This is a genomic window from Amycolatopsis sp. NPDC104863 (assembly GCF_055582965.1).
Window position 1 is genome coordinate 671,329 of the sequence record NZ_JBVJOW010000005.1, and the last position, 55,637, is coordinate 726,965.

Annotated in this window: 54 protein-coding genes (1 of these 54 running past the window's edge); 21 read left to right on the forward strand and 33 right to left on the reverse strand. The window is 71.5% G+C overall.

Annotated features, from left to right (window positions below; genetic code table 11):
* Positions 1-54: 54 nt before the first annotated feature.
* Both ACZ63J_RS30005 and gltB read right to left on the reverse strand, forming a co-directional pair.
* Complete coding sequence (locus ACZ63J_RS30005; RefSeq protein ID WP_465401189.1) at positions 55-1,506, reverse strand: glutamate synthase subunit beta; 1,452 nt, start codon at positions 1,504-1,506, stop codon at positions 55-57.
* Positions 1,499-6,070: a glutamate synthase large subunit gene (gene gltB, locus ACZ63J_RS30010; RefSeq protein WP_465401190.1), complete on the reverse strand. Its 4,572-nt coding sequence runs from the start codon at positions 6,068-6,070 to the stop codon at positions 1,499-1,501. Before gltB ends, ACZ63J_RS30005 begins: the two co-directional genes overlap by 8 nt.
* 542 nt (positions 6,071-6,612) lie before the next feature.
* Between gltB and ACZ63J_RS30015 the strand changes: the two genes are divergently transcribed.
* Together ACZ63J_RS30015 and ACZ63J_RS30020 are read left to right on the forward strand one after the other, a co-directional pair.
* On the forward strand, positions 6,613-7,245 hold the full coding sequence (locus ACZ63J_RS30015) for a YigZ family protein (protein WP_465401191.1): 633 nt from the start codon (positions 6,613-6,615) through the stop codon (positions 7,243-7,245).
* A gap of 605 nt (positions 7,246-7,850) precedes the next feature.
* Positions 7,851-10,553, forward strand: a complete 2,703-nt coding sequence (locus tag ACZ63J_RS30020; RefSeq protein ID WP_465401192.1) for a GH92 family glycosyl hydrolase — start codon at positions 7,851-7,853, stop codon at positions 10,551-10,553.
* A gap of 34 nt (positions 10,554-10,587) precedes the next feature.
* Here ACZ63J_RS30020 and ACZ63J_RS30025 read toward each other — a convergent pair whose 3' ends face one another.
* The 3 genes from ACZ63J_RS30025 to ACZ63J_RS30035 all read right to left on the reverse strand — a co-directional run bounded on the left by ACZ63J_RS30025 (position 10,588) and on the right by ACZ63J_RS30035 (position 12,050).
* Positions 10,588-11,160 (reverse strand): GNAT family N-acetyltransferase, encoded by a 573-nt coding sequence (locus tag ACZ63J_RS30025; RefSeq protein WP_465401193.1) that lies wholly within the window; start codon positions 11,158-11,160, stop codon positions 10,588-10,590.
* Between the two features lie 40 nt (positions 11,161-11,200).
* Positions 11,201-11,458, reverse strand: coding sequence for a hypothetical protein (locus ACZ63J_RS30030; protein ID WP_465340791.1), 258 nt, complete (start codon positions 11,456-11,458; stop codon positions 11,201-11,203).
* 136 nt (positions 11,459-11,594) lie between these two features.
* Positions 11,595-12,050, reverse strand: a complete 456-nt coding sequence (locus ACZ63J_RS30035; RefSeq protein WP_465340940.1) for an Lrp/AsnC family transcriptional regulator — start codon at positions 12,048-12,050, stop codon at positions 11,595-11,597.
* Positions 12,051-12,130: 80 nt separating this feature from the next.
* On the opposite strand from ACZ63J_RS30035, the gene ACZ63J_RS30040 reads away from it, so the two are divergent.
* On the forward strand, positions 12,131-13,204 hold the full coding sequence (locus tag ACZ63J_RS30040; RefSeq protein ID WP_465401194.1) for a Glu/Leu/Phe/Val dehydrogenase dimerization domain-containing protein: 1,074 nt from the start codon (positions 12,131-12,133) through the stop codon (positions 13,202-13,204).
* On the opposite strand, the gene ACZ63J_RS30045 is transcribed toward ACZ63J_RS30040, so the two are convergent.
* From ACZ63J_RS30045 to ACZ63J_RS30080, 8 genes are all read right to left on the reverse strand, one after another.
* On the reverse strand, positions 13,146-14,396 hold the full coding sequence (locus ACZ63J_RS30045; protein ID WP_465401195.1) for an ABC transporter substrate-binding protein: 1,251 nt from the start codon (positions 14,394-14,396) through the stop codon (positions 13,146-13,148). The two genes, ACZ63J_RS30040 and ACZ63J_RS30045, sit on opposite strands and share 59 nt — an antisense overlap.
* Positions 14,393-15,559 (reverse strand): branched-chain amino acid ABC transporter permease, encoded by a 1,167-nt coding sequence (locus ACZ63J_RS30050; RefSeq protein WP_465401196.1) that lies wholly within the window; start codon positions 15,557-15,559, stop codon positions 14,393-14,395. The genes ACZ63J_RS30045 and ACZ63J_RS30050 overlap by 4 nt, the downstream gene beginning before the upstream one ends.
* Complete coding sequence (locus ACZ63J_RS30055) at positions 15,552-16,430, reverse strand: branched-chain amino acid ABC transporter permease (RefSeq protein ID WP_465401197.1); 879 nt, start codon at positions 16,428-16,430, stop codon at positions 15,552-15,554. Before ACZ63J_RS30055 ends, ACZ63J_RS30050 begins: the two co-directional genes overlap by 8 nt.
* Positions 16,427-17,200, reverse strand: a complete 774-nt coding sequence (locus ACZ63J_RS30060; RefSeq protein ID WP_465401198.1) for an ABC transporter ATP-binding protein — start codon at positions 17,198-17,200, stop codon at positions 16,427-16,429. Before ACZ63J_RS30060 ends, ACZ63J_RS30055 begins: the two co-directional genes overlap by 4 nt.
* A complete protein-coding gene (locus tag ACZ63J_RS30065) occupies positions 17,197-18,006 on the reverse strand; it encodes an ABC transporter ATP-binding protein (RefSeq protein ID WP_465401199.1) in 810 nt (269 codons plus the stop codon). Before ACZ63J_RS30065 ends, ACZ63J_RS30060 begins: the two co-directional genes overlap by 4 nt.
* Positions 18,007-18,124: 118 nt before the next feature.
* Positions 18,125-18,940 carry a PHP domain-containing protein gene (locus tag ACZ63J_RS30070; protein ID WP_465401200.1) on the reverse strand — a complete coding sequence of 272 codons (816 nt, stop codon included), beginning with the start codon at positions 18,938-18,940 and terminating at the stop codon, positions 18,125-18,127.
* A 13-nt stretch (positions 18,941-18,953) separates the two neighbouring features.
* Entirely contained in the window at positions 18,954-19,577 is a 624-nt protein-coding gene (locus tag ACZ63J_RS30075; protein ID WP_465401201.1) for a response regulator, read from the reverse strand.
* Positions 19,574-20,716, reverse strand: a complete 1,143-nt coding sequence (locus ACZ63J_RS30080) for a GAF domain-containing sensor histidine kinase (RefSeq protein ID WP_465401202.1) — start codon at positions 20,714-20,716, stop codon at positions 19,574-19,576. The genes ACZ63J_RS30075 and ACZ63J_RS30080 overlap by 4 nt, the downstream gene beginning before the upstream one ends.
* A gap of 84 nt (positions 20,717-20,800) precedes the next feature.
* On the opposite strand from ACZ63J_RS30080, the gene ACZ63J_RS30085 reads away from it, so the two are divergent.
* Positions 20,801-23,536 (forward strand): FAD-binding and (Fe-S)-binding domain-containing protein, encoded by a 2,736-nt coding sequence (locus ACZ63J_RS30085; protein ID WP_465401203.1) that lies wholly within the window; start codon positions 20,801-20,803, stop codon positions 23,534-23,536.
* Here the strand turns inward: ACZ63J_RS30085 and ACZ63J_RS30090 are convergent.
* Genes ACZ63J_RS30090 through ACZ63J_RS30100 form a run of 3 tightly spaced genes read right to left on the reverse strand, consistent with a single transcriptional unit; the run spans position 23,533 to position 25,456 of the window.
* Complete coding sequence (locus ACZ63J_RS30090; protein ID WP_465401305.1) at positions 23,533-23,727, reverse strand: ferredoxin; 195 nt, start codon at positions 23,725-23,727, stop codon at positions 23,533-23,535. The genes ACZ63J_RS30085 and ACZ63J_RS30090 overlap by 4 nt on opposite strands.
* The gene (locus ACZ63J_RS30095; RefSeq protein WP_465401204.1) at positions 23,727-24,941 is read right to left on the reverse strand and encodes a cytochrome P450; all 1,215 of its coding nucleotides are present in this window, start codon (positions 24,939-24,941) and stop codon (positions 23,727-23,729) included. The genes ACZ63J_RS30090 and ACZ63J_RS30095 overlap by 1 nt, the downstream gene beginning before the upstream one ends.
* A complete protein-coding gene (locus tag ACZ63J_RS30100) occupies positions 24,938-25,456 on the reverse strand; it encodes a PadR family transcriptional regulator (protein ID WP_465303948.1) in 519 nt (172 codons plus the stop codon). Before ACZ63J_RS30100 ends, ACZ63J_RS30095 begins: the two co-directional genes overlap by 4 nt.
* A gap of 178 nt (positions 25,457-25,634) precedes the next feature.
* On the opposite strand from ACZ63J_RS30100, the gene ACZ63J_RS30105 reads away from it, so the two are divergent.
* Both ACZ63J_RS30105 and ACZ63J_RS30110 read left to right on the forward strand, forming a co-directional pair.
* Entirely contained in the window at positions 25,635-26,825 is a 1,191-nt protein-coding gene (locus ACZ63J_RS30105; protein ID WP_465401205.1) for a cytochrome P450, read from the forward strand.
* Positions 26,826-26,839: 14 nt separating this feature from the next.
* Entirely contained in the window at positions 26,840-27,055 is a 216-nt protein-coding gene (locus tag ACZ63J_RS30110; RefSeq protein WP_465303952.1) for a ferredoxin, read from the forward strand.
* A gap of 184 nt (positions 27,056-27,239) precedes the next feature.
* On the opposite strand, the gene ACZ63J_RS30115 is transcribed toward ACZ63J_RS30110, so the two are convergent.
* A complete protein-coding gene (locus tag ACZ63J_RS30115) occupies positions 27,240-28,187 on the reverse strand; it encodes a cold-shock protein (RefSeq protein WP_465401206.1) in 948 nt (315 codons plus the stop codon).
* A gap of 136 nt (positions 28,188-28,323) precedes the next feature.
* A complete protein-coding gene (gene mtnA, locus ACZ63J_RS30120; protein ID WP_465401207.1) occupies positions 28,324-29,289 on the reverse strand; it encodes an S-methyl-5-thioribose-1-phosphate isomerase in 966 nt (321 codons plus the stop codon).
* Between the two features lie 46 nt (positions 29,290-29,335).
* Between mtnA and ACZ63J_RS30125 the strand changes: the two genes are divergently transcribed.
* Positions 29,336-29,734 carry a RidA family protein gene (locus ACZ63J_RS30125; RefSeq protein ID WP_465401208.1) on the forward strand — a complete coding sequence of 133 codons (399 nt, stop codon included), beginning with the start codon at positions 29,336-29,338 and terminating at the stop codon, positions 29,732-29,734.
* Here the strand turns inward: ACZ63J_RS30125 and ACZ63J_RS30130 are convergent, their stop codons facing one another.
* Positions 29,735-30,529 carry a PIG-L family deacetylase gene (locus ACZ63J_RS30130; RefSeq protein ID WP_465303960.1) on the reverse strand — a complete coding sequence of 265 codons (795 nt, stop codon included), beginning with the start codon at positions 30,527-30,529 and terminating at the stop codon, positions 29,735-29,737.
* A 74-nt stretch (positions 30,530-30,603) separates the two neighbouring features.
* Here ACZ63J_RS30130 and ACZ63J_RS30135 point away from each other — a divergent pair, with 74 nt between their 5' ends.
* Positions 30,604-31,068: a DinB family protein gene (locus ACZ63J_RS30135; protein WP_465401209.1), complete on the forward strand. Its 465-nt coding sequence runs from the start codon at positions 30,604-30,606 to the stop codon at positions 31,066-31,068.
* On the opposite strand, the gene ACZ63J_RS30140 is transcribed toward ACZ63J_RS30135, so the two are convergent.
* Positions 31,069-31,866: an Fpg/Nei family DNA glycosylase gene (locus tag ACZ63J_RS30140; protein WP_465401210.1), complete on the reverse strand. Its 798-nt coding sequence runs from the start codon at positions 31,864-31,866 to the stop codon at positions 31,069-31,071. It lies immediately after the preceding gene.
* Positions 31,867-31,900: 34 nt separating this feature from the next.
* A complete protein-coding gene (locus ACZ63J_RS30145; RefSeq protein ID WP_465401211.1) occupies positions 31,901-32,533 on the reverse strand; it encodes a glyoxalase in 633 nt (210 codons plus the stop codon).
* A 244-nt stretch (positions 32,534-32,777) separates the two neighbouring features.
* Between ACZ63J_RS30145 and ACZ63J_RS30150 the strand changes: the two genes are divergently transcribed.
* From ACZ63J_RS30150 to ACZ63J_RS30170, 5 genes are all read left to right on the forward strand, one after another.
* Positions 32,778-33,515, forward strand: a complete 738-nt coding sequence (locus ACZ63J_RS30150) for a dienelactone hydrolase family protein (protein ID WP_465401212.1) — start codon at positions 32,778-32,780, stop codon at positions 33,513-33,515.
* A complete protein-coding gene (locus tag ACZ63J_RS30155) occupies positions 33,512-34,258 on the forward strand; it encodes a GNAT family N-acetyltransferase (protein ID WP_465401213.1) in 747 nt (248 codons plus the stop codon). Before ACZ63J_RS30150 ends, ACZ63J_RS30155 begins: the two co-directional genes overlap by 4 nt.
* Positions 34,258-34,482 carry a translation initiation factor IF-1 gene (infA, locus tag ACZ63J_RS30160; protein WP_465303972.1) on the forward strand — a complete coding sequence of 75 codons (225 nt, stop codon included), beginning with the start codon at positions 34,258-34,260 and terminating at the stop codon, positions 34,480-34,482. The genes ACZ63J_RS30155 and infA overlap by 1 nt, the downstream gene beginning before the upstream one ends.
* A gap of 64 nt (positions 34,483-34,546) precedes the next feature.
* Positions 34,547-35,209, forward strand: a complete 663-nt coding sequence (locus ACZ63J_RS30165; protein ID WP_465401214.1) for a hypothetical protein — start codon at positions 34,547-34,549, stop codon at positions 35,207-35,209.
* On the forward strand, positions 35,209-35,850 hold the full coding sequence (locus ACZ63J_RS30170; protein ID WP_465401215.1) for a Fic family protein: 642 nt from the start codon (positions 35,209-35,211) through the stop codon (positions 35,848-35,850). The genes ACZ63J_RS30165 and ACZ63J_RS30170 overlap by 1 nt, the downstream gene beginning before the upstream one ends.
* Here ACZ63J_RS30170 and ACZ63J_RS30175 read toward each other — a convergent pair.
* A complete protein-coding gene (locus ACZ63J_RS30175; protein ID WP_465401216.1) occupies positions 35,834-36,295 on the reverse strand; it encodes a phage tail protein in 462 nt (153 codons plus the stop codon). The genes ACZ63J_RS30170 and ACZ63J_RS30175 overlap by 17 nt on opposite strands.
* Positions 36,296-36,452: 157 nt before the next feature.
* The gene (locus ACZ63J_RS30180; protein ID WP_465401217.1) at positions 36,453-38,366 is read right to left on the reverse strand and encodes a LamG-like jellyroll fold domain-containing protein; all 1,914 of its coding nucleotides are present in this window, start codon (positions 38,364-38,366) and stop codon (positions 36,453-36,455) included.
* Between the two features lie 126 nt (positions 38,367-38,492).
* Here ACZ63J_RS30180 and ACZ63J_RS30185 point away from each other — a divergent pair, with 126 nt between their 5' ends.
* Both ACZ63J_RS30185 and ACZ63J_RS30190 read left to right on the forward strand, forming a co-directional pair.
* On the forward strand, positions 38,493-38,855 hold the full coding sequence (locus ACZ63J_RS30185) for a hypothetical protein (RefSeq protein ID WP_465401218.1): 363 nt from the start codon (positions 38,493-38,495) through the stop codon (positions 38,853-38,855).
* Positions 38,856-38,887: 32 nt separating this feature from the next.
* Positions 38,888-39,625, forward strand: coding sequence for a hypothetical protein (locus ACZ63J_RS30190; RefSeq protein WP_465401219.1), 738 nt, complete (start codon positions 38,888-38,890; stop codon positions 39,623-39,625).
* On the opposite strand, the gene ACZ63J_RS30195 is transcribed toward ACZ63J_RS30190, so the two are convergent.
* Both ACZ63J_RS30195 and ACZ63J_RS30200 read right to left on the reverse strand, forming a co-directional pair.
* Positions 39,612-40,301 carry a dienelactone hydrolase family protein gene (locus ACZ63J_RS30195; RefSeq protein ID WP_465401220.1) on the reverse strand — a complete coding sequence of 230 codons (690 nt, stop codon included), beginning with the start codon at positions 40,299-40,301 and terminating at the stop codon, positions 39,612-39,614. The genes ACZ63J_RS30190 and ACZ63J_RS30195 overlap by 14 nt on opposite strands.
* Complete coding sequence (locus ACZ63J_RS30200) at positions 40,298-41,164, reverse strand: arginase family protein (RefSeq protein WP_465401221.1); 867 nt, start codon at positions 41,162-41,164, stop codon at positions 40,298-40,300. The genes ACZ63J_RS30195 and ACZ63J_RS30200 overlap by 4 nt, the downstream gene beginning before the upstream one ends.
* Positions 41,165-41,229: 65 nt before the next feature.
* Between ACZ63J_RS30200 and ACZ63J_RS30205 the strand changes: the two genes are divergently transcribed.
* Complete coding sequence (locus ACZ63J_RS30205) at positions 41,230-42,582, forward strand: TrpB-like pyridoxal phosphate-dependent enzyme (RefSeq protein ID WP_465401222.1); 1,353 nt, start codon at positions 41,230-41,232, stop codon at positions 42,580-42,582.
* A gap of 73 nt (positions 42,583-42,655) precedes the next feature.
* Here the strand turns inward: ACZ63J_RS30205 and ACZ63J_RS30210 are convergent, their stop codons facing one another.
* Together ACZ63J_RS30210 and ACZ63J_RS30215 are read right to left on the reverse strand one after the other, a co-directional pair.
* Complete coding sequence (locus ACZ63J_RS30210; RefSeq protein WP_465401223.1) at positions 42,656-43,357, reverse strand: hypothetical protein; 702 nt, start codon at positions 43,355-43,357, stop codon at positions 42,656-42,658.
* Positions 43,358-43,439: 82 nt separating this feature from the next.
* Positions 43,440-44,678 (reverse strand): GGDEF domain-containing protein, encoded by a 1,239-nt coding sequence (locus tag ACZ63J_RS30215; protein WP_465401224.1) that lies wholly within the window; start codon positions 44,676-44,678, stop codon positions 43,440-43,442.
* Between the two features lie 244 nt (positions 44,679-44,922).
* On the opposite strand from ACZ63J_RS30215, the gene ACZ63J_RS30220 reads away from it, so the two are divergent.
* Entirely contained in the window at positions 44,923-45,213 is a 291-nt protein-coding gene (locus tag ACZ63J_RS30220; RefSeq protein ID WP_465340760.1) for a hypothetical protein, read from the forward strand.
* 262 nt (positions 45,214-45,475) lie between these two features.
* Here ACZ63J_RS30220 and ACZ63J_RS30225 read toward each other — a convergent pair whose 3' ends face one another.
* From ACZ63J_RS30225 to araD, 3 genes are all read right to left on the reverse strand, one after another.
* Entirely contained in the window at positions 45,476-46,681 is a 1,206-nt protein-coding gene (locus ACZ63J_RS30225) for an MFS transporter (protein ID WP_465401225.1), read from the reverse strand.
* 65 nt (positions 46,682-46,746) lie between these two features.
* Positions 46,747-48,528 (reverse strand): VanW family protein, encoded by a 1,782-nt coding sequence (locus ACZ63J_RS30230; protein WP_465401226.1) that lies wholly within the window; start codon positions 48,526-48,528, stop codon positions 46,747-46,749.
* Between the two features lie 118 nt (positions 48,529-48,646).
* Positions 48,647-50,359 (reverse strand): L-arabinonate dehydratase, encoded by a 1,713-nt coding sequence (gene araD, locus ACZ63J_RS30235; protein ID WP_465401227.1) that lies wholly within the window; start codon positions 50,357-50,359, stop codon positions 48,647-48,649.
* A gap of 76 nt (positions 50,360-50,435) precedes the next feature.
* On the opposite strand from araD, the gene ACZ63J_RS30240 reads away from it, so the two are divergent.
* The 3 genes from ACZ63J_RS30240 to ACZ63J_RS30250 are packed head-to-tail and all read left to right on the forward strand — an operon-like array spanning position 50,436 to position 52,585.
* Positions 50,436-51,089, forward strand: a complete 654-nt coding sequence (locus ACZ63J_RS30240) for a GntR family transcriptional regulator (RefSeq protein WP_465304000.1) — start codon at positions 50,436-50,438, stop codon at positions 51,087-51,089.
* Positions 51,086-51,589, forward strand: coding sequence for a metallophosphoesterase family protein (locus tag ACZ63J_RS30245; protein ID WP_465401228.1), 504 nt, complete (start codon positions 51,086-51,088; stop codon positions 51,587-51,589). Before ACZ63J_RS30240 ends, ACZ63J_RS30245 begins: the two co-directional genes overlap by 4 nt.
* 9 nt (positions 51,590-51,598) lie before the next feature.
* Complete coding sequence (locus tag ACZ63J_RS30250; protein ID WP_465401229.1) at positions 51,599-52,585, forward strand: PHP domain-containing protein; 987 nt, start codon at positions 51,599-51,601, stop codon at positions 52,583-52,585.
* On the opposite strand, the gene ACZ63J_RS30255 is transcribed toward ACZ63J_RS30250, so the two are convergent.
* The 3 genes from ACZ63J_RS30255 to ACZ63J_RS30265 form a co-directional block, all read right to left on the reverse strand.
* Positions 52,575-53,228, reverse strand: coding sequence for a L,D-transpeptidase family protein (locus ACZ63J_RS30255; protein WP_465401230.1), 654 nt, complete (start codon positions 53,226-53,228; stop codon positions 52,575-52,577). The genes ACZ63J_RS30250 and ACZ63J_RS30255 overlap by 11 nt on opposite strands.
* Before the next feature lie 39 nt (positions 53,229-53,267).
* Positions 53,268-54,113, reverse strand: coding sequence for a chitosanase (locus ACZ63J_RS30260; protein WP_465401231.1), 846 nt, complete (start codon positions 54,111-54,113; stop codon positions 53,268-53,270).
* A 223-nt stretch (positions 54,114-54,336) separates the two neighbouring features.
* Complete coding sequence (locus tag ACZ63J_RS30265) at positions 54,337-54,927, reverse strand: TetR/AcrR family transcriptional regulator (RefSeq protein WP_465304010.1); 591 nt, start codon at positions 54,925-54,927, stop codon at positions 54,337-54,339.
* Positions 54,928-54,994: 67 nt separating this feature from the next.
* Between ACZ63J_RS30265 and ACZ63J_RS30270 the strand changes: the two genes are divergently transcribed.
* Positions 54,995-55,637 carry the 5' end (the start) of a flavin-containing monooxygenase gene (locus ACZ63J_RS30270; RefSeq protein WP_465401232.1) on the forward strand. The gene runs 836 nt beyond the window's last position, so only the first 643 of its 1,479 coding nucleotides appear in the window; the start codon lies at positions 54,995-54,997; its stop codon lies off the right edge, out of view.

Below are 55,637 nucleotides of genomic sequence, written 5' to 3' on the forward strand. Positions count from 1 at the left end.
GGGGAGACCCCCGGGGGGGGGCCCCCCCCCCCCCCCCCCCCCCGGCGCCGGGTCTTACGCGATCGGCCGGTCCGTCGGCGCGATCGGCCGGGGCAGGAAGTCGCGCCCGGTCAGGTAGGCGTCGACGCCGGCCGCGGCGCTGCGGCCCTCCGCGATCGCCCAGACGATCAGGGACTGGCCGCGGCCCATGTCACCGGCCACGAACACGTTGTCCAGGCTCGTCTTGAACGCCTTGTCGCGGGCGACGTTGCCGCGCGGGTCCAGCTCGACGCCCAGGTCTTCGACCAGGCCCTTCTTCTGCGGCCCGAGGAAGCCCATCGCCAGCAGGACGAGCTGCGCGGGCAGCTCGCGTTCCGAACCGGGCACCGGGACGAACTTGCCGCCCTCGTTGCGCACCTCGACCAGCTTCAGCGCACGCACGCGGCCGGCGTCGTCACCCAGGAACTCCTGCGTGTTCACCGCGTACATCCGCTCGCCGCCCTCTTCGTGCGCCGAGGACACCCGGTAGATCATCGGGTAGGTCGGCCACGGGTGGGCGTCCGAACGGGCCTGGGGCGGCTTCGGCATGATCTCCAGCTGCGTCACCGAACGCGCACCCTGGCGGTGGGACGTCCCGACGCAGTCCGCGCCGGTGTCGCCGCCGCCGATCACGACGACGTCGAGCCCGGCGGCGTCGAACGGCGACGCGTCGAGGTCACCCGACGCGACCCGGTTCGCCGGCGGGAGGAACTCCATCGCCTGGTGGATGCCGTCCAGCTCGCGGCCAGGGATCGGCAGGTCGCGCCAGTCGGTCGCGCCGCCCGCCAGCACCACGGCGTCGTACGACGACCGCAGCTCGTCGGCCGAGAGGTCCACCCCGACGTTCACCGAGGTCCGGAACTCCGTGCCCTCCGCGCGCATCTGGTCGAGGCGCCGGTCGAGCCGCTGCTTCTCCATCTTGAACTCGGGGATGCCGAAGCGCAGCAGCCCGCCGATCTTGTCGGCCCGCTCGAGGACCACGACGCTGTGGCCCGCGCGCGTGAGCTGCTGCGCCGCGGCGAGTCCCGACGGGCCGGAGCCCACGACCGCGACCTTCTTGCCCGTCTTCGCGGTGGGCGGCTGCGGCGTGATCCAGCCCTCTTCGAAGGCGCGGTCGACGATGGAGATCTCGACCCGCTTGATCGTCACCGGGTCGTCGTTGATCCCGAGCACGCACGCGGTTTCGCACGGCGCCGGGCACAGCGTGCCGGTGAACTCCGGGAAGTTGTTGGTCGCGTGCAGCCGGTCGATGGCCTGCTGCCAGTCTTCCCGCCACACCAGCGTGTTCCACTCCGGGATGAGGTTCCCGAGCGGGCAGCCCTGGTGGCAGAACGGGATGCCGCAGTCCATGCAGCGGCCGGCCTGCTTCTCCAGCTTCGTGGTCGCGAAGTCCTCGTAGACCTCGCGCCAGTCCATCAGCCGGAGGTCGACCGGACGGCGCTTCGGCTCTTCGCGGGTGGTGGTCAGAAAGCCCTTGGGGTCAGCCATGTGCGGCCTCCATGATCGCCTCGTTCACGTCGCGCCCGTCGCGTTCGGCCTGCACCTGGGCCTCGAGCACACGCTTGTAGTCCTTGGGCATGACCTTCCCGAAGCGGTCGACACCCGCGTCCCAGTCGGCCAGCAGCTCCCGCGCGACGGCGGATTCCGTTTCGTCGTAGTGCTTTTCGAGCGTCTCGCGGAGGAAGTCCGCGTCCTCGGAGTCGAGCGGGTCGATGTCGACCATCTCCGGGTTGACGCGGTGCGCGGGCAGGTCGAGCACGTAGGCGATGCCGCCGGACATGCCGGCCGCGAAGTTGCGCCCGACCGGCCCGAGCACGACCATCCGGCCGCCGGTCATGTACTCGCCGCCGTGGTCGCCGACGCCTTCGACGACGGCCAGCGCGCCGGAGTTGCGCACGCAGAACCGCTCGCCGACCTTGCCGCGGATGAAGATCTCGCCGCTGGTCGCGCCGTAGGCGATCACGTTGCCGGCGATGATGTGGTCCTCGGCGGCGATCCGCGCCTCCTTCGGCGGACGCACGATCAGCCGGCCGCCGGAGAGGCCCTTGCCGACGTAGTCGTTGCCGTCGCCGTAGAGCCGCAGCGTGATGCCCTTCGGGAGGAACGCGCCGAACGACTGGCCCGCGGTCCCGGTGAAGGTGACGTCGATGGTGTCGTCGGGCAGGCCTTCGCCGCCCCACTTCTTCGTCAGCTCGGACCCGAGCATCGTGCCGACGGTCCGGTTCACGTTGCGGACGGGCAGTTCCAGCCGCACCTTGTCACCCGAGTTCAACGCGCCCTCGGCCAGCTGGATCAGCGTGTTGTCGAGCGCCTTCTCGAGCCCGTGGTCCTGCTGCGTCTGCTGCAGCCGCAGGCCGGCCGGGGCCATCTCGGGCACGTGGAAGATCGGCGTCAGGTCGAGCCCGGCCGCCTTCCAGTGGTCGACGGCCTTGCGCTTGTCGAGGAACTCGGCGTGGCCCACGGCCTCGGCGATCGACCGGAAACCCAGCTCCGCCAGGTACTCGCGCACTTCCTGGGCGATGAACTCGAAGAAGTTGACGACGTATTCGGCCTTGCCGCTGAACTTCTCGCGCAGCTTCGGGTTCTGCGTCGCGACGCCGACGGGGCACGTGTCGAGGTGGCAGACGCGCATCATGATGCAGCCGGACACCACCAGCGGCGCGGTCGCGAAGCCGAACTCCTCGGCGCCGAGCAGCGCCGCGACGATGACGTCGCGGCCGGTCTTGAGCTGGCCGTCGGTCTGCACCACGATCCGGTCGCGCAGCCGGTTGGCCAGCAGCGTCTGCTGCGTCTCGGCCAGGCCCAGCTCCCACGGGCCGCCGGCGTGCTTGATGGACGACAGCGGCGACGCGCCCGTCCCGCCGTCGTGGCCCGAGATGAGCACGACGTCCGCGTGCGCCTTGGACACACCCGCCGCGACCGTGCCGACGCCGACCTCGGACACGAGCTTCACGTGGATGCGCGCGCGGGGGTTGGCGTTCTTCAGGTCGTGGATCAGCTGGGCGAGGTCTTCGATCGAGTAGATGTCGTGGTGCGGCGGCGGGGAGATGAGGCCGACGCCCGGTGTCGAGTACCGCGTCTTCGCGATCCACGGGTAGACCTTCGCGCCGGGCAGCTGCCCGCCTTCGCCGGGCTTCGCGCCCTGCGCCATCTTGATCTGGATGTCGTCGGCGTTGACGAGGTACTCGCTCGTGACGCCGAAGCGGCCCGACGCGACCTGCTTCACGGCACTGCGCCGCTCGGGGTCGTACAAGCGCTCCGCGTCTTCGCCGCCCTCGCCGGTGTTGGACTTCCCGCCGAGGCGGTTCATCGCGATGGCGAGGGTCTGGTGCATCTCCATCGAGATCGAGCCGTAGGAGATCGCGCCGGTGGCGAACCGCTTGACGATCTCGGAGACCGGTTCGACCTCGTCGATCGGCACCGGCGCGCGCTTGCCGTACTTGAAGTCGAACAGCCCGCGCAGCGTCAGCAGCTTCTCGGCCTGGTCGTCGACGGCCTTCGTGTACTCCTTGAAGACCTCGTACTTCCCGGAGCGCGTGGAGTGCTGGAGCTTGAACACCGTCTGCGGGTTGAACAGGTGCGGCTCGCCTTCGCGGCGCCACTGGTAGTCCGCGCCGGTCTCGAGCTCGCGGTGCGTGGCGCGGACGCCGTCGGCCGGGAAGGCGTACTTGTGCCGCTTCGCGACTTCGTCGGCCAGGGTCTCGAAGCCGACTCCGCCGAGGCGGGACGTCGTGCCGGTGAAGCAGTTCTCGACGACGTCCTCGCCGAGCCCGACGGCCTCGAAGATCTGCGCGCCGGTGTAGGACGCGACGGTCGAGACGCCCATCTTGGACATCGTCTTCCGGACACCCTTGCCGAGCGCCTTGATCAGGTTGTGCGTCGCTTCCTTCGGCGTGACGCCCGGAATCAGGCCTTGGTGGGCCATCTCCTCGACGGTCGCCATCGCCAGGTACGGGTTCACCGCGGCGACGCCGTAACCGATGAGCAGCGCGATGTGGTGCACCTCGCGCGCGTCGCCGGCCTCGACGATCAGGCCGACCTGCGTGCGCGTCTTCTCGCGGACGAGGTGGTGGTGCACCGCGCCGGTCAGCAGCAGCGAGGGGATCGGCGCGTGGTCTTCGTCGACCCCGCGGTCGGACAGCACGATGAGCCGCGCACCGTCCTCGATGGCCTCCGACACCTCGGCGCGGATCTCGTCGAGCCGCTGGACCAGCGCCTCACCGCCGCCGTGGACGTTGTACCGGCCGAGCACGGTGACGGCCTGGAACTCCGGCAGGTCACCGTCGTCGTTGACGTGCACCAGCTTGGCGAGCTGGTCGTTGTCGAGCACCGGGAACGGCAGGGTGATCCGGCGGCAGGACGCCGCGTTGCCGACGAGCAGGTTCGGCTCGGCGCCGATCTGCGTGCCGAGCGCCGTGACGAGCTCCTCGCGGATCGCGTCCAGCGGCGGGTTCGTGACCTGCGCGAACAGCTGGATGAAGTAGTCGAAGAGCAGCCGCGGGCGGCTCGAGAGCGTCGCGAGCGGCGAGTCGTTGCCCATCGAGCCGATCGGCTCCGCGCCGGTGCGGGCCATCGGCTCGAGGATGGCTTCGAGCTCTTCCTCGGTGTAGCCGAACGCCTGCTGGCGGCGCACGAGCGCGGCGTGCAGCGGCACCTCGCGGTCGCGCTCGGGCAGGTCCTCCAGGTGCACCAGGCCGGCCTCGACCCACTCGTCGTACGGGTGCTCGGTGGCCAGCTCGGTCTTGATCTCCTCGTCCTCGACGATCCGGCCCTCGGCGGTGTCCACGAGGAACATCCGGCCGGGCTCGAGACGTCCCTTGCGGACGATCGTCGCCGGGTCGATGTCGAGCACGCCGACCTCGGAGGCGAGCACGACGAGGCCGTCGTCGGTCACCCAGTAGCGGCCGGGGCGCAGGCCGTTGCGGTCGAGCACCGCGCCGATCTGGCTGCCGTCGGTGAAGGCGACCAGCGCCGGGCCGTCCCACGGCTCCATGAGCGTCGAGTGGAACTCGTAGAACGCGCGCCGCGCCGGGTCCATCTCCTGGTGGTTCTCCCAGGCCTCCGGGATCATCATCAGGACGGCGTGGGGCAGCGGGCGGCCGCCGAGGTGGAGCAGCTCCAGGACCTCGTCGAAGGACGCCGAGTCGCTGGCGCCGCGGGTGATCACCGGGTAGATGCGCTTGAGGTCACCCGGGACCAGGTCGGTCTCCAGCAGCGCCTCGCGGGCGTCCATCCAGTTGCGGTTGCCGCGCAGGGTGTTGATCTCGCCGTTGTGCGCGACGTACCGGTACGGGTGCGCCAGCGGCCACGACGGGAAGGTGTTGGTGGAGAAGCGGGAGTGCACCAGGCCGATGGCGCTGGTGACGCGCTCGTCGGTCAGGTCGGCGAAGAACCGCTCGACCTGGGGCTCGGTGAGCATTCCCTTGTAGACGATCGTGCGCGAGGACAGCGACGGGAAGTACACGTCGTCGTCGACGAGCTCGTGCTCCGCGCGCTTGCGGACGCAGAAGGCGCTGCGCTCGATGTGCAGCGGGTCCGAATGCTCCGGCTTCGGGCGGCGCGCGGCGAGGAACAGCTGCGTGAAGTGCGGCATGGTCTCGGCCGCGGTCGGCCCGCAGTGCTCGGTGTGCACCGGCAGCTCGCGCCAGCCGAGCACCCGCATGTCCTCTTCGGCGGCGATGCGCTCGATGGTCGTCATCGCGCGGCCGCGGCGCTTTTCGTCCTGCGGCAGGAAAGCCGTGCCGACGGCGTAGGTGCCCGGCTCGGGCAGTTCGAAGTCCACGACCTCGCGGTAGAACTCGTCGGGGATCTGGATCAGCAGCCCGGCGCCGTCGCCGGTGTCCGGTTCGGCGCCCCGCGCCCCGCGATGTTCCAGGTTGCGCAACGCGACCAGGGCTTTCGCGACGATCGCGTGGTCTCGTCGGCCGGTCAGATCGGCGACGAAGGCGACCCCGCAGGCGTCGTGTTCGTACTCGCTGCGGTAAAGGCCCTGGGCCTCGGCGTTGCTGAGCTGCTCCCCGGACGGGGGCAGGGAACTGGCACGGTGGGTCACGGCTGGCCGCCTCCCAAGGCGTTGGCGCGACCGGTACTCACTCCATCAGGTGGTTCGAGCTGAACCGGTTAACGAAGTGGTCCGGTACCGCGATGGTCAGTCGAGAACAGTTGCTGTTGTCGGCGTTGTCAGAGTGCAAGATGCCGCGAAGCGTCGGCCGGGCTTCGATGCTCGGAAACCGGACGCGGGTCATCTGGGAGGCCGCACAACGCTGGGCAGCCGAACGTGTCGGTCCTGCTGTGCGCGCACAGGCCGGCCACTGTGGTGGGGGTCAGCCGGAACGCGCGGTGTTACTCCCGGGTTCGCCGGGTCTTATGACGATAGTGTGAATTCGCTGTTATCGACATACGTCGTTGTCCCCGGGTGGGAAATGCCACGCTTACGTTGACGGCACCCAGGGTAGTCCCATATGCCGGGCTGTCGCTCCCACGTGTCGACCGTTTATGGTCCTGACCTGCGGAAACGTCCGTCCGAAGTGGTCTGGGGCACGTGTCGTGAGGTCCGCAAGGGGTGAGAAGCTGGGTGCATGGCGGACCCGTCCGATGACTGATCGTTATCTCTCCGTGGCTCGATCCGGGGTCCACGAGGTCGAGATCAAGCGCTCCCGGTTCCTCTGCGCGCTCGCCCCGGCGACGTCGGAAGCGGCCGCGCGCGAGTTCATCGCGGCCCGACGGCGCGCGGAACCGGGCGCCCGGCACCACTGTCACGCGTTCGTGCTCGGCCCGGACGGGCGAACCCGGCGGTCCAGTGACGACGGTGAGCCGGCCGGCACGGCGGGCGTCCCGATGCTGGAAGTCCTCCACCGTCGCTGCCTGACGGACACGGTTGCGGTGGTGTCGCGGTACTTCGGGGGAGTGCTGTTGGGGGCGGGCGGGCTCATCCGCGCGTACGGCCAGTCCGTTTCGGACGCACTGGAAGTGGTTGGTGTACTAGAACACAGGCGTCTCAGTCTGGTCGAAGTGGCGGTGAGCTACGACCGCGCGGGCCGGCTGGAGAACGACTTGCGCGCGTCGCCGTATCTCGTGCACGGGACGCGCTTCGACGAGCTGGCCCGCTTCGAGATCGGCCTGGCGCCGGGCGAGGCCCCGGCTTTCGAGAGCTGGCTGGCGGACCTGACCAACGGCGAAGCCACCACAACGGAACTCGGCGAAACCTGGGTGGCCTCCCGCCCCTGACCCGTGTCGACCCCTCAATCACGCGTGTCGACTCCCCAGTCACGCGTGTCGACCCCTCCCGCACACGCACCATGTGCCTGAACGGACGACACGCGTGCTTGAACGGACGACACGCGTGACTGGAGGGACGACACGAAGTCCGGGTCGGCAGAACCCCGGGTCTGCAGCCCGTGATCCGGGCCGTAACCCGCGTGACCGGACCCGTAACCCGCGTGACCGGACCCGGAACTCGCGTGGCTGGGGCCGGAACTCGCGTGATTGGAAGCGGAACTCGCGAGTTACGGCTCCAATCACGCGAGATCCGGCGCGGATCACGCGGGATCCGGCTGGGGTCACGTGGGTTGCGGGTCTGGGGACGTGAGATACGGGGTGGGGTGGGTGGTCCACGGGGGTTGAGTGGTCCGGTCGTGGATCGCTTGGCGCACAACGGACTTTTGGTGCTATCGCGACCGGCCCCCGCCGTGGCACCATGTCGTGCCACCGAGTTCCGGTACCACCTCGATCGCCACGACGTTGTCGGCGCACTGTGCGTGCTGACAACGTTGTCACTCGTCCGACAACGTTGTCGCGCGGCGGAAGAAGCGTGCGACAGGGAGGAAGGTTCCATGTCCAGGCTGAAGAGACGCGCGGTGCTGCTCGCCGCGGTTCTCGTCGGGGCGGGGCTCGCCGCGCTGCCCGTCACCCCCGCCGGCGCGGCGACGCTTGCCCTCACGCAGTACGTGAATCCCTTCATCGGCACGGACAACAGCAACTCGCCGAACCCCGTGCCCGGCGGCGCCGGCGGCAGCACCTACCCGGGCGCCGCCGTGCCGTTCGGGATGGTGCAGTTCAGCCCGGACACCCCGACCGGGTCGCCGTCCGGGTACCGCTACAGCGACACCAGCATCGAAGAGTTCAGCCTCACCCACTTCAACGGCGCGGGCTGCCCCAACAACGAAGACCTCGGCCTGCTGCCGATCACCGGCGCGATCGGGACGTCGCCGGGCACCGGCTGGACCGGGTACGCCGGCCGCTACACGAAGGCCAACGAGTCGGCCGCGCCCGGCTACTACAAGAACAAGCTCGACAACTACAACACCACCGTCGAACTGTCCGCCACCCAGCGCTCCGGGTCGATGAAGCTGACCTACCCGAACACGACGTCCGCGCGCCTGCTCGTCAACCCCGGCCGCAGCGCGACCGGCAACCGCAACGGATCGGTCAGCATCAGCGGCAGCCAGCTCACCGGTTCGGCGACCGGCGGCGGGTTCTGCGGTTCGTCGAAGACCTACCAGATCTTCTACGTCATCCAGTTCGACCGCGCGCCCAGCGGGTTCGGCACCTGGCTCGGCGGCACGGTCAACGCCGGGTCCGCGAGCACCAACGGGACGAACGCCGGCGGCTACGTCACCTTCGACACTTCGGGCAACACCACGGTGCAGGCGAAGATCGGCATTTCGTTCGTCAGCCTGGCCAACGCGCAGGCGAACCTCGCCGCCGAGCAACCCGGCTTCGACTTCGCCGGGACGCGCGCCGCGGCCGACACGAGCTGGAACACCATCCTCAACCGCGTCCAGGTGGGCAGTGGGACAGCGGCGGACCTCCAGAAGTTCTACACGGCGCTCTACCACGTCTTCCAGAACCCGAACATCGCCAGCGACACGAACGGCCAGTACCGCGGGTTCGACCAGGCGATCCACACCGCGTCGCACACGGTCTACCAGAACTACTCCGGCTGGGACATCTACCGCTCGTGGGCCGCGCTGATCGGGCTCGTCGCGCCCAACGAAGCCGGCGACATCGCGAAGTCGATGGTGCTGGACGGCCAGCAGGGCGGGCTGCTGCCCAAGTGGTCGCACAACAACAACGAGCACTTCGTGATGACCGGTGACCCCGGCCCGATCGTCGTCGGCAGCATGTACGCCTTCGGCGTCCGCGGCTTCGACACCGCGGCGGCGCTCACCTTGATGGACAAGAGCTCCAACGGCGGCACCGCGCAGGGCCAGGCGATCCGCGGCCGCCAGTCCGGCTACACCAGCCGGCACTACATCACCGAAGACCCGTCGGACTCGCTCGAGTACTCGGCGTCGGACTTCGCGGTGGCGCAGTTCGCGAAGTCCGTTGGTGACACGGCGAAGTACAACACTTACATGCAGCGTGCCCAGTGGTGGCAGAACGTGTTCGGCACCGACTCCGGATACATCCAGCCGCGCGGCAGCACCGGCAACTGGGCCTGGCCGGTCGTGCCGTCGAGCAACAGCGGGTACACCGAAGGCAACCCGTCGCAGTACACCTGGATGGTGCCCTACAACTACCAGGGCCTGATCAACCTGATGGGCGGGCGCAAGACCGCCGTCCAGCGGCTCGACCACCACTTCACCCAGCTCAACGGCGGCCTCACCCAGCCCTACTTCTACATCGGCAACGAGCCCGAGCACGGCGTGCCGTGGGCGTACAACTACGCCGCCTACCCGCAGGGCACCAGCTCCGCGGTGCGGCGCGTGATGAACGAGTCGTTCACCACCGGCGCGGGTGGCCTGCCCGGCAACGACGACCTCGGCGCGACGTCGGCGTGGTACGTCTTCGCCGCGCTGGGCATGTACCCGGCGACGCCGGGCGCGGACGTCCTGGCGCTGCACGGCCCGCTGTTCTCGTCGGTCTCGATCATCCGCCCGAGCGGCACGATCCAGATCACCGGCACCGGCGCCGGCCAGGGTTCGCAGTACGTGCAGAGCCTCAGCGTCAACGGGACTTCGACGACGAAGTCGTGGATCCGCTACGGCGACATCGCGGGCGCGGCGACGCTGAACTACACGATGGGCTCGTCGCCGAGCGCGTGGGGCACGAACGTGGCGGACGTCCCGCCGTCGTACAACGACGGGTTCACCCCGCCGGCCGCCGCACCGGAGCTCGGCACGAACCTGGCGCAGGGCAAGGCGGCCACCGGCTCGGCGGCGTGCAACTCCGCCGAGGGCGCGGCCAACGCCGTGGACGGCAGCCTGGCGAACAACAGCAAGTTCTGCAGCACCGCCGCCACGAAGTTCCTGCAGGTCGACCTCGGGTCGGCGCAGAACGTGTCGTCGTTCGTGGTCAAGCACGCCGGCCTCGGCGGGGAGACCACGGGCTGGAACACCGGCGCCTTCACGATTCAGACGTCGACCGACGGCTCGAACTGGACGACGGTCGCTTCCGTGAGCGGTTCCCGGGCCAGCCGCACGTACCACCCGATCACCACCCGGTCGGCCCGGTACGTGAAGCTGAACCTGACCACCCCGGCCAACGACGGCAACGGCGCGGCCCGGATCTACGAGTTCGAGGTCTACCGCTGAGCCGTGGGCTCGTGGGTGCCGCGGCGAGCGGCACTCACGAGTCCCGGGCGGCTTCCCATTCGTCGCGGGTGATGGCGTACTCGACCTCGCCGTGCTCGCTGCCCGGCGCGCGCTCGTGCTCCGGGAACTCCTCGAAGTACGTGCGGACGAACCGCATCCCCAGTTTCTCCATCACGCGCCACGAGCGCCGGTTCACCGTCATGGTGAACGCCGTGACGCGCTTGACCCCCAGCTCGGTGAAGCCCTTCATGAGCAGCGCCGCGGACCCTTCGGTGCCGTAGCCCTTGCCCCAGGCCTGCCGGTGCAGCCGGTACCCCAGCTCGGGCTCGTCGACCGGATCGCCGGGCCGCGGCCGGAAATGGAACCATCCCAGGAAATCGCCGGTGCTCTTCTCGACCACGGCCCAGAAGCCGTAACCGGGGAAACGCTCGTAGTAACCGAGGAACGCGGGGAGATCCAGCGTGGCGATCTCGGCGCGGTCCGCGGGCCGGCCCCCATTGAGGTACTTCATCACGGCCGGGTCGTCGTAAAGCTCGAAGAGCGCGTCGACGTCGTTCTCGGTGAACCGGCGGAAGATCAGCCGCTCGGTTTCGAGGAATACCTGCATCGGGTGATGCTGACAGTGACCCCAGTGTGTGGCAACACGATTACGCGGCGAGCGCGTAGACCTCGCCCAGTGCCTGCGACCCGGCTTCGGTGAGCAGCGCGGGCACGAGCTGGCCGCGCTTGCCGTCGCGGGCCGGCGCGATCAGGCCGAGCCGCGCGAGCCGGTGCGCGGTGGACTGGTCGCAGCAGCTCAGGCCGTCGATGAAGAGGTCGGGCTCGCAGCTGCAGCTGATCTCGGCGTGGCCCCCGGCCACGGCTCTCAATGTGGCCCGCTCACGATGGTTCAGTTCGGTGATCATGGCGGCGCCTCCTTCCGTCCCGCTCATTAGACCTCCGGACACCGACATTTTCCCCCTCTCAGCGTGCGAACCCGGGTATTTCAGGGGTGCACGTAGGGGTGCGTGTCGGGTTTTTCCGGGTGATTCCCGGATACCCCTAGCGCAGCGGCTCAAGCGTGGTCTTGCGCACGTGGCGGAAAACGATCGACGTGCGGAAGCCGACGATCTCCCGGCGCAACGCGAGCCGGTCGGTGAGGAATGCGTGCAGGCCGTCGATGTCGCGCGTGGTCACTTCGATCAGGAAATCGTCACTGCCCGCGGTCACGTATACGGAGAGTACTTCCGGCAGTTCGGCGATCGACCGCTGGAAGGAGTCGATGACCGCGCGGCTCAACGGCCGCACCTGCGCGGTGACGAGCGCCCGGACGCCGCGGTTGAGGCTCGCCAGGTCGATGTCGGCGTGGTAGCCGCGGATGACGCCGCGTTCCCGCAGCAGCCGGATCCGCTCCAGGCAGGTCGACGGCGCGATGCCGACCTTCCGGGCGATGTCCCGGTTGGTCTGGCGGGCGTCCTCCTGCAGGTGGCGCACGATCGCCGAATCAAGTTCGTCCAGCACGGGGACCTCCGGTTCGGCGCCGAATTTAGTTCGGCGACAAGTCGACAACGCCGTTCATCACTCTAGCTTCGGTCGGTATGACCGCACATGAACAGCTTGTCGCCCGGCGTGGCCGTCGTTCCGGCGTCACCACGATGGTCGCGATCCACTCGAGCGCCCTCGGCCCGGCCGTCGGCGGCTGCCGGTTCAAGCCCTACGCGACGATCAACCAGGCGGTCGACGACGTCCTCCGCCTGTCGGCCGCCATGACGGCGAAGTGCGCCGTCGCGGGACTCGCCTTCGGGGGCGCCAAGAGCGTCATCGCGCCGGAGCCGGGGCGCGTGCTCTCGCCGGCGGACCGGCGGGACGTCCTGCTGGACCACGCGGACCTCGTCGCCGGGTTCGGCGGCCGCTACCTGGCCGGCCCGGACGTCGGCACCGGCCCGGCGGACATGCTCGTCCTGCGCGAGGTCTCGCCGTACGCGTTCTGCACCCCCGAGTCCGCGGGCGGCACCGGCTCCTCCAGCGGCCCGACCGCCGTCGGGGTGCTCGCCGCCCTGCGGGCCGCCGCGACCGCGGTGTTCGGCTCACCGGACCTGGCCGGCCGGCGGGTGGTCGTGAGCGGTTACGGCTCGGTCGGGGCCCACCTGGCGGCGAGCCTGCACGACGCGGGCGCCGAAGTCGTCGTCTCGGACATCGACCCGGCGAAGCGCGCGGAAGCCGAGGATCAGGGCCTGACCTGGGCCGAGCCGGAGAAAGCGCTCACCCTGACGGCCGATGTCGTCGTCCCGGCCGCCGTCGGCGGGGTCCTGAGCCCCGAGAGCGTGGCCCGGCTCGACACCCCGCTGGTGGTCGGCCCGGCCAACAACCAGCTCACCGACGACGCCGTCGCGGACGACCTGGCCGCCCGCGGTGTCCTGTGGGTCCCGGACTACGTCGCGAGCGCCGGCGGGATCCTGTACACACTCTCGCGCGAAGCGGAGGGCCTGGACCACGAGGCCGCGCTCGGCCGCGTCGAGACGATCGAGAAGACCGTCACGGACCTCCTGCGAGCCGCGAAGGCCGGCACGACCACCCCGCTGCGGGAGGCGGCCGTGCTGGCCGAGCGGCGGCTCACTTCTGGTGCGGCGCCACGTACTCCTTGGCCTCCGGAGCCTCGAACAGCGGCTTGACGTACCGGACGCCGCCCTCGGCGGAGGCGTCCGGGGTGGCCGCGTAGACCTGGCGCGTCGCCGGCGTTCCCGGCTTCGAGAAGTCCAGCGCCGCGACCAGATCGTTCGTGCTCGCCGACGTCGTCTGCTTCAGCGCCGCGGCGATGCCGTCACGAGTGAGGTCCTTGTTGTCGCAGGCCTTCTTGAGCACCGCGCCCCAGACTTCGCCGACCGCGTAGCCGTAGGGGACACCGCCGTTCGGCGTCTCCTTGTACGCGGCCTTGTACTTCGTCGCGACCTCCTTGGCCTTGGGCAGGTCCGCGGAAAACGGCACGCTGCTGGCGACGATCGTCAGCTTGTCCAGCGCGCTCGCCGCGGGACTCTTCAGCAGCGCCGGGTCGAACGTCGGGTTGTTGCCCAGCACCGGCACGTTGAGCCCGAGCGCCTTGTTCGCCGCGACGGCGGACCCGGTCTGGGCGGGTGTCGTGGTCAGCGCGATCACCTTGACCCCGGCGCCCTTGAGCCCGGTGACGACGTTGGTCAGGTCGCTGTCGGTCGAGGTGATCTTCACTTCCTTGACCGTCAGGTTGTGCTTCTTCGCGAAGAACTGCGAGCCGCGCAGGCCGTTCTTGCCGTATTCGCCGTCGATGTAGACGTGCGCGATCGTGTCGCCGTCCTTGAGCAGGCCCTGCTCCTGCAGGTACGCGAGGCCGTCGATCATCTCCAGGTCGTAGGTGGTGCCGACGATCATCACGTACGGGTTGTCCAGCAGCTCGGACGACCACGACGCGGGCGCGGCGACGGTCTTGTCGGTGGCCAGGTTCTGCTTCAGCGCGGCCACCACCGGCGAGCCGAGCAGCTGGACGAACCCGAGCACCTTCGGCTCGATCTGCGGGTACAGCGTCTTCGCCGTGTCGGCCTTGTAACCGTGGTCGACCTCTTCGAGCTTCACCTGCCGGCCGCAGACGCCGCCGGCGGCGTTGAAGTCCTTGGCCCACAGCTCGTTGCCCTGCGTGATGCCGAGGCCGAGGTTCTTGAAGACGCCGGACTTGTCGGTCATCACGCCGAGCGTCAGCTCGGTGGCGGTCACCCCGTCACCGGTCTTGACGCCGGAGCTGTCCGGGCCCGACGAACCCGAGCTGCCCGCTTTCGTGCTGCACGCCGAGAGCGCCAGGACGGCCGTCAGCGCCGCCGCCAGGTGTGTGCGTTTCATGGTTCCTCCGCGGGTTGACTGGGTTGACGGCGAACACGGGTGAGGCGGCGGCCGATCGCGGCGAGGCCGCCCGGCTCGAAGAGCACGACGAGGATGATCGCGGCGCCGTAGACGAACGAGCTGACCAGGACCGGGGTCAGCGCGCCGTCGCCGGTGCCGGCGAACCAGCCCAGGTCGGCCGAGTACAGGGCGAGGACCTGCGGCAGGCCGTTGACGATCAGCGCGCCGACCAGCGCGCCGGGCACCGAGCCGAGCCCGCCGATGATGACCATCGCGAGGAAGGCGATGGACACGTTGATGCCATAGGTGCCGAACTCGCTCTCGTCCGGCTTGAGGATGTCGAACCACAGCACGGTCATCGCGCCGGCGAGGCCGCCGTAGGCCGAGGAGACGGCGAACGCGCCCGCCTTGGCGCGCAGCACGCTGACACCCATCACCGCGGCCGCGGCCTCGTTGTCGCGCACGGCCCGCCACGACCGCCCGACCCGGCCGCGGACCGCACCACGGGCGACCACGAACGCCAGCACGGTGAGCAGCAGGAACAGGTACCAGGTGCGTTCGGCCTGCCGGATCGGCACGCCGAGCAGGGAGATCTCGGGCCCGTCGTTGGTGAAGGGGAAGCCGAACAGCGAGAACGGCGCCGGCGCGCGCCCGGTGGACGTCCCGCCGGTCAGCTCCTCGGCCGACTGTCCGAAGTAGAGGCCCAGGAACACCAGCGCCAGGGACGCGACGCCGAGGTAGATCCCGCGCAGGCGGCCGGCCACCGGCGCGAACGCCAGGCCCAGCAGCGCCGAGACGACGACCGCGCCGACCAGCGCCAGGCCGGGGTCGAGGCCGAAGCCGATGACGCGGTCGTCGCCGGTCGGTCCGGAGAGGACGGTGTACGCCGTGCCGCCGGCGAGCAGGAAGAACGCGTGGGCCAGGGAAAGCTGCCCGGCCTGGCCGACCACCAGGGTCAGCCCGATCGCGCCGACCCCGCCGATCATCATGTACTGCCCGGCCTTCAGCCAGGCCGCGTCGAGGTAGAGCGGCAGGGCGAGCAGGACGACCAGGAGCGCGAGCCACGCGACCGTGCGCACCGGCTTCCCCAGGTCGCGGCGCGGCCGGGCCGGTTCCGCGGCCTCGGGTGGAGCGTCCACTTCGGACACGGCGCTGTCAGACACGGGTTCGCTCCCTCGTGCCGAACAGCCCCGACGGCCGCACCACCAGGACCACCAGCATCACCAGGAACACCGCGCTCTTCGAGAAGTCGAACGAGACGTACTGCGCGGAGAGCGCTTCCACGAGCCCCACGACGAGGCCGCCGACCACCGCGCCCGCCGTCGAGTCGAGGCCGCCGAGGATGGCCGCGGGGAACGCGGCCAGCGCGATCGAATGCGTCCCGCGCGAAAGCCCGGCGCCGGAGAAGTCCTGCGTCGCGATGAACAGCACCGCCACCCCGGCCAGCAGCCCGGCGACCAGCCACGCCGTCGCGGTGACGCGGGAGCTGCGGATGCCCATCAGCGCGGCGGCCTCGCGGTTCTCCGCCTGCGCCCGCATCGCCACGCCCCAGTTCGAGTACTTGAAGGCCAGCCAGAACGCCGTGATGAGCACCGCGGCCACACCGAGGGCGACCAGGTGTGTGCGGAACAGCGTGATCCCGCCGACCTGGAACGGCTGCGCGTCCCAGGCCCCGCCGAGGAAGGGGAGCGTGACGCCGAGCCGGCGCACGATCTCTTCGGTGACGATCACGTCGACGCCGATGGTCAGCAGGGCCAGGCTGTTCGCGTCGGCGTGCCGGGAGCGGGACAGCAGCAGGCGTTCCACGACCAGGCCGAGCAGCCCGGCCGAGACGATGCCGACCAGCGACGCGCCCACCCAGCCGAGCGCGTCGCGCGTCACGACCACGAGGTAACCGCCGAAGAGCACGAGCGAGCCGTGCGCGAAGTTGACCACTTCCGTGGCCTTGAAGATGATGACGAACCCCAGCGCGAGCAGCGCGAACACCGCGCCCTTGCCGAGGCCGTTCACCACGAGCTGCAGAAAGGTGTTCACGCCGCCTCCGTGCCCAGGTAGGCCTTGATGACGTCCGGGTCGGACTGGACCTGCGCCGGGGTGCCGTCGGCGATCCGGCGGCCGAAGTCGAGCACCGTGACCCGGTCGGCGATGCCCATGACCAGGCCCATGTCGTGCTCGACGAGCAGGATCGAGATGCCCAGCTCGGCGCGGATCTCGCCGATGGTGCCGGCCAGCTCCGCGGTCTCGCCCGCGTTCATCCCGGCCGCGGGCTCGTCGAGCAGCAGCAGCACCGGCTCGACGGCGAGCGCGCGGGCCAGGTCGACGCGTTTGACGACGCCGTAGGGCAGCGCGCCGACCGGGGTGTCGACAACCGCTTCGAGGCCGAGGAACGCGCAGATCTCCCGCGCGCGTTCGGCGTGTCGCCGTTCGGCCCGGACCGTCCACGGCAGCCGCAGGCCGGCGGCGAGGAACCCGCCGCGGGTCAGCGCGTGCCGGCCGAGCAGGACGTTGTCCAGCACGGTGGAGCCGGGGGACAGGGCGGCGTTCTGGAACGACCGCCCGACCCCGAGGCCCGCGAGCCGGTGCGGCGCGAGCCCGGTCAGGGTGGTGTCACCGAGCTGCACGCGGCCCTCGTCGGCCCGGTAGAGCCCGCTGATCACGTTGAAGCAGCTGGACTTCCCGGCGCCGTTGGGCCCGATCAGCGCGTGCAGCGAGCCGGGGGCGACGGTGAACGAGACGCAGTCGAGCGCGCGGATCCCGCCGAACCGCAGGGAAACGCCCTCGACGCGCAGTTCCGGCGGGGTCATCCGGCCCACCTCGACAGCGTCCGGCCGGCCCGGCGTTCGCGCGCGGTCTCCGCCTCGGCGTCGGCGGTCTCCTGCGACTCGGCGTGCCCGCCCAGGTACAGCCGCTGGACGTCCTGGCTGGCCGCGAGCTCGGCGGCCGTCCCGGCGAGGGCGACCCGGCCCACCTCCAGCACCACGGCGTGCTCGGCGACCCCGAGCGCCATCACGGCGTTCTGCTCCACCAGCACCACGGCGGTGCCCTGGTCGTGGATCTCCCGGACGGTCCGGCCGATCTGCTGGACGACCTTCGGCGCCAGCCCCAGCGACGGCTCGTCGAGCAGCAGCAGCTTCGGCGCGGACATCAGCGCCCGGCCGATGGCCAGCATCTGCTGTTCGCCGCCGGAGAGCAGGCCGGCGCGTTGTTTCGCGCGTTCGGCGAGGACGGGGAAGAGCTCGTCGACGCGCTTGCGGGCGGCGACCCGCTCGGCCGCCGTGCGGGCGCCGATGCCGCCGGCCCGCAGGTTCTCCTCGACGGTCATCCGCGCGAACACCTGCCGTCCCTCCGGCACGCCGACCACGCCGAGCCGGACGATCCGGGCGGGGTCGAGCTTGCCGAGCGCGTGACCGTCGTAGCGGATCTCGCCGCCCGAGATCGCCCCGCGGTGCATGCGGAGCGTGCCCGACACGGCTCTGAGCAAAGTGGACTTCCCGGCGCCGTTGCTGCCGAGCACGGCGAGCACCCCGTCGGCGGAGACGTCGAGGTCGACCCCGTGCAGCGCGGCCGTCGACCGGCCGTACCGCACCCGAAGACCACGCACGGTCAGCACGGACTCTCACCTGAGCGCAAGACGCCTCCTCCACTCGTGTGACGTGAGTCACCGTCAGTGGCGGTCATCCTGCGGTCGGCGAAGGTTCCCCGTCACCCCCACCTGGAGACCCGGCGGGCTACAAAACGGACACGGCGGCCGCCCGCAGCGCAGCCAGGACCTCCGGCGACGTCGTGTGCTCGCCGAGGCGCACGGGCTTGCGGTCACCGTGGAAGTCACTGGACCCCGTGGCGAGCAACCCCAGGCCGGCGGCGACCTCCCGCAGGCGTTCGCGCACCTCCGGCGGCTGCTCGGGGTGGTCGACCTCGATCCCCGCCAGCCCGGCCGAAGCGAGCGTGGCCAGCTGGGCGTCCGAGACCGACGCGCGGCGTTTCACCGAGCGCGGGTGGGCCAGCACCGCCACACCCCCGGCCGCGCGGACCAGCCCGATCGCGTCCGCCGTGGCCAGCACGTGCTTCGGCACGTCGGCGCGGCCGCCGTCGGCGATCCACTCCGGGGTGAACGCGTCGGGGATGCCCGCCGCGGCCAGCGCCGCCGCGATGTGCGGACGCCCGAGCGGCGCGCCCGCGGCGATCGTCTCGACCTGCGCCAGCGTGATCGGCGCGCCCAGCTCGCGGCAGCGTTCGACCATCCGCACCGCGCGGCGGGCGCGGTCGGTGCGGATCAGCTCCAGCTCGGCCGCCAGGCGCTCGTTCCCGGGGTCGACGAAGAGGCCGAGCAGGTGCACCTCGGCGTCGTCGAGCCGGCACGAGATCTCGACCCCCGGGACCACCTCGACGTCGGCGGCCGCGGCCGCCGCCGCCAGGCCGGCCAGGGTGTCGTGGTCGGTCAGCGCGAGCACCGTCAGCCCGGCCTCGGCGGCCAGCCGCGGAAGCGACCCGGGCGGTGTCGTCCCGTCGGAAGCCGTGCTGTGCGTGTGCAGGTCGATGGTCACCCGAGGGACGATCTCACAGCAGCCCGGCCTCGCTGGCCTTGCCGATGGCCTCGACGCGGTTGCGCGCGCCCAGCTTGTGCAGCGCGGACTGCAGGTACGTCTTGACGGTGTTGCGCGCGAGCCCGGTCGACTCCGCGATCTCCGGGTTCGTCTGGCCCTGCGCGGCCAGCCGCAGCACCTCGTACTCCCGGCGGGTCAGGCCGCTGCGGGCCAGCGCGTCCGACCGCTGCCCGGCGTCGGGCAGGATCCGCGGGTCGACGACCCGCTCGCCGCGCAGCACCCGCCGCAGCGCCGCCACCAGGTCCGTGCCCGCGACGTCCTTCAGCAGGCAGCCGTGCGCGCCGGAGTCCAGCGCCGCGAGCACGCCCTGGTGGTCACCGTGGGCGGTGAAGACCACGATCCGCGCCGCCGGGTGCACCCGCCGCAGCTCCGCGATCACCTCCGGCGCGAGCATGTCCGGCAGCCGCAGGTCGAGCAGGATGAGGTCCGGCCGCAGCTGCGCAACCCGCTGGATCGCCGCCCGGCCCGACTCCGCCGACCCCGCCACCGCCAGGCACGGGTCGGAGCGCAGCAGCAGGCTGACGCCGTCGCGGACGACCGGGTGGTCGTCGACGACGAGCACGCTCGCGCGGGTCACGGCCGCACCAGCGGGACCCACGCGCGCAGGGTGCAGCCGTCGTCTTCGTCGCGGACCAGGCTGACCCGGCCGCCGAGCCGCAACGCGCGGCCGGCGAGCGTCCGCAGGCCCATGCCGGTGCCCGGGGCCGCCGCCGACGCGCCGGCGCCGTCGTCCGCGACGACCACCTGGACCCCGTCGTCGCTGGGCAGCAGGCTGACGACCACCGACGTCGCGCGGGCGTGCTTCTCGACGTTGAGCAGCCCTTCGCGGACCGCGGACACGAGCAGCGCGGTCCGTTCGGCGTCCAGCGGCGGCACCGCCGCGAGCTGCACGAACCGGGCCGGGACCCCGCAGCGCGCCTGGAACGAGCGGCAGTGCTCGGCCAGCTCGACCGGCAGCGCCCGCTCCGGGCTGGACTCGGCCAGCGCCAGCAGCGACTCGCGCAGCGCCCCGGCCGCCGCGGAGACGTCCGCCTCCAGCCGGTGCAGCCGCGCTTCCAGGCCGGGGTTGCCGTGCACGTCGGCGTGCAGGTCGCGCACCTGGACGCCGATGGAGAACAGCAGCGCGCCGACGGAGTCGTGCAGCGCGCTCTGCATCCGCAGGCGCTCGCCGGCCACCGCGGCGGTGCGGTCGGTCTCGGCGACCTCCGCCAGCTGCAACGCCGTCCCGGCCTGGCAGGCGACCTCTTCCATCCGCCGGACGGCGTCGTCACCGAAGTCGGCGGGCTCGCGCATGGCCGCGTATGCGATGGCGACGGTCTCGCCGCGCGCGACGATCGGGACGGCGAGCAGCGCGGCCAGGCCCTCCCCGCGCACCTGGGCGTCGAAGTGGTGGGTGATCGTGGACGCGCTGACGTAGTCGGTGACCCGGACCGGCCGGCCCAGCGCCAGCACCCGCCCGCCGACACCCCGGCCGGTCGGCACTTCGAGGTCCTGCAGCGCGTCGGTGCGGTTGCCGGACATCCAGCGGATCACGGCGAGCCCCGGCTCGGTGAGCTCGCCGACGAACCCGGCCTTCGCGCCGACCGTCTCGCGGATCAGGCGCGCGGTCCCGTGCAGCGCGGCGACGCGGTCGAGCGTGCCGAGCAGCTTCTCGCGCTCGCGCAGCAGCTCGCCCAGCACCGCGCCGTACTCGGCGACGTGCTCCTTTGCCGTCACGCGCCCACGATCGCACACGGAGTGTGGTTCCGGACATACCCGGCTGGAGAGGTACCGGCGCCGTTCGTCGACTTGAATGGGGGTGTGGAGATCCTCACCGACGCCGCCACGCTCGCCCTGTACACGACCGACGCGTCCAACTACCGCCACGTGCCCCGCGGCGTGGTGCTGCCGGAGTCCGTCGACGACGTGGTCGCCGCGGTCGCCGAGGCGCGCGCCCGGGACCTGCCGGTGATCGCGCGCGGCGGCGGCACGAGCGTCGCCGGGAACGCGTGCGGGCCGGGCCTGGTCATCGACACCTCGCGCCACGTCGGCGGAGTGCTCTCGCTGGACCCGGAAACCCGGCTCGCGCGGGTGCTGCCCGGCACGGTGCTCGATGACCTGCAGGCGCTCGCGGCGCCGCACGGGCTGCGGTTCGGCCCGGACCCGTCGACGCACAGCCGCTGCACGCTCGGCGGCATGATCGGCAACAACGCGTGCGGTTCGCACTCGGTCGCGTGGGGCCGCACGGTCGACGTCGTCCGGTCGCTGGACGTGCTGCTCTACGACGGCACGCGGTTGCGGGTCGGCCGCGACGAGCCCACCGAGGGCCGGATCTTCGACGAGCTGCGCGCGCTCGTGCGCGACAACTTGGCGTTGCTGCGCAAGGAACTCTCGACGTGGCCGCGCCGGGTGTCCGGCTACGGCCTGGAACACCTGTTGCCGGAGAACGGTTTTGACGTCGCGAAGGCGCTCGTCGGGTCCGAAGGCACCTGCGTCACGATCCTCGAGGCGACGGTCGAGCTGGCCGAGCTGCCCGCTCGCCGCGTGCTGGCGGTGCTGGGGTTCCCGTCCGACATCGCCGCAGCCGACGCCGTGCCGCGGATCCTGCCGTGGTCACCGCTGACCGTCGAAGGCGTCGACGCCGAGCTCGTCGCGATGCTGCCCGGCCGCGCGGGTGACCTGCCGCCGGGCGGGGCCTGGCTGTTCGTCGAGCTCGCCGGCGACGAGCCGGCTTCGCGGGCCCGCGCGCTGGCGGCGTCGCTGGAGCTGACCGGGTTCACGATCGTCGACGACCCGGCCGCGCAACGCGGGCTGTGGCGCATCCGCGAGGAGGGCGCGGGGCTGGCGACCCGGCTCGCGGACGGTTCGGAGGCCTGGCCGGGCTGGGAGGACGCGGCCGTCCCGCCCGAGCGGCTCGGCGCGTACCTGCGCGAGTTCAAGGAGCTGATGCGGGCGCACGGGCGGCGCAGTGTCGTCTACGGCCACTACGGCGAAGGCTGCCTGCACCTGCGGCTGGACTTCGACCTGCTGTCGGCTTCCGGCGTCGCGGACTTCCGGCGGTTCCTGGAGGAGGCCGCGGACCTCGTCGCGGCGCACGGCGGTTCGCTGTCCGGCGAGCACGGCGACGGCCAGGCGCGCTCCGAGCTGCTGTCCCGGATGTACAGCCCGGAGATGATGGACCTCTTCGCCCGGTTCAAGGCGATCTTCGACCCGGCCGGGCGGATGAACCCGGGCATCCTGGTCGCGCCGCGCCCGGTCGACGCCGATCTGCGGGTGCGCCCGGCGCCACCGTCCATTGAGGACGCCGTGTTCCTCGGTTACCCGGAAGACCGGGGCAGCTTCGGACAGGCGATGCGGCGCTGCGTCGGCGTGGGGAAGTGCCGCAACACCAGTGGCAGCGGGGTGATGTGCCCGAGCTACCGGGCCACCCGCGAGGAAAAGCATTCGACACGCGGGCGGGCACACCTGCTCGCCGAGATGATCAACGGCGAGGTGGTCACCGACGGCTGGCGATCGTCCGAAGTGCACGAAGCCCTGGACTTGTGCCTGTCCTGCAAGGGATGCCTGTCCGACTGCCCGGTCGACGTCGACATGGCGACGTACAAGGCGGAGTTCCTGCACCAACACTACCGGCGGCGGCTGCGCCCGGCGTCGCACTATTCGATGGGCTGGCTGCCGTTGTGGCTGCGGCTCAGTGCCCGCGCGCCGCGGCTGGCCAACGCCGTGGGGCGGTCCAAGCTGGCGGGCCTCGTGAAACGGCTCGGTGGGATCGCGCCGGAACGCGCGCTGCCGTCGTTCGCTCGTTCGCCGTTCACGTCATCACGGGCGGATCTGCGGCGCCGGGCGTCGGGGGAGCGTCGTGTGGTGCTGTGGCCGGACTCGTTCAACAACTACCTGACCCCCTCGGTGCTGGAGGCCGCCCACGAGGTCCTGACCGCGGCGGGTTACGACGTCGTCCTGCCGGACCGGGGAGTCTGTTGTGGACTGACATGGGTGTCGACGGGCCAGCTCGGGGTCGCGCGCCGGGTGCTCACCCGGACCCTGGACGTGCTCGCGCCTTATCTCGACGAGGGTTACGAGGTGGCGGGCCTGGAGCCGAGCTGCACGGCGTTGTTCCGCGGCGATCTGCCCGCGCTGCTGCCGGGCGACGCGCGGGCGGAGCTGCTGGCCTCCCGGACGTTCACGTTCGCGGAGCTGCTCGAGCGGGCGCCGATCCCGTTCGCGGCCCTCGACGTCGACACGATCACCCAGGTCCACTGCCACCAGCACGCCGTCCTGGGCTTCGGCGCGGACGAGTCGGCCCTGGCCGCGGCGGGGGTCCGCAACACGACCCTCGACTCGGGATGTTGCGGACTGGCCGGCAACTTCGGCTTCGAGCGTGGCCACTACGAGGTGTCGAAGGCGGTGGCGGAGGACCGGATGCTGCCGGCGATCCGCGCGGCGGCCCCGGAAACCGTGGTGGTGTCCGACGGGTTCAGCTGCCGGACGCAGATCGCCCAGGAGTCCGGCCGGGAAGCGGTGCACCTGGCCGAACTCCTGAGGCGCGCGCTGCCCTAACCGGAAACGCGGATCGCGGCCGCCGGGCAGGTGAGCTCCGCCTGGCGGACCGCGTCCTGCTCTCCCTCGGCCGGCTCGGCCGCGAGGAGGACGACCGTGCCGTCCTCCTCGTTCTGGTCGAACGTCTCCGGGGCGAGCAGGACGCACTGCCCGGAGGCGACGCAGCTCGTGGTGTCGACGTCGACCTTCATCACCAGATCACCGGAACCGCGTCGACCCCGCCCGCGACGCGGTTGACCCGCACCGGGATGTCGTTGATGCCCACCGCCAGCCGGAGGCCGGGGAAGCGGCGGAAGAGCTTCGGGAACACCGTGCGCAGCTCGGTGCGGGCCAGGTTGGCGCCGATGCAGACGTGCGCGCCGGTGCCGAAGGCCAGGTGGACGTTCGGGGCGCGGGTGGGGTCGAACTCGTCGGGGTCGGCGAACACCGACGCGTCGCGGTTGGCCGCGTCGCTGGAGACGAGCACCGCGTCGCCACGGGCGATCCGGACGCCCGCGATCTCGACGTCTTCGTGGGCGTACCGCAGCAGGCCGGTGCCGCTGGTGGCCGTCAGCCGCAGGATCTCCTCGACCGTCTGCTGCACCTGGCCGTCGGGGTCGGCCTCGAAGCGGTCGCGGCGGCTGGTGTCGGCGAGCAGGAACAGCGTGCCCATCGCGATCCGGGTGGACGTCGTCTCGTGGCCGGCGAACAGCAGGCCGGCGCCCATCCGCGCGAGGTCGTCGTCGGTGAAGGTCGGGTCGTCGGCCTGGACCGCGACCATGTCGGAGATGACGTCGGGCTGCGGGTCCGCGCGCTTGGCGTCGGCCAGCTTCGTCATGTACGCCTTGAACTCCGTCATCGCCGCCTGCGCGTCGGCGCCGCCGTCCATCATCGCGATCCGCTCGGACAGGTCGCGGAAGTGCTCGCGGTCGGCATACGGGACGCCGAGCAGTTCGCAGATCACCAGCACCGGCAAGGGGAACGCGAGGAAGTCGGTCAGGTCGACCGGCTCGCCGGGGTGCGCGTCGTGGGCGGCCTGCAGGTCGTCGAGGCAGCGGTCGGTCAGCTCCGCGATCCGGTCGCCGAGCGCACGCATGCGGGGCGCGGAGAACGCGGGCGCCAGCATCCGGCGCATCCGCTTGTGTTCGGCTTCTTCGGTCTCGAAGTCGCCGCTCGGGCCGTCCTGGATCGCGGCGCCGGAGATCCGCGACGCCTGCTCGGGCGCGGGGTGCGAGCGGCCGAACCGCTTGTCGCGGAAAACTTCCTTCGCCTCTTCGTACGACGTCACCAGCCACGCGGGGTCGCCCGCCGGGGTGAGCACGCGGCTGATCGGCGACCGCTGCCGCAGCACTTCGTAGTCCGAGGCGATCTCGAGCGCGTTGGCGCGGCTGAAGGGGAGGCGGGGCGCCTCTTCGGTGGTGGTCATGCGTCGCTCCTCGGTTCGGGGCCGTGGGTCTTCAGGTCGGACAGCCAGCGGTGTTCGGTGTCGAAGGTCCGGCAGACCTGCCGCAGCACCGCGCGGCTCCACGGGTCGGCCTGCTCGGCGGCGAGCCGCGTCAGCCGGTCGCGCTCGGCGGTGAGCGCGCGCTCGCGGACGTCGAGCACGCGGGCCCGTTCGTCTTCGCGCAGCCAGCCGAAGTTCCCCACGCGGGAGAGGAACTCCGTGTCGTTGAGCGCCAGGTCGGCCGGGAAGTCCGCGAGCATGTCGTGCAGCAGCTCGCGGCCGACGTCGGTGATCGTGTAGACGTGCCGCGGCGGTTTGGCCTCCTGCTCCTCGGCGCTGCGGCTCACCGCGCCCGCGTCGACGAAACGCCGCAGCGTCGGGTACAGCGAGTTGTTCGACAGGGTGCGGCCGGTCGACGCCTCGACGGCTTTGCGCAGCTCATAGCCGTGCAGCGGCTCGCGGGCCAGCCGCGACAGCAGGAGGATTTCGATCCACACCTAGGTCACCGTAACCTAGGTTCTCGTGACCCGGCAATGGCTGACCGTGACATCCGGACGGAAACTTTCCGTTACTTCGGTGACTCTGGGTGAGTGATCTACTCCTCGACGTGAGCGTCGATCACGGTTAGCGTTGGTAAGCGAACTGATTTACGACGTCGAATCCGGGGGTTCCCGCATGACTGTCACCCACACCGAAGCGCTCTCGTACCCCTTCAACGAAGAGGCGGGTCTCGACCTCAACGAGGCCTACGCGGCCGCTCGTGCAGCCGAGGGCATGGTCCGGGTGAAGATGACCTACGGCGAGCCGGCGTGGCTGGCCACCCGCTACGCCGACGCCCGGCTGGTGCTGGGCGACCGCCGGTTTTCGCGGGCGATGGAGAAGGAGAAGGACGCGCCGCGCCGCTCGCCCGTGCAGCGCGACGGCGGCATCCTGCAGATGGATCCGCCCGACCACACGCGGCTGCGGACGCTGGTCGCGAAGGCGTTCACGATGCGGCGCGTGGAGCTGCTGCGGCCGCGCGTCGCGACCCTGGCCGGCGAGCTGATCGCGGACATGAAGGCCGCGGGCCCGCCCGCCGACCTCGTCGACCTCTACGCGTTGCCCATCCCGGTGGCGGTGATCTGCGAGCTGCTCGGCGTCCCGGTCGCCGACCGGCCGAAGTTCCGCGTCTGGAGCGACGCGGCGCTGTCCACCAGCGGGCTGACCCCCGAGGAGTTCGAGCGCAACCGCGAAGAGCTGCGCGACTACATGCGCGGGCTGATCGCCGAACACCGCGCGGCGCCCCAGGACGACCTGATGACGGCGTTGATCGAGGCCCGCGACACCCGCGACCGGCTGACCGAGCTGGAGCTGGTCGACCTGTGCGTCGGCATCCTGGTGGCCGGGCACGAGACCACGGCGAGCCAGATCCCCAACTTCGTCTACGCGCTGCTGGACCAGCCCGGGCAGTGGGAGCGGCTGCGCGCCGACCCGGACCTGATCCCGGCGGCGGTCGAGGAGCTGCTGCGGTTCGTGCCCCTGGGCGCGGGAGCCGGCTTCGCCCGGTACGCCACCGAAGACGTCGAGGTCGGCGGGGTGCTGGTGCGCGCGGGCGAGCCGGTGCTGGTGGCGGTCGGCGCGGCCAACCGCGACCGGCTCCAGTTCGACGACGCGGACCAGCTGCGCTTCGACCGCGAGGAAAACCACCACCTCGGCTTCGGCCACGGCGTCCACCACTGCCTCGGCGCGCCGCTGGCCCGGCTGGAGCTGCAGGAGGCGCTGCGCGCGTTGGTCACCGAGCTGCCGGGGCTGCACCTGGCCGGCGATATCGTGTGGAAGACGCAGATGCTCGTCCGCGGACCGCGGTCGATGCCCATCGGCTGGTGACTCGGAAGGTGACTATGAGCTGGCACGTGGAGATCGACGAACACACCTGCATCGGCTCGGGCATGTGCGCGGCGCTGATGCCCGAGGTGTTCACGTTGGAGGGCGCGGTGGCCCAGACGGTGGTCTCGGAGGTGGACGGCGACGAGACGGTGTTGGACGCGGCGGACTCGTGCCCGGCGATGGCGATCACCGTGACTGATGGGGGCCGGGAGATCGGGCCGCGGCCTTAGGGAGGAAGCGGCCGGTTTCGGTGACCGCGGCGGTGGTCGGGGTTGAGGGTGTGGCTGAGCGCCTTCGCGTTCGGCGCCCGTCACCACGAGGGAGATCGATCTCCCGGAGGAGGCTGCAGCCGCGTTGCCGACGGCACCGAGCACTCTCGTCGGGAAGTGATCAGCCGTCGGTGGGGCCGCCCCTTCAGAGGCGTTCGATGCGGTCGGCCTGCGGGCCCCGGTCGCTCTGACGCACCGCGTACCGGACCCGGTCGCCCTTCTGCAGCGGCTCCGACCCCATGATCACGGACGCGTGGGCGAAGAGATCGTCGCCGCCTGCGTCCGGGGTGATGAAGCCGAAGCCGCGGTCGTCGTCGTAGCGTGCGACGACGCCCTCGCCGCCTCGTACGGGCACGTCCCGCGCCGCCGGCGCTGCGGCCGCGGGAGGTGCCGGCCGCTGTGGCGCCGTCTGGGGCTCGGCGCCCCGGACCAGGTGCACGTCGCGGGCCTGCGGGCCCTTGTCCCCACTGGCCACCTCATAGGCGACGCGGTCGCCCTCCGCGAGCCACGTCAGCCCCTCGGCCAGGGCCCGGGCGTGCACGAAGACGTCCCCGGCGCCGGAGTCGGGGTTGATGAAGCCGAAGCCCTTGTCCTCGTCGTACCAGGCCACCGTGCCGTCGGCACCGTCCGCGATACCGGCCGCGGCGGGTGAGCCGGCCCCTGCTCCCAGCGGGATCACGTGCCCGGCCTGCGGGCCGCGCTCGCCTTCGACGATCAGGAAGGCCACCCGCTGCCCCTCGGTGACCACGCCGCCGGTCACGATGGCGGAGCTGTGCACGAAGATGTCGGCGCCGCCGCCGTCCGGCGACGCGAAGCCGTACCCCTTGCCCGGCTCGTACCAGTTGATGGTGCCGAGCAGGCCCACGGCGCTGCCGGTGGCCGCATCGGCGGTGACGCGAACGCGCAGCGCCTGGGGCCCGCGGTCGTTCTCGCCGACCTCGAACACGACGGCCTGACCCTCGCGGAGCAGTTTCGCGCCGCCGTCCCCGACGATCTCGGAGGCGTGCACGAACACGTCCGGCGAGCCGTCCTCGGGTGCGAGGAAGCCGAAACCCCGTTCGGCGTCGAACCAACGGACGGTCCCTTGCGGCATCAAAGACTCCAGGTCGAGAGGGCGGGCACTGGCCCCCAGTCTCTCTGACGGACCTCCGGTCCGTCGGGCCGGGCCCCCAGGCGGGAGGGGCGGGCCGTTGGTTCCCCTGGCGACCCGCCGAGTTTGAGACCTGGTCTTAGGGGGCGAAGCGGCCGTTCTCCGTCACCACGGCGGTGATCAGCGCCGCCGGGGTGATGTCGAACGCCGGGTTGAACGCCTTTGCCTCCGGCGGCGTGATCGGGGTTCCGGCGTACTCGGTGAGCTCGCGGGCGTTGCGTTCTTCGATGACTATGCCCGTGCCGTCCGTGAGCTTGCTGTCCACTGTGGAGGATGGCGCCACCACGATGAACGGGACTTCGTGGTGGCGGGCCGCGATCGCCAGGCCGTACGTGCCGATCTTGTTCGCGACGTCGCCGTTCGCCGCGATCCGGTCGGCGCCGACGAGCACGCCGTCGACCAGGCCGCGGGACATCGCCGCGGCCGCTGCCGAGTCGGGCAGGACCCGGTACGGGACGCCGGCCTGCTCCAGCTCCCACGTCGTCAGCCGGGCGCCCTGCAGCAGCGGGCGCGTCTCGCCGACGAGGACCTCCTCGACCAGCCCGCGCTCGTGCAGGTGCCAGACGACGCCGAGCGCGCTGCCCCAGCCGACCGTCGCCAGGCGGCCCGCGTTGCAGTGGGTGAGCAGCCGCAACGGCCAGCGCGCGCACTCGGCCAGCACCAGCTCCGCGGCGTGCGCCGACGCCGTCTTGTTCAGCTCTTCGTCTTCGGTGAGCAGCGCCTGCGCTTCGGCGAGGACCGCCGCCGGGCCGCCGGGGAGCTTCGCCAGCGCCCGCTCGACACCCCAGGCCAGGTTCACCGCGGTCGGCCGGGCGTGGGCGAGCAGCGCCGCATCCGCCCGGACGTCACCGCCGAGCCGGGCCGACAACGCGACCCCCAGCGCTCCCGCGGCGCCCAGCGCGGGCGCGCCGCGGACGGCCAGCCGCTTGATCGCGTCGACCAGCTCGCCGACGGTCCGCAGCTCGAGCAGCCGGAACCCGGCCGGCAGCGCCGTCTGGTCGATGATGACGATCGCGCCGTCCGCCCAGTCGATGGTCCTGCGCATGCGCCCTCCCGCGGAATCCGCTTGCCGCCCTCGCGATGATGCGAACGTGACCATTGAACGGCAGAACCCGCCCGGCCTGCACACACCGCCCGGCTACCACCACGTCACCGTGACCGAGGCGCGCCGCACCGTGTACCTCGCCGGCCAGTGCCCGCTCACCGCCGACGGCACGGTGGTCGACGGCGGCCTCCTCGCCCAGACCGACCAGGTCGTCGCCAACACGGCGGCCGCGCTGGCCTTCGCCGGCGCCGGCCCGGCCGACGTGGTCCGCACGGTCGTCTACGTGGCCACCGACGACCGCGAGACGCTCTCGGCCGTGTGGGACCGGCTCACCGCGTCCGGGATCGGCGCGGCCTTCACCTCGGCGAGCACCCTGCTCGGTGTCGCCCGGCTGGGGTATCCGGGGCAGCTGGTCGAGCTGGACGTGACCGCCGCCCTCGCCTGATCAGAGTCCGGCCATGAGGTCCGTTTCCGTGATCCCCGGGCCCTGGCCGGCCCGGATGAACCACTCGGTGCCGAAGGCGAACCGGAACGCCTCGTCCGACATCGCGAGCATGAACGAGTCCTCGCTGATCTGGCTGGGGTGCGCCCGCATCGCCGCGCGCTTCACCGAGACGTACTTCGCGACGTCGACGGCCGCGGTGATCTCCGCCTCCGGCTTGCCGATCTCGAGGTTCTCCGGCCCGTCCGGCATCTCCTCGGGCGGGATCAGGCCCTGGTCGACGGCGTCCTTGAAGCCCCGCCGCATGAACTCGCGGTTGAAGGTGCCCTGGAAGACGCGCCCGGTGCCGGCCAGCTCGGCGGCGCGCAGGCCGACGCGGTGCACCTGGATGTGGTCGGGGTGGCCGTAGTCGCCGTTGTCGTCGTACACCGTGAGGACGTCGGCCGACTCCTCGCGCAGGATGACCGCGAGCTGCTCGGCGGCCCGCTCGACGTCGGCCTGCCAGAAGCAGTCCGGGTGCTCGTTCGTCTCCTCGCCCATCATCCCGGAGTCGCGGTAGCCGAGGAACTCGACGCGCTTGACCCCGAGGATCTCGGCGGCCGCGTGCGACTCCTGCACGCGCCGCTCCCAGAGCTGCTCGCCCTCGGCGAGGAACCCTTCGGGCACCTCGCCGACCTCGCCCCTGGTGGCGACGACGAGCACGACCCGGTGCCCGTCTTCGACGGCTTTGCGCATGACGCCCGCGGTGCGGAGGCATTCGTCGTCCGGGTGGGCGTGGAAGGTGACCAGTGTTGCCATGCCCGCGACGGTACCGGGTGGGTCCGACAAAAACCGCCCGCGAGTGTGCGGACCTGCCACTAGCGTCTCCGGTCGTGGCCGACGGTGAGAAGCGGGCGTTGCTGGGGTTCCTCCAGGCCCAGCGCGACAGTGTCCTGGCGATCGTCGACGGGCTCGCCGAGGCGCAGCTGCGAATGACGCCGGTGTCTCCCGGCTGGAGCCCGCTGAGCATGGTGGAGCACCTCGGCGACGCCGAACGGTACTGGTTCCAGGAGATCCTCACGGGGACCGCGGACCCGTTGCCCTGGCCGGACTCGACGCGGACCCCGGAAGCGGTCTTCGCGTTCTACCGCGCGCAGTGCCGGCGGTCGGACGAGATCTTCCTCGTGACGCCGTTGACGACAACGCCGGTGGGGCGCCATCCCGGGCCGCTCGGGGCGGAGACCACCGACCTGCGCGGGGTGGTGCTGCACATGATCGAGGAGACGGCCCGGCACGCGGGACACCTGGACGTGGCCCGTGAGCTCATCGACGGCCGGACCGGGCTCGGGCCGCGCTGACTAGGCCTGCTCCCGCGAACACCACCAGGTCGAGCGGCCCCCGACCGTCCCGTGGGCCATCTCGGCGCCGCACCTCGGGCAGTGCTCGCCCGGGCGGCGGTGGCCGATGATCTCGCCCGTGTGCACCCCGCCGTGCTTGATCGCGGCGCGCAATGCCTTGCGCAGGGCCTTGTGGAGGTCCGTGAGCTCGGCTTCGGCCAGTTCGTTCACCGGCCGGGACGGGCTCAGCGCGGCCTGCCACAGCGTCTCGTCGGCCAGCAGGTTCCCGACCCCGGCGAGCACGGACTGGTCCAGCAGCCGCGCCTTCAGCGGCGCGCGCCCGCGGCCGACGCGGGCGCGGAAGTCCGCGCGGGACACCTCGCCGGCGTCCGGGCCCAGCGCGTCGAGGTCCGGGTCGAGGCGGACGCGGCTGAGACGGCGGGTGTCGAACAGGCGCAGCTGTTCGCCGTCGGCGAAGGTGATCCCGAACCGGAACCACTCGGGTTTCTCTTCGCGGCCGCGGAACCGCTTCGGCCCGGGCGGCCCGCTTTCCCCGCCGAACCGCAGCTGCCCGGCCATCCCCAGGTGCAGGCCGAGGTTCGGGCCCGGCCGCCCGTCACCGCCCTCGGTTTCGCACCACAGCGTCTTGCCCCGCCGGTGCGCCTCGGTGAGCCGCCCGCCCCGCAGCGCCGCGGCCCGGTCGCCGGGCGCGTGGGGCCGGCAGACCCAGTCGTCGTGGTCGTCGACGTCCCGGATCTCCCGGCCGAGGGCGCCGGCGAGGACCTGGCGGGCGAGCTCCACTTCGGGCAGTTCCGGCACGCCGACCAGTCTGCCGACTCCCGGCCCCGGCCGCCTATCGGCTCTCGTGCCGGACCGGCGTGGCGCTCTCCCAGGCGAAGCCGTCCGGGTCGGTGAACGGCGCGGCCGCGGTGTGGACGGCGATCCGGTGCGAACCGGAGCCCTCCGGGGCGACCCCGGCGTCCTTGGCCAGGGCCTTGCGCCGGTACAGCGCCAGCTTGACCGGGCCGGAGCCGGACTCGAACTCGACGTACATGCGGCCGAAGCTCTTGCCGACGGTGAAGCCGTGGTCGACGTAGAACTTCTTGGTCGCGGCGACGTCCGCGACGCCCAGCAGCAGCACGATGTCGCCGATCGCCCGGCTGGCCGGGCCGGTGTTCTTCTTCGCCGAGGTCGCGATCTTCCAGATGGTGCCGTCGGGGGCCTGGAGGGTGGCGCCGTAGCCCCACATGGACTTCGCGACCGGCTTGATCGTCGTCGCCCCGGCTTCGAGGGCGCTGCCGACCAGCGCGTCGACGTCGGCCGGCTGCGCGACGGTCAGGGAGAGGGTGAAGCCGCGGAACCCGTCGGACGGGGCTTCCGCGGCGCGGAAGCGCAGCTGGCCGTCGAGCCCGAAAGCGGTGGTGTAGAAGCGTTCGGCGGCGGCGGTGTCGGCCACCTCGAGGGTGATGCTGGTGATTGAGGTCATGGCGGTAACGCTAGGCGTGGCGCGCTGACCAGCGCTTCTCGATTCCTGATCGGTCCGCGGGCAATTCGTTGGACGCCCTCGGGCGCGCGCTGATAGCGTTCCGCCCGACCGTGGACCGGCCCGAGGAGGTGAGACCCATGAACGTTGCATCGAAGTGGGTGCTCCCCCTCGGCGTCACGGTCGGGCGACTTACGTAGCGGTTGCCGGGAGCGCCTCGAGAAGGCACTCCCGAAAGGCAGCAACCATGCATTTCACCGCTGAAAGATCGTCAGCCGGTGTCCTCGAACGCGACTTCACGGTGGGCGACGCGCCCGGCGTGCTCTGGTCGCCCGAGGGCGCCACCGCGCCCGCGCCCCTGGTCCTCGTCGGACACGGCGGCGGCCGGGACAAGAAAGCGCCGCCAGTGGCGGGCCGGGCCCGGCTTTTGGTCACCCGGCACGGATTCCACGTCGCGGCGCTGGACGCACCGGGCCACGCCGGCCGCCCGCGGACGGCGGCCGACGAGCGCGAGGTCCCCGCGATGCAGGAGGCGATGGCGACCGGCGCGGCCGTCGGCCCGATCGTCACCCGGTACAACGCCGACATCGCCGAACGCGCCGTGCCGGAGTGGCGGGCGGCCCTGGACGAGCTCGAGAAACTGCCCGGGATCGCCGGTCCGGTCGGCTACTTCGGCCTGAACATGGGCACCGCGATCGGCGTCCCGCTGACGGCGGCCGAGCCGCGGATCGCGGCCGCGGTTTTCGGCATCTTCTGGCACGACACCCTCGTCGAGACGGCGAAGCGGGTCACCGTGCCGGTCGAGTTCGTCCTCCAGTGGGACGACCAGCACATCCCGCGCGAGTCGGGGCTGGCGTTGTTCGACGCCTTCGCCTCGGCGGAAAAGACGTTGCACGCCAACGCGGGCCGGCACAAGGACGTGCCGAGGTTCGAGGCGGACAGCGCGGGCCGGTTCTTCGCCCGGCACCTCGGCGGCCGCCGATGAACCTCCTCGAAAGCCGCCGGTTCCCGTCCGGCCTGGTGGTCACGCGGGTCGGGGAACGGCACTGGCACGCCCTGGAGGACGACCGGGTGGTCGGGCGCGGCGAGGCGACCCGCCGTCCCGACGGCCGGATCTTCCTCAGCATCGACGCGTGGCAGGACGAAGTCTTCGACGTGCTCGCGTCGATGATGCCGCCGGACCTGCCGCGGCCGCTGTACACCGTGGTCGACGAAGCCGACGCGCAGCTGACGTCCCTTTGGGAGCGGGCCGGTTTCACCGTCCGGCGCCGCGAATGGGAGTACGTCGTGCCCACCGGTGTTTTTCCCGGTTCGCCGGCCGTGACGATCGGGCCCGCGCGGGAAGCTCCGCTGCGCGAGCTGGACCGGGAGATCCGCGCCGAAGTCGCCGCGACGGTCGGCTGGCAGGAGATGCCGGCCGAAGTGGTGCTGCGGCCGGAGTTCGACCCTTCGCGGTACACGGTCGCCACGGAATCCGGCCGGTACGTCGGCCTGGTCCGGGTGGTGCCGGTGCGGCAGCCGCGGATCGGGTTGATCGCGGTTCGCCGGGACCGGCAGCGCCGGGGGATCGCCCGCGCGTTGCTGGCCGACGTGCTGGGTTCGCTGCACGGCCGTGGCATCACGGCGGCGTCGGCCGAAGTGACCGAAGCCAATTCGGCGGCCGTCACGCTGTTCGAAGGCTTCGGCGCCCGCCGGGCCGGCAGCAACCTCGAGCTGGTGATGCGCTGATGGCCAAGACCGCCGGCAGCATCGAGGTGGAGGGCACCGTGCTGGAGTGCCTGCGCAACGCGACTTTCCGCGTGGAGCTGGAGAACGGGCACAAGGTGCTCGCGCACATCAGCGGCAAGATCCGGAAGAACTACATCAAGATCCTGCCGTTCGACCGGGTGCTGGTGGAGCTGAGCCCGTACGACCTGAGCCGGGGGCGGATCCTGTTCCGGTACCGGAACTAGGCACGCGGGAGGCCGTCGCCGAATTCCGGCGACGGCCTCGGGCCGCGCATGACAGGCTGGGGCGGTGACCCACCCTTACGACCTGACCTGGCGTGACGTCGACCCGCGGCGGCACCCGTTCGACGCCGCGACCGCGCTCGACGTGATCCGCTCGCTCGCCCCGGCCGCCCGGGTGCCCACCCGGCCCGGCGGCCCGGCGGCCGACCCCGAGGTGATCGCCTGGTCCGGTCGCGACGGCGCCGCGTGGACCGACGAGCTGACCCAGGCCCTGACCGACCGCTTCGGCGCCTGGGCCGGGGGCTGGCGCTGGGCGCACGACGAGGGCGACGTCGGCGGCGGCCCGGTGGCGAGCTGGTGCTGTCCCCGGGACTCGATCACGACCCCGGAGGCGACGCTGGAGCGCGTCGCCGAGGCTCTGTGCGAGTGGCGGGGCTGGCTGGAGCACCTGACCGGGCAGTTCGACCGGTATCCCGTCGACGGGGAGCGGGCCTGGGAGCGCGCGACCACGGCGCTGGTGACCGCCGTCGTCGAGCGGACCGGGGCGGGCGACGCCTGGTACATCCATGCGAAGCAGGTGCTCACCTGGTACCTGACCCGCTGGGACGTCCCCGCCGCCGAAGACCTGGTCGAGCGCGCGGTTTCCGGCGAGTTCGAGAGCTGGACCGCGCCGGAGAGCGACGTCCTGGACGACGTCGCGCTCCGGCTCGCGGAGTCGTTGCGGTCCTGATGGCTCCCGACCACCTGCGGGTGTGGCTCGCGCTGCGGGAATCCGTGCCGTGGCAAGGGATTCGCGAGGTCGCGCCCGTGGGTGTCGTTGCGCGGCGCGACGGGCCGGTGCACGACATCGGCACCCGGGACCGCCTCCGCGACCCGGCCCGGGCCGAACGTCTGCTGGCGGCGCTCGCGCGGGCTCGTGCGGACGCCGAGTCCGGGGTGGAGCTGAGCTTCGAGGTGCTCGGCGCGTGGCAGCGGCTCGTCCTGGGGGTCGCTGAGGCGCCGTTCCGGTCCCGACCGGCGTTCGCGAAGGCCGGGCGCGAGCGGTACGGCGTGAGCCCCGGCCTGCGTGGTGAGTTCGACCGCTGTCTGGCGCAGGCCCACTCCGCCGACTTGGGGCTGCCCGCCCGTGCCGCGCGGGTCTACCTCGACGTCTGCTTCTTTCACCCGTTCGACGACGGGAACGCCCGGGCGGCCTTCCTGGCGCTCACGTTCCTGCTGGCCGGGGCGGGGATCACGCTCGACCAGGTGGGTCCGATCCGCGCGCTCGCCCGGCGCGCCGACGACCCGGCGGACGCGGTGGCGCTGGCGGAGCTGGTGGCCGTCCTCATCACGAACACGGCGCGCCGGTCCGGCGTCAGTACTCGTTCTTGATGACGAAGTAGGAGCCGCGGATGGTGCCGGCCAGCTTCGACTTCTGACGGGCGAACTTGAAGGCGGCGAGCTCCTCGGGGACGTCCATGCCGTCGGAGAGCTTGAACCCGACCGCTCGTTTCCCGGCGTCCTCGAGCGTGTACATGACGTTGATCGACAGGCCGCTCCGGTAGAAGACGTAGGCGATCCGGATGTTCTCGACCTGGAACCCGGTGGCTTCGAGCGGGAGAGACGAGACGACGATGTCGCGCTCCTCCTTGAGGATCCGGTGCACCCAGTCGACGGTCGAGGCGGCGTCGGCGGCGGGCTCGACCGTGAAGACGTGGTCGTACTTGTTCTTGAAGTAGCGAGCCTCGTTCGCCCGCAGCCCGGCAAGCGCATCGGCCACCGGCGACGACTCGAGGCCGTCGGTCGACACGGTGACGAAGTCCACGGTGCGGGGCATGGTTCCTCCGGGGTCCAACTCGGCGTCTGCGCTGGTGGCGACTGTAGACGACGGTGAGCGGGTTTCGACGGCGCGGATTCGGCGCTGAGCGCGGCTTTCGAGTCGGCCGGCCTGCCGAACCCGGCTTCGGGCTGAAGCCCTCAGCCGGGCGGCGGGGTCACCGGGTCAGGAACTCCTCCGGGCGCAGGGCGTGGTCGACGATCCGGACGTCGCCGATCCAGCCGTGGAACACGTTGTCGAGCGTGCCGCCGTACTCGTGGCCGCCGAGGAGCCACGTCAGACCCAGGGATGCGATGCCGACCGAGTCCGTGAACGGGTTGTCGGCCACCGGGGAGCTCTCGACGTACACCTTCGTGTGGTGGCCGTCGTTGACGACCGCGAGGTGCCACCACTGGTCTTCGGCCAGGCCGTGGCTCCAGTTGGTCGTCGGGTAGGTCTGGCTGAGCGGGTAGCAGTTGAACTGCACCTCACGGCCGTTGTTCGTGGTCATGAGCTGGGCCACCGGCTCCTTCGGGTCGGTGTTCTTCCCGTGCTTGCCCGCGTCGCCGGACGCGCCGCGGCGGACCAGGACCGGCATGTTGCCGTTGTTGCCGCCGTCCCAGTCGCGCGGGATCTTGACGAACGTCTCGATCGTGTAGCCGCGCTTGAACGTCTCGGTGTTCAGCGGCGCGCGCGAGCCCGTGGTCAGGTATGCGCCGTGCAGCGGGTTCTTGCCGCCGGCGAAGCGGAGGCTGGCGTGGCCCGGCTGGTCGGGGTGGTGGTCGTCGGTCCAGGTCAGGGCGTCCGGGGCGGTCCCCGCGACGGACTGCAGCGTGAGGTCGTTGCCGTGGCCGGACAGGTCGCGCACGCGCTGGCTCGCCGTGACCGCGCTGCCGTTCGCGCCAACGTTGTCAAAGCGCCAGTACGCGAGCGTGCCCGGCACGAGCACCTTGTTCGCCGGACGCGCCGGGCGGACCGGCACCGGGATGAAACCGGCGAAGCGCTGCTCGAAGTCGAAGGGCATCGAGAACCGGTCGACGGCCGTGGTGAGCCGCGACTCCAGGACCTCCATGCGGTTGCGCTTCGCGGGGTCCTTCTCGAGGATCCACGGCGAGATCGTCTCGACGTCGATCGTGTTGCGCTCGAGGTCGAAGTGGTACAGCCGCAGCATGCCGCCGCCGCTCATGTACCGGTTCTGGTAGTTCGTGATGTGCAGGTGCACGTCGTGGCCGGCGGTGTTCTTCTTCGTCGTGCGGCCCGAGGGCCAGTAGTGGCCGTTGAGCGTGAGGAAGATCTGGTCGTTGTCCTTGATCAGCGAGTCCCACACGGTCTGGCCGTATCCGGAGAGCTCGGCGTTGTTCTCGGCGTCACCCGACTCGTACGGGTAGACCTCGTCGCCGTAGGTCGGCGCGACGATCTCGTGGCAGGTGAGGATCACCGGCAGCTGCGGGTGCGTCCGGATGACATCGTTGGCAAACTCGAAGCCCGCGGCCGACGTGCGCCAGTCCATGGCCAGCAGCAGCCACTCGCGCCCGCCGCCGCGGAAGACGTGCGCGGTGTTGTAACCGCTCGCGTCCGAGCCGAGGAACGACTTCTGCCGGCGGAACCGCTGCGGGCCCATCGTCTGCAGGTACGGCGTGGTGCCGCGGGTGTCGTCCCCGGACACGTCGTGGTTGCCCGCGAGCACGCTGTAGGCGATGCCGCCCGCGTCGGCGATCTTGAACGTCCTGTCGACGGCCTGGAACGACGTGACGTCGGCGTCCTGCGTCAGGTCGCCGAGGTGGGCGAGGAAGACGATGTTGCGGTCCGGCTTCCCGCTGTTCTCGATCACGTACCGCAGCGACGCTTCCTGCGGTTCCGGGTTGATGCTGTTCTGGCTGCCCCAGTAGAGGTACTGGGTGTCCGGCATCACGGCGACGGTGAACTGGCGGCTCTCGCCGTCGGGACGCCACCGGCCCCGGTCGGCGCTGGTCGCGGTGTCGGCCTCGGCCGGCGCGGCGCCGAGCGCGCTCAGCGCGGTCGCGCCGACACCGGCCAGCCCCGCGTTGCGCAGGAAGGACCGTCGGTTCGGGCCGGCCTGATTTTCACGCATGATCTGCCTCATTCGGTTTTCAAGGGAGTCCTCCGGCGACCGGACGGTATGCCCGCCTGCTTGAGCCGGCGCGAACAGCAGGTGGCCTGCTCACGTCGGCTCCCTTACGGACGGCATGATCTCGGCATGGATCGTGAGCACGACCGGTGGACCGCGGCCGAGCCCGGCCGCGGGTACCTCCGCGCCCGCCTGCGGCTCCTGACCGCGGGGGAGGGTGGCCGCCGCACCCCGATCCACTCCGGGTACCGCGCGCACTGGGTCTTCCCGCCGGACCTCCACCCGGAAAGCCACGACGCGCCCTTGACGCTGGAGTCGGTGAATACACTCGCGCCCGGGGAGGCGGCGCTGGTGCGGCTCCACCCGCTCGTGCCCGAGCGGTGGCCGCCGGTCGGGCCCGGGTGGCGGCTGTCGATGGCCGAGGGGCCCCGGATCGTCGGTTTTGCCGAGATTGTCGAGACGGTGCCGCCGACCGGGCACCGGCACCTTTGAGGGGGACTTCGGTGTCGAGATTCGTCAGACCCGTGCTGTGGACTTTCGGGGCGCTCGCCGCCGGTGGGCTCGTGTTCTGGACGCTGTTGGCGCTCAACATCCCGTACCGGACCAATGCCGCGCCGAAGACGACTCCGGTAGTCACCACCCCGGCGGTGACCACCCCGGCGCCGACACCCGTGGCGGCGCAGCCGATGGACCGCTCCGCGTGGGTCGTCGACGTCCGGCCGGGCCCGGACGACCACAGCGCGATGCTGCACGTCGACCTGCCGTCCTGCGCCGTCGGGCCGCACACCGAGGTCACCGAGACCGCCGACCGGATCGACGCCGCCGTCCGGTTCCAGGTCCCGGGCGGCCCGGACTGCGGGCAGGTCCCGGCCGACGTCCCGATGAAAACGGCGGAGCCGATCGGGAAGCGGCTGGTGGTCGTCAACTCCGGGGACGCCTGGCGGCTGCTGCCCGGCGGCTGGAAGCAGTGCGACAAGATCCTCGGGTGCGAGCCGCCCGCCGACCACTGCGACAAGGCGTGGGTCGCGCAGGCGGAGTTCAGCGCGGAGGCCGAATACCCGGGCACCACCCGGGCGTGCGACCAGAACTGGCTGATCCACGACCTGCAGCGCCACACCGGCCCCGCGAACCGCGTCGCCTACCGCTGGGCGGGCAACGGCTGGGCGGGCTTCACCTCGGCGAAGGGCGGCGGCTGCGGCGAAATCCTGGCCGTCGAGCCGGCCTTCCCCACCGCGCTCTGCCAGAACCTCACTCCTGCGTGAGGACCTCCGGCGCCGGCAGGGTGCGGCCCAGGAAGTCCGTCGTCAACGTCCAGGCCCGCGCCGCCGCTTCCGGGTGGTGGAACATCGGGGCGACGTTGTTGTGGAACGCGTGTCCCGCCTCCTCCTGGACGTGGATCTCCGCGCCCGGGTGGGCGGCCACCGCGGCTTCGACCACCGCGACGTCCGAGCGAGGGATGTACGGGTCCTGCCCGCCGAAGTGGAACTGGATCGGGCACGTGATCTTCGCCAGGTCCGCGATCTGCGCCGGCACCGTCGAGCCGTAGAACGACACCGCGACGTCCGGGTCGCCCGCGGCCGCCGCCGCGAACGCCAGTGAGCCGCCCAGGCAGAAGCCCAACACTCCCACTCCTCCGGTGACCGAAGGGTGGGACCGGAGGTGCGCCACCGCCGTCTGGACGTCCGCGAGCCCCAGCGCCGGGTCGAACTCGCCGGCCACCGCCATCGACGCCGCCACGCCCGCTTCGTCGTGAGTGGACGACCAGCCCGGCGCCGTCCGCCAGAACAGCTCCGGGACCGTCACGACGTACCCGGCGGCGGCCAGCTCCGCCGCCACCGAGCGCAGGTAGCCGTCCAGGCCGAAGATCTCCTGGATCAGCACCAGACCGGGCCCGCGCCCGGCCGCGGGCACCCACTCCGGCAGGGGAAGACCGCTCATGCCATGACCCTTTCCAGGATGCCGGCGACCAGCGCGGCCTGGCGGCCGTCCGGGTCGAGATCGGGGTCGAACACCGTCAGCTCGAAGCCCGCCGCGCCCGGGAGGGCGAGCAGGCCGCGCAGCAGCGTGACCAAAGTGGACGGATCGAGCCCGCCGGGGTCCGGGCTGTCCACGGCGGACACGAACTCGGGGTCGAGGACGTCGATGTCCACGTGGACCCAGAAGCCGTCCAGGCCCGAGAACGTCGCCGCCGCCGTGGCCAGCGCGGCCGGCACCGACAGGTTTTCCGAGGTGGCGTAGGAGATCCCGGCCGCGCGCAGCTCGGCCGACTCCGCCTCGCGGACGCCCAGCACGACGACGTCGCTGTCGCGCACGTACGGGCGCAGGCCGTCGATGTCGGCGAGGTCGTCGGCGCCGCGGCCGGTCATGATCGCCAGGTCCTCGCCCGCCGCCGCGCCGACGTGGTCCGCGACGCCGAGGTGGCGGAAGTCGTCGTGGCCGTCGAGGTAGGCGATGCCGAAGCGGCCTTCGCGGCGCAGCGCCAGCATCGCGCCCAGCGAGATCGAACAGTCGCCGCCCAGCACCACCGGGAAGCCGCCGGACGCCCGGACCGCGGCCACCCGCGTCGCCAGCGCCCGGGTGTAGGACGCGATCGCCGCCGAGTTGCGGACGCCGTCCCCCGGCTGCCAGGTGCCCACGTACCGCCCGGGCGTCACGACTCCGCCGTCGGAGGCGCCCAGGCGGTCGAGGATGCCGAGGTCGCGCAGCACCCCGGGAGTCTTGTAACAGCCGGGCGCCGCGCCTTCGGCGGGCGGGCGCAGGCCCAGGTTGGACGGAGCGTCGATCAGCACCAGGTTCCCCACCCGATCACCGTACTGGCTCCGCGGGCGCGCGCGTCCTAAGTTGGGAGACCGACCAAGGAGGCGCGATGGCTGAGCAGACCAAGTACGTCCTGGACGAGGCCGATCTCCCCACCCGGTGGTACAACGTCGTCCCCGACCTTCCGGAGCCGCCACCGCCGCCGCTGCACCCGGGCACCCGCGAGCCCGTCGGGCCGGCGGACCTGGCGCCGCTGTTCCCGCAGGCGCTCATCGAGCAGGAGGTAGCCGCGGAGCGCTATGTCGACATTCCGGAGGAGGTCCGGGAGGTCTACAAGCTGTGGCGCCCGTCGCCGCTGTTCCGCGCGCGACGGCTGGAGAAGGCGCTGGGCACGCCGGCGCGGATCTACTACAAGTACGAGGGTGTCAGCCCGGTCGGCTCCCACAAGCCGAACACCGCCGTGCCGCAGGCGTTCTACAACGCGCAGGAGGGCGTCGCCCGGCTGACCACCGAGACCGGCGCCGGCCAGTGGGGGAGCGCGCTCGCGTTCGCGTGCGCCCAGTTCGGGTTGGAGTGCGAGGTCTGGCAGGTCCGCGCGTCGTACGACCAGAAGCCCTACCGCAAGCTGATGATGGAGGTCTTCGGCGCGACGGTGCACCCGAGCCCGTCCGAGCTGACCGAGTCCGGCAAGGCCATCCTCGCGGAGAACCCCGGCTCGACCGGCAGCCTCGGCATCGCGATCAGCGAGGCCGTCGAGCAGGCGGCGCAGGACCCGGACACGCGGTACGCGCTGGGCAGCGTGCTCAACCACGTGCTGCTGCACCAGACGATCATCGGCGAAGAGGCGCTGAAGCAGTTCGAGCTGGCCGGCGACACCCCGGACGTCCTGGTCGGCTGCACCGGCGGCGGCTCGAACTTCGGCGGGCTCGCGTTCCCGTTCCTGCGCGAGAAGCTCGCCGGGAAGATGGACCCGGTGATCCGCGCGGTCGAGCCGGCCGCGTGCCCGTCCCTGACGCGCGGGAAGTACGCCTACGACTTCGGCGACACGGCGGGGCTCACGCCGTTGCTGAAGATGCACACGCTCGGCCACGAGTTCATCCCGGACCCGATCCACGCGGGCGGCCTGCGCTACCACGGGATGTCCCCGCTGATCTCGCACATCTACGAGCTCGGCCTGATCGAGGCGATCGCCGTCGGCCAGCAGGAGTGCTTCGCGGCGGGCGTCCGGTTCGCCCGGTCCGAGGGCATCATCCCGGCGCCCGAGCCGACCCACGCGCTCGCGGCGTGCATCCAGGAAGCGTTGCGGTGCAAGGAAACCGGCGAGGAGAAGGTGATCCTCACGGCGTTGTGCGGGCACGCGCACCTGGACCTGCCGGCGTACGGTGCTTATCTCGCCGGGGACATGGTGGACAACGAGCTGTCCGAGGCCACGCTCGAGGAGTCGCTGGCGACGTTGCCGTAAGCCGGTTGATGCCGCATCGAGGGACCTGAAATCCCTCGATGCGGCATCCCGGCTTCCCACTGACTGCCCCAGATCATGCGGTCGGCCTCTCGGCGGGGCCGTCGGCGAGGAGCCATTCGGCCTGGGCGGAAAGGACCGGATGGGTTTCGGGTAGCCGTCGGTGACGCCCCGCCGGACGAGGAACCGGACCAGGTCCCGGTGCTGCCCGGTGGTCAGGTCCATCAGGTTGGCGAACGAAAGAAGGTCCCCCAGCACGTCGTCGAGGGGGTCCTGCAGGACCTTCGCGTCCGTCTTGTCGAGCCAGCGTCGCGCTTCTTCGGCCGGCAGCCGGACGAACTTCCGGTACTGGATCACGACCTTGCCGATCAGGGCGAACAGGCAGACCCCGGTCACGGTCAGCAGAATTCCGGTCGGCGTCCGGGGTGTGGTGAGAACCGCGTCGAAGACGTTGGTGAACGCCCAGGCCTTCGAGCTGGTCGACCACGACGTCGATGCTCGGCCGGCCGGTGAGTTGCAACGGACCGAGAAGCAGTGAACCGATGAGGACGGAAAGGGGGCCGTCCAGGAATCGCACGCCCAGGAGCAGCAGGGCGAACACGAACAGGCCGAACGCCAGGTACATGTTCACCGGCACCAGGTCGAGCGCGCGCATTCGCTGCCGGTTGTTCTTGGCGCGGAGGCCCCTGATGATGAGCACCACACCCATCGGCCACGCCACGACGAAGGGCGGCATGGGCAGGACCCGGTCGCCGATCAGCCACCGCAGCCTCGGCACCAGGCGAGCAGGGTGGCCTGCTCGATCGGGCGATCGGCCATCTTCCAGGTGCGGGGCCCCATGAAAGCGCAGAACGCGGTGATCAGCGCGCGTCGGGGATTTCCGGGCGGGTCAGCTCGCTCCGGGCGTCGGCCAGGACGACCCGGTCGCGGCCCGCCGCCTTCGCTTCGAACACCGCGTCGTCCGCGGCCTGCAGCAGAATTGTGTACTCCGTGGCCGTTTCCGGGTACACCGCCGCGCCGATCGACGCCGTCAGGCCGCTGATCACCTCGGGTTTGCCCGGGCGGATCACCGGGACACGCACCTCGACCCGGGCGATCGACGCCCGGATGCGGTCGGCGATCGACGCGATTTCGGCGCTCGTCGCGCCCGGGAGGAGGACCACGAACTCGTCGCCGCCGAAGCGGCCGACGTAGTCGCCGCCGCGGACCGAGCCCTGGATCGCCGCCGCGATCGCGCGCAGCACCTCGTCGCCGGCCAGGTGGCCGTTGCCGTCGTCGATGGCCTTGAAGTGGTCGATGTCGATCATCAGCACGCCCGCCGTCGACGACAGCTCCGCGGCGCGCGCCAGCTCGTTGTGCGCCAGCTGGACCCAGAACTCCGGCGCCAGCAGCGCCGTCTTGGAGTCCGTGCGCGCGGCGGCCTGGAACTGCGGCAGCAGCAGCCCGACGTGCAGCGCCACCGGCGTCACCATCAGCACCGGCAGCAGCCACGGCCGCACCGTCATCACCAGCGCGATGCCGCACCCGACGCCGACCGCGGCCAGCACGATCAGCACGTCGGACGGGTTGCCGAACGCCTGCCGCGGCGGCTTGCCCGGGTTGCTCAGCACGATCGCCAAGATCACCAGCACGTAGTTGAGCCCGAAGTACACGATTCCGGACACGAGCAGCGCGAGCATCCCGCCGAACCCGTCCAGATAAGGGACATAAGGCGCGAGCTCGCCACCGGTTCCGGCGGAAAGCACGGCGCCCGCGGCCGTGCAGGCGAGGATGACGGTGGCGCCGGAGAACACTTTCCGGTGAATTACGCCACGTCGTTTGTACACCCGGACCCAGGAATGGACGTAACTGACGACGATGACGAGCGTGGCCAGCGGCGGGGGCAGCAGGAGCAGCCCGGCGAAGATCCAGATCGACTGCAGGTGCATGTGCGGCCGGCCGTCGGCGGCCAGCTCGCGGATGCGCTCGATGCGTTGCGCCGCTTCGAGATGCACGACTTCGCCGGCCAGGATCAGTCCACACCAGAGCGCGGACTGACCGGTGATCGGCACCAAGCCGGCGGTCGCCGCGATCGCGACCAAGGCCAGTGTGTCGACCACCAGGACATAACCGAACAACGGCGTGGGCAGCTTCCATACTGCCCACGTACGGAGACCTGATCGTGGACGTTCTGAGCTGGGCTTTCGCCCTTGGGACCCGGACAATCCCACGAAACGCCCCTCTTCTCAGGACGGAACTTCGCGGAAATCGTCACTGTAATCGAATGAACGCGGTGTGTCACTAGGCTGGTCGGGCTACCGATCGGTCACGCACCGTGCAAGATCCGTACGAACAGGAGAAATCATGTCGCACTTCCTGCCCAACGCCAACATCGTCCCGTCCCGCCGTCGCGCGCAGCGGCCGACCGACTGGACCCGGCAGCTCCCCACCGACTGGACCCGCGCGATCCCGACCGACTGGACCCCGCGGCAGCTGCCGACCGACTGGACCGCGCGCGAACTGCCCACCGACTGGACCGCGCACCAGCTCCCGACCGACTGGGCCGACGCCGACGTCTCGTCACGCCTGCCCGCGTGCCCGACCGACTGGACCGGGCGCCAGGGCCAGCGGCCGACCGACTGGACGCGCTTCTGAACAGCACCCGATGACCCGGCGCCCGGTGACTGCGCCCCCGTGGCGGGGCCGGTCACCGGGGGCGCCGGTTTCACGCCGGTCCGGGTCGCGGTTGCGCGCGCCACCACAGCGGGCGACGGCCCCGGCAGCTGCGACGACCCGGTGCGGGGTGCCGGTTCACGCCGGTTCGCGGTTGCGCGCGCCGCCACAGTGTGGCCGCTCCGGCTGCGGCGAGCACCCCGACGGCATCGGCCGCCGCGACCACCCCGTGCAGGCGCCGGTTTCACGCCGGTTCGGGCCGGGGCTGCGCGCGCCGCCACAGTGTGGCCGCCCCCGCCGCGGCGAGCACTCCGACAGCCCCGGCCGCCGCGACGACCCCATGCGGGGCCGTGCGTTCCGCCGCGAGCCCGGCCAGCACCACACCCAGGCCCTGCGAAACCCTCAGCGCCGTCAGGGCGAAGCCGAACGCCTGCGCGCGCTGGGCGTCCGGGGTCAGCTGCACGAACGTCGTGTTCGCGATGAGGTTGTACGAGCTCGCCACGCCCGACAACGTCAGCAGCACGAGCGTGCCTTCGAGGTCCGGCCGCAGCGCGCAGCCCAGCAGCGCCGCGCACGCCAGCACCGCCAGCGGCCCCAGCAGCCGGGCGCGCCGGGGTGGCGGCACCCTCGACAGGGCGGCCATTCCCAGCACGTTGCCCAGCGCGTACGACCCGAGCAGCAGCCCGACGACCACCGCGCCGCCGCCCAGCTCGGCCGCGTACGGGGCCGCGATCGCCTCGCCCGCGATGTAGATCCCGGACACGCAGCCGAGCGCGACCAGTGCGAGCCGTCGCCGGTCGCCGACGACCACCGTCCAGCCCGCCCGGACGTGCCGCCACCAGCGCACGCCGGCCTCGGCCCGCGGTGGCCGGGCGCGCACCCCGGCGGCCAGGAACACCGCCGACAGCGCAAAACTCCCCGCGTCGGCGAGCAGGGCTCCGCCGGTGCCGACGGCGGCCACCAGGAGCCCGCCGAGCGCGAACCCGGCGACCTGGCCCGCCTGCACGAGGATCATCAGCAGGCCCATCCCGGGCACGAACGCCTCGTCCGGCAGCACCTGCGGCAGCAGCGCGGCGCGCGCCGAGTTCCACACCGGGTTGAGCAACTGGACGCCGACGAGCAGGGCCGCCACGGCGGGCAGCGGCATCCCGGGCACGGCCATCACCGCCACCGCGCCCGCCCGCAGCAGGTCGGCGGTGACCATCACCGTCCGCGGCGGGTGGCGGTCGGCCAGCCCGGCCAGCAGGGGCCCGCCGACGAGGTCGGGCAGGAACGTCAGCGCGTAGGTCAGCGCGGCCCAGCCGGGCGAGTTCGTGCGGTCGTACACCAGGATCGACAGCGCGACCCGCGCCAGCTGGTCCCCGGTGACCGTGACCAGCTGGGCCGAGAACAGCGCCCGGAACTCCGGCACCGCGAGGACGTCGCGGAAGCTGACCGCTCGTGCCGCCATGGCGCCTCCGGTGGCTCGCCGGAAGCACTCACTGTACCTGCGCGTACGCGCTGGGTGAACGGCCGTTAGGAGGGGTCGCAGGTGATTTTCGGTTGCGGGTTGTAGTGGACCGTCCGGGTCGAGCGGCCGACTTCGCGGCCGGTCGCGACGTCCTTGAGCACGCGGGTGTCGCTCGTCGTGAACCCCGGCGCGCCGGTGGAGGCGTGGCAGTTCTCGGCCGGGCCCGGCTTGGCCTGCGGGTCGCTCGGGTTGGAGCGGCCGCCGGGGATCGACTCGACGGTGTAACGCTTGGTGCCCCACAGCTTCACCGTGATCGACGACGGCGACCAGATCGCCTGGATCGCGATGCCGGTCGGCGAGTCGTTGGTGAACTTGAGGTCGATCACGCTGGAGCCGTTGGGGTTCTGGAACACCGTGGCCTCGCGCGCGGCGGGGTAGCGGCTGATGTAGTAGCTGTGCTCCTTGTGCCCCGCGTCCTTCATGCCCGCGAAGTACGACGCGTTGTACAGCGTGGTCGCGAACTGCGAGATGCCGCCGCCGACCTCGCGCCCCGGGGCGCCGTCCTTGATCACGCCCGCCTCGACGTACCCCTGCGGCTTGCCGCGCGGGCCGGTGAACCCGTTGAGGCTGAAGGTTTCCCCGGGCTTGACGATCGCGCCGTTGACCTTCTGCGCGACGACCTTGATGTTGGTGCCGGAGTCGGCCGCGAAGCCGCCGGTGGTGAACTCGCCGACGACCTCCTTGACGCCGAGCTGGTTCGCCTGCTCGGTCGTCACCTTCGCCGGGGCGTCCTTGTAGATCGCCGGGACCTCACGCCCGTCGGCCTTCTTGAGGACGTCGGGCAGCGGCTTGAGGCTCGGGTCCCAGTCGACGGTGCGGCCGTCGGTCGACGGGTCCACCGTGGGCTTGCCGCCTTCGAAGACGATGGTCGCCTCCTTGCCCTCCTTCTCGGTGGACTTCAGCTGCGGCCCGGCGGCTTCGACGATCTTCGTGTTGTCGATCTTCGGGGTCAGCCCGCCGCCGTCGGCGGGCTCGAAGGTGAGCGCGGCGGCGATCGCGTCCGGCTTCACGGTGGCGTCCTTGCCCTCGCCCTTGACCACCAGTGGGCCGGCGACGGCGGGGCGCGCGAACTGCTCCAGCGCCGCCTGGACGCCTTCGGGGGTGGTGCGGACGGGAGTGCCGGTCACCGGCAGCGCCAGCGTTTCGCCGCGCGCCCACTTCTCGACGACGGCGGCCTTCGCGGCCTCGACGTCGAGCTTCTGCCCGGGCTTCGGCAGGACGGCGACCGGGTTCGTGCCCTCGAACTTCACGGTGCCTTCGGCGGGCTCGCGGTCGACCTGGCCGCGGAGGCCGTCGAGCGCGGCGGCGAGCTTCGTGTCGTCGGCGTGGCTGACGACGCCGACCTCGCGGCTGGAGAACAGCGACGACAGGCGCGTGAAGGGGTTCAGCGGCTGCTCGCCGGCCTGGTCGAGGGTCTGCGCCCAGTCGAGCTTCAGCCCGGCGAGCGTCGGCGACAGCGTGCCCTGGACGTCGCCCGCGCTGACGGCCAGCGGGCGCGTGAGCCGCGGCTCGATCTCCCCGCGCAGCTGCTGCTCCGCGGCGTCGCGGTCCATGCCGCCGACGTCGACCCCGGCGACGGTCACCCCGCGCGGCACGCTGCCCTGGCTGACCAGCAGGTCGACGCCGTAGATGACGACCAGCAGGCCGAACACGCCGCCGGCGACAAGGCCGGCCTTGCGCAGGTTCGGCTTCTTGGCGGCCGGCTCGGGTTCGGCGTCGGGGCGGACGACCGGCAGGACGTCCGTCTGCTCACCGTGTGACTCGGGCCAGCGCGGTTCGTACGGCAACTCTCCACCCCTTCAACGCGGCGACGGTTCGCGCCGGTGACGGCCTAAGCGTACGGGGCACCCGGACAAGACGTACGACTCGCCCTAACGGGGGATGAACCGGTCACGGACGGGTATGTCACCCCGCGTCGGGCTCCGGGTTGTGGCCCGCGCGGGCCAGGAAGCCGAAGTCACAGCCTTCGTCCGCCTGCGTGATGTGGTCGCTGTAGAGCGCGCCGTAACCGCGTTCGAACCGCGGGGCCGGGGCCACCCAGGCGGCGCGACGCCGTTCCAGCTCCTCATCGGACACGTCCAGGTGCAACCGTCGCGACGGGACGTCCAGGGTGATCAGGTCGCCGTCGCGGACCAGTGCCAGCGGCCCGCCCACGTGGGACTCCGGGGCCACGTGCAGCACACACGCGCCGTAGCTCGTGCCGCTCATCCGGGCGTCCGAAATCCGGACCATGTCGCGGACCCCTGCGGCCAGCAGGTGCGAAGGGATCGGCAGCATCCCGTACTCGGGCATGCCCGGGCCGCCGAGCGGCCCCGAACCCCGCAGCACCAGCACCGAATCGGCGGTGATCGACGGGTCGTCGATCCGCTTCTTGAGGTCCGGGTAGTTCTCGAACACCACCGCCGGGCCGGTGTGCGTCAGCAGGTGCGGCTCGGCCGCGATGTGCTTGATCACCGCCCCCGACGGCGCCAGGTTGCCGTGCAGCACCGCGACCCCGCCCTCGGCGGCCACCGGGTTGTCACGCGGCCGGATGACGTCGTTGTTGTGCACCCGGGCCGCCGCGAGGTCGGCGCCCAAGGTGCGGCCGGTGACGGTGAGCCGGTCGACGTGCAGCAGCTCGGTCAGCCGCGACAGCAGGCCCGGCAGGCCGCCCGCGTAGTAGAAGTCCTCCATCAGCCAGTCGCCGCCGGGCCGGATGTTCGCCAGCACCGGGACGCGCCGCGCGATCGTGTCGAAGTCGGCCGGCGACAGCGGGATCCCGCTGCGCCCGGCCATCGCGATCAGGTGGATCACGGCGTTGGTCGAGCCGCCGAGGGCGAGCACCGTGGTGATCGCGTCCGCATACGCCCGCTTGTCCAGGATCTGCGTGATCGTCAGGTCTTCCCAGACCATGCCGACGATCCGGACGCCGCTCGCCGCGGCCATCCGGTGGTGGGCCGAGTCGACGGCGGGGATCGACGCCGCGCCCGGCAGGGTCATCCCCAGCACCTCGGCGGCCGACGTCATGGTCGACGCCGTCCCCATCGTCATGCAGTGCCCGGGCGACCGGGCAAGGCCGCGCTCCAGTTCGGACATTTCGGCGTCGCCGATCAGGCCGGCACGCTTGTCGTCCCAGTACTTCCACATGTCGGTGCCGCTGCCGAGGACCTCGTTGCGCCAGTGCCCGCGCAGCATCGGCCCGGCGGGGACGAAGATCGCGGGCAGCCCGGCGCTGGCCGCGCCCATCAGCAACGCCGGCGTGGTCTTGTCGCAGCCGCCCATCAGGACGGCGCCGTCGATCGGGTAGGACCGCAGGATCTCCTCGGTCTCCATGGCGAGGAGGTTGCGGTAGAGCATCGGGGTCGGCTTCTGGTACGTCTCCGACAGCGTCGCCACCGGGAACTCCAGCGGGAAGCCGCCGGCCTGCCAGACGCCGCGTTTGACCTGCTCGGCGCGTTCGCGCAGGTGCATGTGGCAGGGGTTGATGTCCGACCACGTGTTGAGGATCCCGATGACCGGTTTGCCGAGGTGCTCTTCCGGGTTGTAGCCGAGCTGACGGCTGCGGGCGCGGTGGCTGAAGTTGCGCAGCTCGTCGCCGCCGAACCACCGGTGGCTGCGGAGCTCCTCGGGTCGTTTCATGTCGCCAGTATGGCATCTGATATATGATCTGGTGGGCCTGGTTGAATGGTCTTCGACACGACCGAGGGAGCGCGCCATGACCGGGACGTTCAGCCTGCCCGCCTCCCGGACCGAAGTGGTCCTGGAAGAGATCCGCCGGGGCATCCTCACCCGCGAGCTGGTGCCCGGCCAGCCGCTGGTCGAAGCGGAGCTGGCCGCCCGGCTGGGGGTCTCCAAGACCCCGGTGCGCGAGGCGCTCAAGGTGCTCTCCAACTCGGGCCTGGTGACGTTCAGCCCGTACAAGGGCGCTTCGGTGTGCGTGGTCGACGCCGAGCTCGCGAAGTCCGTCTACGACGTGCGGATGGTGCTGGAGCCGGAGGCCGTCCGGCGGACCGTCGAGCGGCGCGACCCCGAGCTGCTCGAAGACGCGGCGGAGGCGCTGAAGGAGGCGTCGGCGGCCATCGCCGACAAGGACCAGGCCGCGCTGAGCCTGCTCAACCGCCGGTTCCACCGCGCCCTCTACCGCGGCTGCGGCAACCCGCTGCTGGTGAGCATCCTCGACGACCTCAAGGACCGCGCGGCGCTGATCAGCGTCGTCGGCTGGGAGGCCAACCCCAGCTGGAAGAAGGAGTGGACCGAGCACAAGGCGGTGCTCGCCGCGGCCAAGAAGGGCGACGCCGAGGGCGCCGCCGCGCTGCTGCGCGACCACATCGGCGGGTTCCTGGAGCGGGTGCTCGAGGCCATCGGATGAAGCTGCTCCTGATCTCCGACACCCACCTGCCGGGACGCGCCCGGGTGCTGCCCGAGCAGGTGTGGCGGGAGGTCGAGGCGGCGGACGTCGTGGTGCACGCCGGCGACTGGGTCGACGTCGCCGTGCTGGACGAGCTCGAGGCGCGCAGCAAGCGGCTGATCGGCGTGTACGGCAACAACGACGGCGCGGACCTGCGCGCCCGGCTGCCGGAGATCGCCCGCGCGGACCTCGGCGGCGTCCGGCTGGCCGTGATCCACGAGACCGGCGGGAAGGACGGCCGCGCGCAGCGGTGTGACGCGCAGTTCCCGGACACCGACGTGCTCGTCTTCGGTCACAGCCACATCCCGTGGGACACCACCACCCCGGCCGGGCTGCGGCTGCTCAACCCGGGCTCGCCCACCGACCGCCGCCGCCAGCCGTTCTGCACCTACCAGACCGCCCGCGTCGACGGCGGCGCGCTGGTGGACGTCGAGCTGCACGAACTGCCCCGGAAGGGGTAGGAAGGTCCCATGGATCCGGCATGGGCGTTGCGGGAGATCGCGTTCCAGCTCGAACGCGCGGGTGAGCCGACCTACCGCGTCCGCGCGTTCCGGAAGGCCGCGACGACGGTCGAGAAGACCGATGCCGGGCATCTCGCGCAGATGGCCGCGAACGGCACGCTGACCTCGCTGCCCGGGATCGGCAAGGCGACCGCGGGCGTCATCGAGGACGCGCTGGCCGGGCGCGACCCGGCGTACCGGGAGAAGCTCGTCGAGGCGAAGCTGCCGGACGGCGAACCGCTGCGCTCGGCCCTCAAGGGGGACTGCCACACGCACTCCGACTGGTCGGACGGCGGCAGCCCGATCGGCGAGATGGCCGTCGCGGGCCGCGAGCTGGGCCACGAGTGGATGGTGCTGACCGACCACTCGCCGCGGCTGACCGTCGCGAACGGGCTCTCACCGGACCGGCTGCGGACGCAGATGCAGATCGTGGCGAAGGCCAACGAGCTGATGGCGCCCTTCCGGCTGCTGCACGGCATCGAGGTCGACATCCTCGACGACGGCGCACTCGACCAGGAGGAAGAGCTGCTCGCCCAGCTGGACTTCGTGGTCGCGAGCGTGCACTCGAAGCTGCGGATGCCGGCGAAAGAGATGACCCCGCGGCTGCTCGCCGCGGTCCGGAACCCGCACGTCCGCGTGCTGGGGCACTGCACCGGGCGGCTGGTCACCGGCCGCGGCCGGCCCGAGTCGGAGTTCGACGCCGAGGCCGTGTTCACCGCGTGCCGCGAGAACGGCGTCGCCGTGGAGATCAACTCGCGCCCCGAACGGCTCGACCCGCCGATGAAGCTGCTGCGCCTGGCCGCGGAGATCGGCTGCGAGTTCGCGATCGACAGCGACGCGCACGCGCCGGGCCAGCTCGACTGGCAGGGCTACGGCTGCGAGCGCGCGATCAAGGCGGGGATCGGGCCGGAGCGGATCGTCAACACCCGCACGGCCGAGGAGCTGCTCAGCCGCTGATCTTGACCTCGGGGTGCAGTGCCGGGTCGAGCCAGCGCAGCAGCGCGTCGAGGTCCGGGGCCGGGACGGACACGCAGCCCGCGGTCGGTTTGCCGTTGCCGACGTGCAGGAAGAACGCGGACCCGGCGCCGGGCTCCACGGGTGAGCGGTTGTAGTCGAAGACGACGGCGTGGTCGTAGACCGGGCCCGCCTGACCGAGGTTCTCGCCGGCGGCCTCGTCGAACGGGCACGTGCCGGGTGCGCACGAGAAGTGCGTGTTGTAGTGCGGGGAGCGCACGTCCGAGACCCACCAGTCCGACGTCGTCACCTGCCGGTAGGGCAGCTTCGTCGTGGCGGGCCGGATGCCGAAGGCCTCGGTCAGCGTCCAGGTCCCGGCCGGGGTGCGGGCCGCCGACTCACTCGCCTGGCCGATGCCGTCCCGGCCGACGAACGCCGCGACCGGGCCGTACGCCTTCACCCAGTGGCCGCCGGTGCGCTGCCACGCCGTGAGGACGGCGGTGGTCGCGCCCGCCGAGTCCGCGACGACGGTGATCCGCTGCGCCGGGGCGGCGTGCTCCGGCGCGGCGGCCGCGGTGCTCAGCACGGCGGCGGTGGCCAGCAGCACGGCCGTGGCCGACGTGGCGCCGAGGAGTCTCCGGGACATGCCCGCGACCCTAGCGGCGCCACGCCGGTGCGTGCCAGGTCAGTTGATGGTGTAGGAGTCCCCGTAGACCTTCCACTTCAGCGGGGTGTGCAGGTCGAAGTTGCCCGCGTTGAGGAACACCAGCTGCTCGGTGTCGACGCGCGAGGTGTCCGAGTGGGCCTCTTCTTCGTTCATGACGACCTTGCGCGCGGCGAAGAACGCCTTGAGGTAGGTCGTCTCGTTGCCGCCCTGGGACGGCGGCTTGGCCTTCTTGATCGCGGCCGCGCGGATGCCGCCGAAGCTGCTGTGGTCGGTGCCGGGGCCGTGCATGACGATCGCGTCGTAGTAGGCGAACTGGCCGAGGTTGCTGAGGCCGTCCGTCTTGCCCTGGGCCACCGCCGGGTTGAAGTACACGCGGTCGCGCTCGTTGTTCTGCGCGGTCTGGAACGCGGTGGTGGCCGCGGCCTGCTTCCACGCGCTTTCGAACGCCGAGCCGAGCCCGCTGTGCGAGTCGGTGCCGTTCACCTTGCGCAGCGCGGGAAGGTACTTCGCGAGCGGGTTGTTCGGCACGGCGTTCGTGTACGCCTCGACGAGGTCGAGCATGTCACCGGTGCCGGAGCAGAACCCGACGATGCCGGCGGTGTACCCGCGGCCGTCGCCGATGTCCTCGATGTACTTGTACTGCGCTTTCCAGTCCAGGGACGAGTTTTCCGCGCTGGAGACCAGCTTCATCGCGATCTCCTTCTTCGCCGCGACCGAAAGGTCGCCGGTGGCGAGGACGGAGGCGCTGTTCGCGGCCAGCGGCGCGGGGGCCGCCGAGGAAAGCGCGGGCGTCGTGATCACCAGGGCCGCGACGGAGGCCGCGCCGAGCGCGCCGACGAGGACCGGCCGCAACTTCTTGCTCATGGGAGAAAACCCTTTCCGCGGAACGAGCCGTGGGGGAGCACGGCTTTCTGGGCATGGCGGACAGCACCCGGAATTCGGTGGCCCTTCGGCTGCCGGAAACGGGTTGCTGGTGGTGCTGCGGCGTAGCGCCACGGTAGCGAAGGGTCAGCACCGCCACAAGGGGGGAGGAAGTTGTTGGCAAATAGGGAAAAAAGACCGGGGAAAGTAGACGGTTTCGCCGTGGTCAGCGAACCCCGGCGAAGAGGCGGATGACGTCCGGCAGGACGTTCACCGGGATCGTCGGGTCGATCGCGCGCTGGACGCCGAGGCCGATGCCGAGGCTGAGCAACGCCGTCGCGGCGTCGTCGGCCGACATCGGGAGCGTGATCCCGAACCGGTCCGCGTACCCGGTGAGCAGGCCCGCGATCGTGTCGCGGATGGCCTTGTCCCGCGCGGCGAGCTCGGCCCGCACGTGCGGGTTGCGCCGGGCGTTTGTGGCGAACTCGACCTCCAGCGCGGTCCACGCCTCGTCGCCGATGCTGCGCTCGGCCCACACCTGGAACGCCGCCAGCAGCCCGTCCATCCCGTCGGCGCCGACCAGCGCCCCGGCGACCAGCTCGACCTGCTCGTCGTGGATCCGGTCGAGCACGGCGAGGCAGAGCTCGTCCTTGTTGCGGAAGTTCGAGTACACCGCGCCCTTCGAGTACCCGGCTTCGTCGGCGACCTTCTCCAGCGACGTCACCGAGTAGCCGTCGCGCAGGAACAGCTGCTTGGCGGTCTCGATGAGCTGTTCGCGGGTGCGCGCCTGGCTTTCCGCGCGGGTGAGTCGGGCCATGGGGAGCACTCTAGTCAGTCCCGGGATCGGGGTACCGCTAGTATTGAGATACTGTTAGTCTCCGAAAATGGAACAACGCCACTTCGCGGTCCTCGTCGTCGGCGCCGGGGCGTCGGGGCTGGGTGCGGCCATCCGCCTGGGCCAGGCCGGCGTCGACGACCTCGCCGTGCTGGAGAAGGCCGGGTCGCTCGGCGGGACCTGGCGCGACAACACCTACCCCGGCTGCGCCTGCGACGTCCCGTCCGCGCTGTACTCGTACTCCTTCGCGCCCAACCCCGGGTGGACCCGCGCGTTCGCCGGGCAGGCCGAGATCCGGGCCTACCTGCGGGACACCGCCGACCGGTTCGGCGTCGCGGCGAAGATCCGGTACGGCGTCGAGGTGACGCGCGCGCAGTGGAACGAGCGTGACGCGCGCTGGGAGCTGGAGACGTCCCGAGGGCCCTACACCGCGCGGATCCTGGTCGCCGGCACCGGGCCGTGGCACGAGCCGAAGATCCCGGACCTGCCCGGCCTGGCCGGGTTCCCGGGCGAGGTCTTCCACTCCGCGCGCTGGAACCACGACCACGACCTGGCGGGCCGGCGGGTCGCGGTGATCGGCACCGGCGCGTCCGCCGTGCAGTTCGTGCCCGAGATCGTCCCGCGGGTCGGGCGGTTGCACCTGTTCCAGCGCACCGCGCAGTGGGTGCTGCCGAAGCCCGACCACCACGTCC

Bases quoted from the DNA above. Each gene is read 5' to 3' on its own strand.
- mtnA (WP_465401207.1), bottom strand. From the start codon at position 29,289: ATGCGCAGGACCATCGACTGGGCGGACGGCGCGATCGTCATCATCGAC.
- ACZ63J_RS30045 (WP_465401195.1), bottom strand. From the start codon at position 14,396: ATGAAACGCACACACCTGGCGGCGGCGCTGACGGCCGTCCTGGCGCTC.
- ACZ63J_RS30020 (WP_465401192.1), top strand. From the start codon at position 7,851: ATGTCCAGGCTGAAGAGACGCGCGGTGCTGCTCGCCGCGGTTCTCGTC.
- ACZ63J_RS30115 (WP_465401206.1), bottom strand. From the start codon at position 28,187: ATGCCGCAAGGGACCGTCCGTTGGTTCGACGCCGAACGGGGTTTCGGC.
- ACZ63J_RS30105 (WP_465401205.1), top strand. From the start codon at position 25,635: ATGACTGTCACCCACACCGAAGCGCTCTCGTACCCCTTCAACGAAGAG.
- ACZ63J_RS30095 (WP_465401204.1), bottom strand. From the start codon at position 24,941: ATGACCACCACCGAAGAGGCGCCCCGCCTCCCCTTCAGCCGCGCCAAC.
- infA (WP_465303972.1), top strand. From the start codon at position 34,258: ATGGCCAAGACCGCCGGCAGCATCGAGGTGGAGGGCACCGTGCTGGAG.
- ACZ63J_RS30205 (WP_465401222.1), top strand. From the start codon at position 41,230: ATGGCTGAGCAGACCAAGTACGTCCTGGACGAGGCCGATCTCCCCACC.
- ACZ63J_RS30030 (WP_465340791.1), bottom strand. From the start codon at position 11,458: ATGATCACCGAACTGAACCATCGTGAGCGGGCCACATTGAGAGCCGTG.
- ACZ63J_RS30225 (WP_465401225.1), bottom strand. From the start codon at position 46,681: ATGGCGGCACGAGCGGTCAGCTTCCGCGACGTCCTCGCGGTGCCGGAG.
- ACZ63J_RS30175 (WP_465401216.1), bottom strand. From the start codon at position 36,295: ATGCCCCGCACCGTGGACTTCGTCACCGTGTCGACCGACGGCCTCGAG.
- ACZ63J_RS30145 (WP_465401211.1), bottom strand. From the start codon at position 32,533: ATGACCTCAATCACCAGCATCACCCTCGAGGTGGCCGACACCGCCGCC.
- ACZ63J_RS30245 (WP_465401228.1), top strand. From the start codon at position 51,086: ATGAAGCTGCTCCTGATCTCCGACACCCACCTGCCGGGACGCGCCCGG.
- ACZ63J_RS30025 (WP_465401193.1), bottom strand. From the start codon at position 11,160: ATGCAGGTATTCCTCGAAACCGAGCGGCTGATCTTCCGCCGGTTCACC.
- araD (WP_465401227.1), bottom strand. From the start codon at position 50,359: ATGAAACGACCCGAGGAGCTCCGCAGCCACCGGTGGTTCGGCGGCGAC.
- ACZ63J_RS30265 (WP_465304010.1), bottom strand. From the start codon at position 54,927: ATGGCCCGACTCACCCGCGCGGAAAGCCAGGCGCGCACCCGCGAACAG.
- ACZ63J_RS30240 (WP_465304000.1), top strand. From the start codon at position 50,436: ATGACCGGGACGTTCAGCCTGCCCGCCTCCCGGACCGAAGTGGTCCTG.
- ACZ63J_RS30250 (WP_465401229.1), top strand. From the start codon at position 51,599: ATGGATCCGGCATGGGCGTTGCGGGAGATCGCGTTCCAGCTCGAACGC.
- ACZ63J_RS30255 (WP_465401230.1), bottom strand. From the start codon at position 53,228: ATGTCCCGGAGACTCCTCGGCGCCACGTCGGCCACGGCCGTGCTGCTG.
- ACZ63J_RS30015 (WP_465401191.1), top strand. From the start codon at position 6,613: ATGACTGATCGTTATCTCTCCGTGGCTCGATCCGGGGTCCACGAGGTC.
- ACZ63J_RS30150 (WP_465401212.1), top strand. From the start codon at position 32,778: ATGCATTTCACCGCTGAAAGATCGTCAGCCGGTGTCCTCGAACGCGAC.
- ACZ63J_RS30155 (WP_465401213.1), top strand. From the start codon at position 33,512: ATGAACCTCCTCGAAAGCCGCCGGTTCCCGTCCGGCCTGGTGGTCACG.
- ACZ63J_RS30180 (WP_465401217.1), bottom strand. From the start codon at position 38,366: ATGCGTGAAAATCAGGCCGGCCCGAACCGACGGTCCTTCCTGCGCAAC.
- ACZ63J_RS30110 (WP_465303952.1), top strand. From the start codon at position 26,840: ATGAGCTGGCACGTGGAGATCGACGAACACACCTGCATCGGCTCGGGC.
- ACZ63J_RS30195 (WP_465401220.1), bottom strand. From the start codon at position 40,301: ATGAGCGGTCTTCCCCTGCCGGAGTGGGTGCCCGCGGCCGGGCGCGGG.
- ACZ63J_RS30260 (WP_465401231.1), bottom strand. From the start codon at position 54,113: ATGAGCAAGAAGTTGCGGCCGGTCCTCGTCGGCGCGCTCGGCGCGGCC.
- ACZ63J_RS30040 (WP_465401194.1), top strand. From the start codon at position 12,131: ATGACCGCACATGAACAGCTTGTCGCCCGGCGTGGCCGTCGTTCCGGC.
- ACZ63J_RS30005 (WP_465401189.1), bottom strand. From the start codon at position 1,506: ATGGCTGACCCCAAGGGCTTTCTGACCACCACCCGCGAAGAGCCGAAG.
- ACZ63J_RS30090 (WP_465401305.1), bottom strand. From the start codon at position 23,727: ATGAAGGTCGACGTCGACACCACGAGCTGCGTCGCCTCCGGGCAGTGC.
- ACZ63J_RS30170 (WP_465401215.1), top strand. From the start codon at position 35,209: ATGGCTCCCGACCACCTGCGGGTGTGGCTCGCGCTGCGGGAATCCGTG.
- ACZ63J_RS30185 (WP_465401218.1), top strand. From the start codon at position 38,493: ATGGATCGTGAGCACGACCGGTGGACCGCGGCCGAGCCCGGCCGCGGG.
- ACZ63J_RS30130 (WP_465303960.1), bottom strand. From the start codon at position 30,529: ATGGCAACACTGGTCACCTTCCACGCCCACCCGGACGACGAATGCCTC.
- ACZ63J_RS30060 (WP_465401198.1), bottom strand. From the start codon at position 17,200: ATGACCCCGCCGGAACTGCGCGTCGAGGGCGTTTCCCTGCGGTTCGGC.
- ACZ63J_RS30220 (WP_465340760.1), top strand. From the start codon at position 44,923: ATGTCGCACTTCCTGCCCAACGCCAACATCGTCCCGTCCCGCCGTCGC.